The sequence below is a fragment of the Sphingobacterium sp. SGL-16 genome, assembly GCF_011043515.1.
Lineage (GTDB): Bacteria > Bacteroidota > Bacteroidia > Sphingobacteriales > Sphingobacteriaceae > Sphingobacterium > Sphingobacterium litopenaei.
This window is the reverse complement of sequence record NZ_JAAKGQ010000031.1, coordinates 1-46,756: the sequence shown is the minus strand read 5'-3', so window position 1 is coordinate 46,756 and position 46,756 is coordinate 1. Positions and strand designations below refer to the sequence as shown.

The window sequence follows — 46,756 nt, the reverse complement described above, 5'->3', positions numbered from 1 at the left end:
GGATTCATTTAAAACTAAAAAAGCCGCCTCAATTATTTTGAGACGGCCTTATTAAATATCTTTAGTTGGTATTATAGCTTAACTATTTCCCCTGTTCTGACACTTTCATCACAAGCTAATGCAATTTTTAAACTATTTAGCGCATCGTCCATCGATTTGGATATATCGAAATCATTAATAATTGCTTCGTAAAAGAACCTCTGTTCACGATTGCACAATTCTTGATGATCGGGCTCATCCGTCAAATTAATCCATTTATCTTCTTGTAAAAAGTTATTATTTGAATCGATAGCTGCATGATGTACCCGTATGGACTCGGTTTTGGTGTGCGCTTCTATAGAATCGGACTTTCCATCCTTTGATGCTTCTTTTGCAACGATGGAAACAGAACCTTTTGGCCCAAATACATCTTTCACAAAAAAAGCAGTTTGGCTAACCATAGGCCCCCATCCAGCTTCATACCAACCAACAGACCCATCATCAAAACGAATCTGCAATTGGCCATAATTATAATTGTCCGTCGGAATGTCTTCTGTCAAGCGAGCACCTATAGCTGAAACGGACATCGGTTTAGCAGTTGTCATTTGACACATTACATCAATATAATGTACTCCACAATCAACAATTGGACTCAAGCTCTTCATCAAATTACGATGCACGTCCCACATATAACCTTGGCTTTGCTGATTGAGATTCATGCGAAAAACTAACGGTGAACCTAGTTTTTTTCCTTCCTCAATAAAACGCATCCAAGAAGGGTGATGTCTTAGAATATATCCTACGACCAACTTCTTCCCTGTCTTATTAGCCGCATCGATCACGCGTTGAGCACCAACAACAGTATCCGCTAAAGGTTTTTCAATAAAAACATGCGCGCCTGCTTCAAACGCTTTTACGGCATATTCTTCATGTGTATCGGGATAAGTCGAAATGCACACAGCATCAGGTTTTGTTTCGACTAAAGCTTCTTCATAATCTTCAAACAAATTGTAATCTGATCCTAAACTCTGCTGAAGCGCTACTTTACTATTACCTCGTGATACTAAACCGACTATTTCAAATTCTGGAAAATCGTGGTAAGCTTTTGCATGAGAAGCCCCCATATTGCCACAACCTACTACTAATATTTTAATCTTCTCCATTATACAAATGATTTCATACCTGGTCTAGCAATTTCCATATTGTCCGCAGGCATATCCCAAGAAAAATCTTTAGAAAGCGGACTAAGCACTTCTTTGGAAGACATAATTTGCTCGTAAGTGATGCGTTTACCTGTGTAAGCTGAGATTTTACCCCAAATGGCCAATAAGGTAGAATTTACCATTTGATCACCATCATTTATTACGTTACCTGAGCGCACCGCTGCTAAAAGCTCATCGTGCTGCGTTTGGTACATATTATTAGAATTGCCTGAAAACTCGTACGGCTTTTCTCCGTGAATTTTATAAGAACTCATCAGGTTAACTTCAACATTTCCCTTAGAACCTAAAACCTCTACAGAATTACGACTATCTGTTCCGCTTTGTTGTCTTCCAAAATGTACTCCTTTCACCCCATTCCCATAATCATATTCTACTGCAAAATGATCGAAACCATTGCCAATAGCATCCCATTTCCATGTTTGTCTTCCACCAGTTGCAAAAACAGATTTTGGCAATTTATTATTCATAATCCAATTCATATAATCCAGACTATGAACAGTTTGTTCTACGATTAGATCTGCAGCATAACGCTGGAAATAATACCAGTTTTTTAATTGATACTGCATTTCATTATAAGAAGCTAGACGTGGTTTTAACGTATTCTCGCCACCACACCTAAAAGTAGTCACCGATTTTACCTCCCCAATATCACCTGCAGACACACGTTTCATAATTTCACGATTGGGCGTCAAATAGCGAAAACAGAATCCAGACACAATATTTAAATTCTTCTCTTTAGCAATTTTTACTGTTTCCATCACCCGTTTAAGTCCAGGGATATCAATCGCTACAGGTTTTTCGCAAAAAATATGTTTGCCTTTTGCTACAGCGTATTCAATATGATCAGGTCTGAAATTTGGCGGACTGCACAATAAAACTATATCAACATCGGTATCTATAAGATCTTTGTAACTTTCGAAACCTAAAAATTGTCTTTCTTTAGGCACATCCACTCTTGCACTATCCTTTTTCATCGCAAGTTTCAATGCTTGATCCACTTGTTCCGGAAAAACATCAGCCAAAGCTGTAATAATAACATCAGGATCTGCAGACATAGCCTGTATTAGTGCACCTACTCCTCTACCCCCACAACCTATCAATCCTACTTTAATTTTTCTATTCAGGTTTATTGAATTGGCCATAGATGCAAAAGGCAAAGTGCCTAGTACAAGACCACTTGTTTTAATAAAATTTCGTCTAGAATATTTCATACGTTAAATATGCAACTTTATATAATTTTTAGGAAGTTGAAAGTCATTACTTTCTGTTTTTATTACCAAAAACATCAAAAATATTACATATTTTCACAGCATTTTAATGATAAACCATGGAAAGCGTACAACAAATAGAACCACTTATCACCAATAATACTGTGATTGTCGGTATACTGATGGCAATCTTAGGATTAGTTTTTTATACTTCTGGAATCAATAACAAATTCATAAAAGGCTTTTATGATATTATCCCCCCTTTACTTTTATGCTATTTTTTACCCGGAGTTTTAAATTCATTTCATGTATTTGACGGAGCTAATTCTCCATTAACAACTATCGGAAGTCGCTATTTCCTTCCTGCATGTTTGATTTTGTTTATTCTTAATTTGGATATTAAAGAAATGTGGGCCCTACGCAAAAGGGCGGGATTGATGTTCATTACCGGAACAGTCGGAATATTACTCGGAGGACCATTAGCGGTTTACCTTACATCATTAGTAGCTCCACAAGTAGTTGGAGGCTCTGGTCCGGATGAAGTTTGGCGAGGTCTGGGTTCACTTGCAGGGTCTTGGATTGGTGGTAGCGCTAACCAAGTCGCTTTAAAAGAAATCCTTCAACCTTCACCGAAGCTTTTTTCTTCTATTATTGCAGTCGACGTATTCGTAGCATACACTTGGATGGCACTTTTATTATATGGTGCGAGCAAAAGCAAATTGATGGATAAATTTTTCAAGGCTGACGCACGAGATGTAGATGAATTAATGGTGAAATTGGAGAAAAAAGCGAAAGAAAATGCTAAAATGCCAGAAACTAAAGATATCATAATTATGTTATCAGTGGCATTTGCTGGAACAGGGTTGGCTACCTTTTTTGCTGAGCCAGTAGCTGCTTACATTATGGTTAACTATCCTCAATTAGAGACCTTCTCTTTGACCAATACATTTTTTTGGATAATACTATTTGCTACTATTATCAGTGTTTGTCTTTCTTTTACACCTTTGCGTAAACTAGAAAATGTAGGCGCCTCCAAAATGGGAACAGCCTTGTTGTACATGTTGATCGTCACTATCGGTATGCAAATGGACATTTTGGCCATTCTCCAAAACCCTGGATTATTTATTGTTGGTATCCTTTGGATTTCATTCCACGCCTTACTTCTATTTATAGTAGCTAAAATCTTTAAAATTCCTTTCTTCTACTATGCCGTAGGAAGTATGGCAAATGTTGGAGGAGTGGCATCAGCATCAGTAATGTCAGCTGCCTTCCACCCCTCACTAATTTCCGTTGGTGTTATTTTATCGGTGTTTAGCTACGCTATTGGAACCTATGCTGGTTGGTTAACGGCTATATTAATGCAGTTAGCCTCTCCAATTTAATATATAAAAATATTCAGGACTAAAAAGAGCGATAAAATAGGTTTTATCGCTCTTTTACTTTAAGGTTTAAGCCTATAAATTGATATTAATTACTATTTTAGGGCATATGAATTAATTATGAACGACAACATCTATTATGAAGGACAGGTGCTATGGAGTCAAATAGACGCTAATAGACACCTTAGACATTCCGCTTATGCCGATTTTTGTGCCCAAGCCCGAAGCAATATGTTAAACAAAATAGGATTATCGTTAGATGAATTTGCTAAAAATAAAATTGGTCCTATTCTTTTTCGCGAAGAACTCATTTACCATCGTGAAGTTAAGCTAGACGAGTTCATCAAAGTATCCACAGAACTAAGTAAATTCAATACGATAAACGGTAGATTTTCCTTCCAACATAAAATTTTAAAATCAAACGGAGATGTAGCTGCTATCGTAAATGTAGATGGCGCTTGGCTTAATTTAGTGGCACGCAAACTCACCACACTGCCCGAAAACTGGAAACCTATTTTACAGAACATTCCCAAATCATCAGATTACATAGAAATAAATGAATAAAACTTTTTTTGCAAGTACGATTATAGCTGCATTCTGCCTAACTTCTGCCCCATCCAAAGCGCAATTGATGCGCGCAAAAGATCTATATAATAAAGCTGATTCTCTTCGAGGACAATTAACACCATTAAGGACCTGTTATGATGTCCAATACTACCATTTGGATGTCAAAGTAGATATCGACAATAAATTTATATCGGGATCTAACCTTTTTAAAATTAAAGCAATTCAGGATTTTAAGAAATTACAATTTGACCTATTCGATAATCTATCGGTAGACAAAGTGGAATATGAAGGACAGAATCTAGCGTTCACGAGAGAATACAATGCTGTTTTTGTCACATTTCCTAAAACGATTAAGAAAGGTACAGTAGAAACTTTCAAAGTATATTATTCCGGAAACCCTATTCATGCTACTCGAGCGCCTTGGGATGGTGGTTTTGATTGGAAAAAAGACAGTAATGGAAAACCTTTTGTAGCTACAGCTGTGCAAGGTCTTGGTGCTAGTGCATGGTGGCCAAATAAGGATCATCAATCCGATGAACCTGATAGTATGCTTATATCGGTAGCCGTTCCAAAAGAAGTCATGAACGTGTCCAACGGAAGGCTGATAAAAGTAGATTCGCTGCAAGATGGATATACCAAATACCATTGGCGAGTAGTAAATCCGATTAACAACTACAATGTCTCTTTGAATATCGGCGACTACGTACGATTTCGGCAAAAAATCAAAACAGAAGATGGGATGATGGATGCGGACTATTATATTCTCCGCGAGAATGACACCGAAGAAAAAAGAGCGCACTTGAAGAAAAATGTTGCACAAACATTAGAAGCTTTTGAATATTGGTTTGGTCCTTACCCTTTCTACGAAGACAGTTATAAAATTGTGGAAACGGCGCATTTGGGAATGGAACATCAATCTGCTATTGCTTATGGCAACAAGTATCAGAATGGCTATTTAGGAAGAGATGGATCCAATACGGGTTGGGGTAAAAAATGGGATTTCATTGTCGTTCACGAAAGCGGTCATGAGTGGTTTGGAAACAATATCACGGCAAAAGATATCGCTGATATGTGGATACATGAGAGTTTTACCAATTATTCCGAATCTTTATTTATAGAATATTTTTATGGTAAAAAACCTGGGCAAGACTATGTGTATGGAAATCGTAGCGGAATCTTAAATGATAAACCTATGCAAGGTCCTTACCATGTCAACAAAGAAGGATCAGGAGATATGTATGTCAAAGGCGGCGTATTTTGGAATATGATACGAACTATGGTGGATGACGATACCAAATGGCGGTTTATCTTGAGAAGTTTAAATAAAGATTTCAAACACAATCAGGTAGATTATAATGATATTGTTAATTATATTTCCAAGCATTCTGCGCTGGATTTAAGCAAGGTATTTGAGCAGTATGTTCAAACCAACGTTATTCCTACTCTTGAAATAAAGTTTAACTCTAATGGCGAGGCTTTAGGTCGATGGAAAACAAATGTTAAAGAATTCAAAATGCCAATTCATTTAGGTACGGAAAATACACTCAAGCGAGTAATATTAACGGACACTTTTTCAAAAATAAACATTGAAGGATTGAAAAAAGACAACCTAAAAGTAGATACATTCAACTACTACATAAAATTGGATGTGCAATAATTCAATAAAAATGTGCGTTAAATACGGATACGAGAATAGAATATCGAATTGCTAATAAAAAAGAAAATTTATTATCGGTTTTTATCGTGAAGCTATTATCATAATCAGTTTTTTTAATTAATTTTGTTCAAATTTTTCACAAAGAATCAGGACTTTTTAAATGGGTTTATTCAATTGGTTTACGCAAGAAGTTGCGATTGACTTGGGGACGGCAAACACCCTAATTATACATAACGACAAAGTAGTAGTGGATGAACCTTCGATAGTAGCATTTGATCGCACTACCAATAAAGTAATTGCTATTGGTAGACAAGCGATGCAAATGGAAGGTAAAACGCACGACAATATAAGAACAGTAAGACCTCTACGTGATGGTGTAATCGCTGACTTCACTGCAGCAGAAGCATTGATTCGCGGTATGGTGAAACTGGTTAATAATGGTAAATCTTGGTTTTTCCCATCCTTGCGTATGGTAGTATGTATACCTTCAGGTATTACTGAGGTAGAAAAACGTGCTGTACGTGATTCAGCAGAAATTGCGGGAGCTAAGGAAGTTTATCTTATTCACGAACCCATGGCTGCTGCCGTAGGTATCGGTATTGATGTAGAAGAGCCTGTAGGAAATATGATTATCGATATCGGTGGTGGTACAACAGAAATTGCTGTTATAGCATTATCAGGTATAGTGTGTGATCAGTCTATTCGTGTAGCTGGTGACAATTTTGACTCGGATATCGTACAATACATCCGTCGTCAACATAATATCATGATTGGCGAGCGTACTGCTGAAAAAATAAAAATTGAAGTAGGTGCTGCATTACCAGAATTATCAGATCCGCCTGCGGATTTTGCTGTTCAAGGTCGTGATTTAATGACTGGTATTCCAAAGCAAATTACAGTATCTTACACGGAGATAGCGCATTGTCTAGACAAATCAATTTCTAAAATTGAAGAAGCAATTCTAAAAGCTTTGGAGATCACTCCTCCTGAATTATCTGCAGATATTTACCAAACTGGTATTTATTTAACAGGTGGTGGAGCTTTATTAAGAGGGCTGGACAAACGTATTCAAGCTAAGACAAAACTTCCAGTTCATGTGGCGGAGGATCCTCTTCGTGCGGTAGTTCGTGGTACTGGTATTGCGTTGAAAAACATTGGAAGATTTAAATTCTTAATGCAATAATCTTCTCAATATAAAATATTTAGACGCGATATAGAAAAGTATTACTTCTTCTATATCGCGTATTTGTTAACAATAAATTTAAATTTAGTCAACACACCTTTTCATGAAAAATTTGTGGCTCTTCTTAGTCCGATATAATGCCTTCTTTTGGTTTATACTATTTTTCGTGTTTTCATTAGCTCTTGTTGTTAACAACAATAATTATCAACGCTCTTCTTTTGTGAATTCTTCCAACGTCGTTGTTGGATCTTTCTATAGTAATGTCAATTCTTGGAAAGAATACATGCATCTTGCCGAAGCAAATAAAGATTTGTTGGATGAGAATGCCTTACTAAGACATCAGTTGCAAGAAATGGTGGCAAAAGACAGTATTAATGAACCATTGAACACAGATTCCATGGACAATCCAAGTCGTTTTGAATTTGTCGTTGCATCTGTAGTAAATAATAGTGTACATCAACGAAGCAACTACATTACTATCAATAAAGGATCTTTGGATGGTATAGAAAAAGATATGGGCGTTATTACTTCTAACGGTGTTGTTGGAACAGTTTTAAATGTTTCTCCGCACTTCAGTACCATAAAATCCTTACTGCATCCAGATACCAAAATTTCTGTTTCAGTGGATTCCACGTCTTCAGCTTTTGGTTCATTAGTATGGGGAGATAATACAGAATCTAGATTTGCTATGGTTCGAGATATTCCTAACCACGTCAAATTGTATGTCGGACAACCAATCTATACTTCGGGATATTCGACTAAATTTCCGAAAGGAATAAAAGTGGGATATGTTGTTCAAACAGATATTGTTTCGGGTGGATCATTTAAGGATGTTCGAATCTTGTTGACTACAAAATTTGAGAAATTAACCCACGTGTATATAGTCAAAGACAAATTAGCGAAGGAAAAATTAGAGTTAGAAGCATTAAACGAAGACAATGGGTAGAATTATAATTTTTAATATCATTCGTTTTTTGGTGTTACTTATTCTCCAAGTAGCAGTGCTTAAGAATATAGGATATTACAATATAGCGGTAGCATTTCCATATATCCTCATCATTCTCTTGTTGCCTATTGGATTACCAAATCTTTTGCTTTATACATTAGCATTTCTTACAGGTTTATCCATTGATGCGTTTTACGACAGTATTGGTATACATGCTGCAGCTTGTGTAGCCGTAGCTTATTTCAGAATATTCTTTCATAAAATTACGATTGAATTGGATGAACAAGAATCTTTTAATACACCTTCTTGGGGAAATATGGGTTTTAAATGGTACAGTACCTATATCGTATTGTCTGTACTAATTCATCATGTTGTTTTATTTTTTGTAGAAGCATTCTCTTTTTATAATTTTATACATACACTCCTCAGTATTGCATTAAGCGGGGTGTTTACATTAATATTAATATTTGTTATAAGCTTATTGACATACCACAAAAAGTCTCGTGTCATTAATTAATAAGGTTCTTTCATGAATAGTTTTTTCGAACGTAAATACGTTATTCAAGGTATTATCCTTATTATAGCATTGACTCTAATCGCTAGATTATTTTACTTACAGATAATTGACGATTCTTACTTATTATCAGCCAATAACAACGTCCTACGTAAAGTAATAGAATATCCAGCTCGTGGTGTTATTTTAGATCGAAATGGGGAAATTTTAGTACAGAATGAACCTGTATATGATTTGATGGTCATTCCTAAGGAAGCCAAAAACATTGATACTGCACTACTTTGTAGATTGATCGATATAGACCGCGAAGGGTTTGATAAGCGCATGAAAAAAGCGCGTGACCACTCTCCTTACCGGGCTTCCATCTTTGAAAAATTAATTCCAAAAGAAACCTTTGCTGTTCTTCAGGAACATATGGATAAATTCAACGGTTTTTATACTGTAGATCGTAATATACGTACTTATCCAGATAGCGTTGCTGCGCAATTTTTAGGTTATATTTTAGAAGTCACAGAGAAAGATATCGAGCGCTCTAAGGGATTTTATCGCTCGGGTGATTATATAGGCGCTTCAGGAGTTGAACGTTCTTATGAAGAATTATTACGCGGAACACGAGGTGTTAAAAACCAAATGGTAGATGCCCTGAATAGGCCTCAAGGTTCGTTCATGGAAGGTAAATATGACACTTTAGCTATTTCGGGAGAAGGTCTTGTTTCTTCATTAGACAAAGAATTGCAGCTATTAGCTGAAAAACTGATGCGCAATAAATTAGGGTCTGTAGTAGCTATAGAGCCATCTACGGGAGAAATTTTAACTTATGTAAGTAGTCCGAGTTATAATCCAAATTTAATGGTTGGGCGCGAAAGGGGAAATAACTACATGAAAATGTTGAACGACCCTTACAAACCTATGTTTAACCGACCAATTCAAGCATCATATCCTCCTGGTTCTGTATTTAAGGTTGTTGCAGCACTTACAGCCCAACAAGCGGGCGTGATCAATGCACAGACAATTTTCAATTGTCCTGGGGGTTATCGTTATGGCCGTAATGCAATAATGCGCTGTACCCACGTAGATGGTCCCACTGATTTAGTAAAGTCAATTCAAAAGTCCTGTAACACCTATTACGGTTATGTCTATGCACATATGCTCGATAGACGTGGTATGCCGAGTTACAAAGCTTACGATTTATGGCGTGATGGATTAATGAAATTCGGTTTAGGTCATCCTCTAGGTATTGACCTACCTGGTGAAAAAGGTGGAAATGTATTCCCTGCGGATTATTACACTAAAAATTTTGGCAGTAACAAATGGACTTCTAGTTACAACATATCACAATCTATTGGTCAAGGTCAATTAGGGATTACACCTTTGCAAATGGCAAATATTATGGCTATTGTGGCAAATCGAGGATTCTATTATCGACCACACTTAATTAAAGGTATTGGCGAGGAAAAAATTGTAAAAAAGGAATTTACAGAAAAAATTTGGGCGGGTGTAGATGCTAAATATTACGAACCGGTAATTGAGGGAATGAGTCGTGCGGTTTCTTCTGGTACAGCTGCCGCTTCTAAAATTCCCGGTATTGAAATGTGTGGTAAGACCGGTACAGTGCAAAATCCTCATGGGGAAAACCACGCGGTATTCTTTGCTTTTGCTCCTCGAGAAAATCCTAAAATAGCTATCGCAGTATTTGTAGAAAATGCAGGATATGGTGGTACTTGGGCTGCTCCGATCGCCAGTATGCTGGTAGAAAAATATATCAAGGATACGATTACATTACCAAAATATATCCAAGATCGTGTCATGAATGCTGTTATTTTGCCTAAAGTAAAAACCAAGGAAATTAAGCCTACGGTAAAAGAAAAAAAAGATAGCACAAAGAATTCACAAAATAATTCTACTCCAGTAAAACAAGCTGCAGCACGGGAGAAAAACAACAAAAATTTATTGGTTCACCATAGTCAAGTAAGAAGAAACTATGCACAATGATAAGAAAGGATTTCTGGGAAAAATTGATTGGGTGACTATTTGTTTGTGGTTGCTATTATGTCTTATTGGCTGGTTCAACATTCATGCTGCTGTATATGACCCTGAAAATCCAGGATTATTCAGTATGGCTACCAATTATGGCAAACAGTCAATTTATATCTTTACTGCTCTAATAATTGGCTTCAGTATACTTATCATAGACCAACGATTTTTTATTTCTGCGACTCCGTTTATCTATGTGGTCGTAACATTGCTACTCGTAGCAGTATTGGTTGTGGGACGAAATGTCGGAGGTAATCAAGCTTGGATACCTATCGGAAGTTTCCGCTTACAACCTTCTGAATTCGGAAAATTAGCGACCTGTCTCCTCTTAGCTTATTTTCTAAATACCCAGACTAACAAAGTCCCAACAATGAAGGGTTTAGTTATAGGTGCTTGTATCGTGCTTTTTCCAGTTTTTTTGGTTATGTTACAACCCGATACAGGTTCTGCTCTAGCCTTCTTTTCCCTAATATTTGTATTTTACCGTGAAGGATTTGTAGGAACGAAACTGCTTATATTTGGTGGTTTAGCTATACTCTTGTTCGTTTTAGCCTTATTGGTAAATCAGTGGATTTTAATTGGTCTAATCGCTGCTGTCTGTGTTGTATTTATATTTTTACTCGGTAAGAAAAGAAAGTATTTAATCGATATAGGAGTAATTTTCGCTGTTGCTAGTGTATACGTGTTAAGTGTTGACTTTGCTTATGAAAATGTTTTACAATCGCACCAAAGAAATCGTATTGATATTATATTAGGCAAAATGGATGACCCGAAAGGTCAGGGTTATAATCTTAACCAATCCAAAATTGCTATTGGTTCAGGAAAATTATTTGGAAAAGGATATTTACAAGGGACACAAACGAAATACAATTTCGTTCCAGAACAAAGTACGGATTTTATCTTTTGTACAGTTGGTGAGGAATGGGGATTCGTTGGTTGTTTAACTTTGATAGGTATCTATATTTTCTTGCTTTTGCGTATCATTCATATTGCTGAAAGGCAACGCACCACTTTTGCGCGAGTTTATGCTTACGGAGTGGCTTCTATCCTATTTTTCCACTTCTTTATCAATATTGGAATGACAATAGGTATTGTACCTGTTATTGGAATTCCATTACCATTTATTAGTTACGGTGGCTCCTCATTATGGAGTTTTACAATATTATTGTTTATTCTATTGAAATTCGATTCTACACGAAAAGGACTTTCACCGAATTAGTATTTAAAGCGTTCGCAAATACGTAATGCGAGCGCCTTCGACCTTTTCCATTTTCTGCATAAAAGTATTAACCTGCATTTTGCGCATTTCTACAGTCATAACACAAGCATTATCAAATTGTTGGTCCAAAACAGTAAAATTTTCATCCTTGATGACACGCATCACATCATTCATAGCCAAATACTCAAAGTCAATTTGATACACATCATTGACTGTTTTTTCTACGACAACTGCATTAGCTAAAGCTTCTTGGGTTGCTGTTTTGTAAGCATTAATTAAACCAGGAACTCCAAGTAAAGTACCTCCAAAATATCTTACAACTACAACCAAAATATTTGTAACGTCTTTGGAAAGTAAGGCATTCAAAATAGGTCTTCCCGCAGTTCCAGATGGTTCTCCATCATCGTTCACTCGAAAAACTGTTCGATCTGGCGACAAACGATACGCCCAACAGTGATGTCGCGCTTTTGGATGCAACGACTTTAGCTCTCCTATAATTTCCTTAAGCTTATTTTCATCCTTAAAAGGATAGGCATAAGCAAAAAACTTACTTCCCTTGTCTCGAAATATACCTTCGGCAGGCTCTTCAATAGTAAAGTACGTATCTTCAAATAAACTCACAGGTATGCAATTAAAAGTATTGACACTACAGCCAGCACTAAACCTATTTTGTTCGTTAAGCTGAGTTTTTCATTAAACAGAAATACTCCCACCAAACTTCCCAAGACTATAACTCCAACATTCATCGCTGTAAAAACTATAGATGGATTATCAGCTATTGCGCGATGGGCTTTCATGTAATAATAAATATTTGCAAAGTTAAATAAACCTAATATCAATCCCCACAGAATTGCAGATTTGTCCAAACGTTTATTTTGTATTCCTACTCGATACAATAATATCAAAAACGCAAAAATCATTGCTCCTACAAATACGATAAACATGGATGTAGTATATGGAATGGCCTTGTATAATGCTATTTGTTTGAAAAGAATATCTATAAATCCCATTCCTACGAATACTACAATTGGATATATGGAGTTTTTTCTGGTTCGTCTATTCTGCCCCTTTCCCCAACTGACCGAATAGGCAACCGCTATTAATCCTATTCCTATGCCTATAAGTTTGTTAACTTTTATAACTTCATTAAAAATCACAAAAGATGCAATTAACGGTATAAATAAAGACATACGTTGTGCCACATCTGTTTTTACTATGCCACTATATTTCACTGCTAATGCAATAAACATAAATAAAGACGGTAAAAGAATCGTTAAAGGAATATAAAACTGATAAGGAAGTGAATTCCATCGCAAACCTTGCAAATGGGGCTGTAATAATAAATATGTCAGGACTACTGTAGTGGGATAATTCCAGAGTACTAATTGTTGTACATTGACCTGCTTTTGCCTCGCCAATTTGATTAACACCCCTACCAATACACTACAGCAAACACTTATTAATACATATATCATAAACTACCTTTTGTTAAGAACACAATATTATTAAATATATTTCAATTATAAAACCACTCATAAAAGCATCAAACAACACTAAAATTTATATGTTTTTTATAAATTTTACATATTAAAAAACACACATAAAAAGCGTTATTCTTTATTAAAAATTTCATCATAATTTTAAAAAATTAAAAAGTTATAAACCGCCTTAATAAAGAATAAACAAATATTTTATATTTTTTTCACCTTAAAACACCTAATTTTACAACTAAAATTCACAAGAAAATACCGCATATTTTTACCACATTTTTAAGATAAAAATTGATCAAAAAAATATTTTTTTTACAAATATTTTGGAATTAAAAAATATTCGTATACCTTTGGATTATCAAAACGAGAAATGAAAAACTTTAACACATATAATTTTTATTACTTCTTTTATTTTAGCAATAAAGGACGGGACTAATTATAGTGTTGAGTTAAGAAGATAAATACTAAAGTCCCGGTTTGAAACTGGGACTTTTTTTGTGAACATAAAAACGACATGAGTATAAAAATTGCAATTCAAGGTGTAAAAGCATCGTTCCACGAAGAGGCTGCTTACAAATATTTCGGTCAGGATATCGAAACTATTGAATGTGGTTCTTTCAAACAAACCTGCGAAATGCTTAAACAAGGCAAAGCAGACTATGTAGTGATGGCAATTGAAAATTCTATCGCAGGAAGTATTTTACCGAATTACAATCTTTTGAGAGATTACAGATTCCATATTATTGGAGAAGTACACTTAAATATTCAGCAAAATTTACTGGCTTTGCCCGGTGTAAAATTGAATGATATTCAATTTGTAGAGTCCCACCCCATTGCCATTCGTCAATGTGATGAATTCTTAGGAGAGCATCCAGAATGGACTATTAAAGAAGGTATGGATACTGCAGGTTGTGCCAAGAAAATTGCAGATGAGAAGCTGACACATACTGCAGCAGTAGCAAGTGAATATGCAGCGAAGATTTATGGTCTGAATATTTTAGAAAAACGTATTGAGACACACAAAAAGAACGCAACACGTTTCTTAATATTAGCAAACGAAGTCGTAGAGCAAAAAGGTGCTAATAAAGCTTCCTTATCATTCCAAACTGGAAATGCAGTAGGTTCTTTAGCAGCAGTATTGCAATGTTTTGCTGAACAAAATGTTAATCTGAGTAAAATCCAATCTATGCCTGTCGTTGGACGTCGAAATGAATATGATTTCTATGTAGATGTAGAATGGAAAAAGCAATCAGACTACGATGCCGCTATCCGAAAAGTCCTGAAACATACGGTAAATTTCAGCATCATGGGCGAATACATCAAAAACGAAAAAGTATAACACAAACATAAAGAGTTACTAATCAAATTGTAAATAAAAAAATTCAAATAAAAAATGAAACATTCTTTAGACATCCTTCCTTTAAGTTCTTGGATAGATACAAACGGTAAACCATTAATCATTGCTGGACCTTGTAGTGCTGAAACAGAAGAACAATTGGTTTCTACAGCACATTTATTGGCTAATACTGGTAAAGTAAATGTATTACGTGCTGGTATTTGGAAACCACGTACTCGTCCAGGAGAATTCGAAGGTATTGGTAGCATTGGTTTGGAGTGGTTAAAACGTGCTAAAGAAGAAACAGGATTATTGACAGCAACTGAAGTTGCAACAGCGCAACACGTGAAAGAAGCTTTGGCTGCTGGTGTAGACGTGCTTTGGGTAGGAGCACGTTCTACAGCTAATCCGTTCACTGTTCAAGAAATTGCAGATGCGATTCAAGAGTCTGGCGTAGATATCCCAGTATTAATCAAAAATCCAGTAAACCCTGATTTATCATTATGGTTAGGTGCTATCGAGCGTATCAACCGTGCTGGAATCAAGAAGATTGGTGCTATCCACCGTGGTTTCTCATCATACGAAAAAACTGCTTTCCGTAATGAGCCTATGTGGGATTTGGCGATTCAATTAAAAACTATTGCTCCTGAATTACCTTTAATCAATGACCCAAGCCACATTTGTGGTAACCGCGAGTTGATTCCTTATGTGACTCAAAAAGCATTGGATATGGATATGCAAGGTTTGATTATTGAATCACATATTGACCCTTCAGTAGCTTGGACGGATGCAAAACAACAAGTTACGCCAGCTGCTTTAGCAGATTTATTGGATAGTGTTAACGTACGTAAAGCGGAATCTAACAACCCTGCGTTCGAAGATAAATTAGCTGAACTGCGTCAACAAATTGATAAATTGGATGACCAAATCCTTAAAACTATCGGTGACCGTATGAAAATCGCGGAGAAAATCGGTGAGTACAAACGTGATAACAATGTAACTATCTTACAAGTTTCGCGTTGGGATGAAATAGTTCAAAAACGTGTTCAATTAGCTAAAGCATTGAATTTAGGCGAAGACTTCACAGTTAAATACTTAGAATTACTACACAACGAGTCTATTCGCAAGCAAAATGAGATTATGAACGTAAAAACAGCTACGGAGGCATAATGAGTCATACAAGCATTAAGCTATCTCATTCGACAAAAAAATTAAGTGGCACGGTTCAATTAACTGGCTCCAAGTCAGAGAGCAACCGTGCTCTTATTATACAAGCCCTTAGCAAAGGTAAGGTGACGATTGAAAACCTTTCAGAAGCAGATGATACCGTATTATTGACCAATGCTATTAAAGACGCTAACGCTGAAGGCGAAGGACAAAAAACAATTGATATCGGTCCTGCTGGAACGGCAATGCGTTTTATGACATCGTATCTCAACCTGATTCCAGGAGATTTCATCTTGACGGGAACGGAACGCATGCAACAACGTCCTATCGGAATTTTGGTTGATGCGCTGAAAACTATCGGTGCGGACGTGCATTATGTCAAAAAAGCGGGCTTCCCTCCTTTATATATTGAAGGCAAATTATTCCAAGGCAAAGACAAAGTTTCCATCAAAGGTGATGTAAGTAGTCAGTATATATCCTCACTCCTTTTGATAGCTTCATCCTTGAGAAAAGGCTTGACTATTGAGATTGAAGGTGAATTGACCTCGCGCCCTTATGTGACAATGACTTTGAATATGTTGGCTGAAGCAGGTATTCAACATACTTGGAAAGACAATAATATTCAAATTCTGCCACAAGAAGCGAAGGAAGCAACGATTTATGTAGAACCTGATTGGAGCGCAGCCTCATATTGGTATGCGATGGTAGCTTTAGCTTTAGAAGCAGAAATTAGACTTCCAGGTTTAAAGAAAAATAGCCTTCAAGGCGATATTGCGATTGCTGAAATCATGACACATTTTGGCGTAAAAACGACTTTTGAAGAAAAAGGAATTTTACTTCAAAAATCAGATGCAAAATCAGATAAAACGTTATTTGATTTTAAAGAATGTCCAGACTTGGCACAAACGGTAGTTGTGGTAGCGGCAGCATTAAAACGTAATGTATCTTTTACTGGTTTAGAAACTTTAAAAATCAAAGAAACAGACCGTATTACTGCTTTACAAAATGAAATTAGCAAATTTGGCGCTACATTGACTGAAGTTAATGAAGTGTATCATTTAAATTCCGATAATGTAAAAGAACCAGAAGCTATTTCTATTGCAACTTACGAAGACCACCGTATGGCAATGGCTTTTGCACCTTTGGCTTTAGTTTTCAATGAAATCCAAATTGAAGAACCAAATGTTGTTGACAAATCATATCCGATGTATTGGGAACATTTAACAGCACAAAGTTTTTCGATAGCAGAATAAAACATTAAAACTTCATTCCGAACTTATAATCGTCATTCGAATGAAGTGCAACGTAATGAGAAATCTAGTTGAATTGATAAAAGATAATTGTATAGATTCCTCCTATCGTCGGAATGACGGAGTTTTAAAACGTCATTCGAACGAAGTGAAGAGAGAAATCTAATTTTGAATTAATAAGCGATAATTGTTAATTGTATAGGTTTCTCCTAGCGTCGGAATGACAGTATATAAAATTATTAGTGAGCAAATAAGTATATTTACGCTACTAAAATCAAATTATGGCAGGAAATTCATTTGGCGATTTATTCAGGATAACCACTTTCGGTGAGTCTCACGGCAAAGCCATTGGTGTTATTGTGGATGGATGCCCATCAAATATTGAGATTGACGGAGCTTTTATTCAATCCGAATTGGATAAGCGCAAACCTGGTCAATCTAAAATTACGACACAACGTAAAGAAAGTGATACGGCTCAAATCTTATCGGGTGTTTTCGAAGGAAAATCAACAGGTACGCCTATTTCGATTGTAATTCCTAACGAAGATCAACGTTCTAAAGATTATTCGCATATCGCAGACAAATACCGTCCTTCACACGCTGATTACACGTACCAAATGAAATATGGTATTCGTGATTACCGTGGCGGAGGTCGTTCTTCAGCGCGCGAAACAGCGGCTCGTGTAGCTGCAGGTGCTATTGCGAAGTTGTTTTTAAAACAACAAGGTATTGAGATTTTTGCTCATGTATCTGGCGTAGGTCAGATTGAAGCACCAAATGTTGATTCTTCGGATTTAAAAGCCTTATTAGAAACACGTGAATCCAATATTGCACGATGCGCAGACCCTGCAACTGCGAATGAAATGATTGATTTCATTGATAACATTCGCAAAAACGGCGATACCGTGGGTGGACGTATCTCAACTATTATTAGAGGTGTTCCTGCGGGATTAGGCGAACCAGTTTTCGACAGATTACATGCTGAATTAGGTAAAGCCATGTTAAGCATCAATGCTGTTCATGGTTTCGAATATGGTTCTGGTTTTGAAGGATCTAGAATGCGTGGTTCTGAGCACAATGACATTTTTATCACCGAAAACGGTAAAGTGGTTACTAAAACAAACTTTTCAGGCGGTATACAAGGTGGAATTTCTAACGGCATGGATATCACGTGCAAAGTAGCTTTCAAAGCTGTTGCTACGATTATGCGCGACCAAGAAACTTTGAATCAAGCAGGAGATGAAACAACAATTTCAGGTAAAGGTAGACATGACCCTTGTGTCGTTCCTCGTGCTGTAATTATTGTGGAAGCGATGGCGGCTTTAGTTATTGCTGATCAATTGCTCAAGCAGAGAGCTTATACCCATATTTAAAATAGTTTCCGTATTTTTACGGAAACTATTTAACCTTTTATTACCTATGAAATCTTTATTCTTCACCTTCCTTAGTTTGATGCTATTTTTAATGGTGCAAGCTCAAGACCAATATGCCATGACAAAAGATGGAAAGAAAGTATTACTTCGATCAAATGGCACTTGGGAATACGTGAATAGTAAATCAACTTCAAGTACCCCCTCTTCTTCCAATAACAAAATTCAAAATATTAGAAGTAGTTCGAAGAATAATTCTGGCAGAACCTATATACATGGTCCTCGAGGAGGCTGCTATTATATAAATAAAAACGGCGGTAAAACCTACGTGGATCGCAGTTTATGTAATTAAAATTTAACTTATTAAAAATTTTATGTTCAAATTTTAATAAGAAAACATATCTTTGAATGATAACTAAGTTAATCTAATTGCAATTATGTCAGAAGCCCCTTCTTTTATTTTAGCGTGTGACATTGGTGGAACTCATATTACTTCTGCTATTGTTAATACCCAAAATTGGGAAATTTTATCATATACACTTTCACGTACCCATATTAATTCGTCTTCAGATGCTAAATCGATTTTCCAAGGATGGTCGGGTAATATAAAATCTTGCCTAGAGAAATTTGATGGAACAATTGACCATATTGGAATAGCAATGCCAGGTCCTTTTGATTATGAGAAGGGAATATCGTTAATGAAAAATCAAGATAAATACGATGCTATCTACAAATTGGACGTAACAGAAGCTTTAAAAAACGAATTGGAAATACCTTCAATTGAAATAAAATACATAAATGATGCCGCGGCATTTTTACAAGGCGAAGTTTATGCTCAAAATTTATCTTCGGAAGAAAAAGTATTAGGTATTACGTTAGGAACAGGATTAGGCAGTGCTGTATGGTCACAAAATGAGAAAGCTTTTGATGCGGACTTGTGGAAAGAAAAATATCGAGAATCAATTTTTGAAGAATATTTAGTTACAAGATGGTTTACCAAAACCTTTGAATCTTTAAAAGGAAGTAAAGAAAAAGGACTCAAAGAGATAATTGACAATCATGGTAAGTCTCAAGAATTTGACACATTAATAAAAGATTATCGTGCGCAATTAAAAGATTTCTTAGCTTTTTTTAGCGATAAATATTCCTGTAATTGCTTTGTAGTCGGAGGAAATATTGCAAAAGCATGGAATTTAATTGATTTAGATAATTATTTTTCAGAATATAAAATTATTCAAGCGCAATATGCTGAAAAAGCAGCACTTATTGGCGCTGCTTCTATATTTTAATCAAAATACTTAGCTTTTTTTAAGCTAAGTATTTTGGAAACTGCTGTGGATTGACATCATTCATGATCTCATAAACAGTTTCAATAATATCATCTACAGATGGTTTTGTGAAATAATCACCGTCTGATCCGTAAGGAGGACGATGTGGCTTCGCAGACAATGTTCTAGGCTTACTATCCAAATGATAATATCCATTCTGCTGCTCTAAGATTTGTTGCAATATAAACGCAGAAGCACCACCAGGCATATCTTCATCCACTACTAGTATTCTGTTTGTTTTGCTTAAAGAAGCTAAACAGACTTGTGTACGATCAAATGGTTGTAAACATTGTACATCCACGATTTCTATAGAAATTCCAATCTTATCCAATTCCATAGCCGCCTGTTGTACAAGGCGTAGTGTCGAACCATAAGATACTACCGTTATATCCTCACCTTCACGTATTACTTCAGCTATACCAATTGGAACGGTGAATTCTCCAACATTGGAAGGCATTTTTTCTTTTAAACGATATCCATTCAAACATTCCACCACTACAGCTGGATCATCGCCACGCAAAAGAGTGTTGTACATCCCAGAAGCTTGTGTCATGTTACGGGGTACGCAAATATGTAATCCACGTAAAGCTCCCAACAATACTGTCATTGGTGAACCAGAATGCCAAATTCCTTCTAATCTATGGCCTCGAGTACGAATTATAACTGGAGCTTTTTGCTGGCCTTTGGTTCTATAACTCAAAGAAGCTAAATCGTCACTCAACACAGGAAGTGCATAGATCAAATAATCTAAATATTGTATCTCTGCTATAGGCCGCAAACCTCTTACGGCTAACCCTATTCCTTTGCCAATTATCGCCGACTCGCGAATACCAGTATCGAAAATTCGTATCTCACCAAATTTTTCCTGTAATCCTGCAAAACCTTGATTTACATCACCAATCTTACCTACATCCTCTCCAAAAGCCACCAAACGCTCATCATTTTTGAAATTTGCTTCAAAACAAGCGTTTAATACTTCTCTGCCATCTAATATTGGAGAATCCGTAGAATAAATTGGTTCTACAACTTGTACCTCTAGCGGAGAAAAAGAATTTTCTGTAAACAATTTGCTGTTATAGCGCTCTTGGTTCAGCTTTTGCTTTTCTAGGTACCAAGTATATAATTCATCCTTTTCAGCAGAACTTTCAAAACGCAAGTCGCGCAAAACCTGACGTACCGTCGAATATATTTCTTTAAGAGAAGGCTCTGTGGTACTCTTTAAAATATTTAATGGTAGTTCAACGATTTCATTTTCTAATTTTGATAAATAATGAATCGCTTCGTCCAATTCACTTTGCAACAGCTTACGGTAATCCGTCCAAGCTCTTTTCTGCTCTGCGCGAACTAAATCTTTTGCAGTAGATTCAATCTCTTTAAGCTCTGCCTCAACTGCAATACCCGAACTAATAATCCATTGACGCATTTTGACATTACAGTCAAATTCTTGTTCCCAAAGTAATCTTTCCTCAGACTTATAGCGCTCATGCGAACCCGAAGAACTATGTCCCTGGGGTTGAGTCAATTCTGTCACATGTACTAAACAAGGAATATGCTTTTCGCGCGCAATTTTTGCGGCCATCTCATAGGTCTCACAAAGACCAGCATAATCCCAACCTTTTACCTTAAAAATCTCAAATCCATATGCATTATTGTCTCGCTGAAAACCACGAAGTACTTCTGAAATATCGGATTTAGTAGTTTGAATATCATTTGGAACAGAAATACCATAACCATCATCCCAAACAGAAATCACGGCTGGAATTTGTTTCACACCAGCAGCATTGATAGTTTCCCAAAATACACCTTCCGAAGTAGAGGCGTTACCAACCGTACAAAAAACTACTTCATTTCCTTGGTTGGAGAAATATTTTAAATACTCAAGATCTTTATTATTTCGGTACAGCTTAGAAGCTAAGCCTAGACCCAATGTACGCGACATCTGCCCGCCAGTGGTAGAAATATCAGAAAATGAATTTTTCTGAAGGGTTTGGTTTTTCCACGCGCCATTTTCATCGGTAAGTGCTGTAGAAAAATGGGCAACCATTTGTCTTCCTCCAGATGAAATATCGGCATCCAATGAGGGATGAGCATACAGTTGTGAGAAAAAATTATAGACTGTACTTATTCCAGATACAAAAGCCCAAGTTTGATCTCTGTAATATCCTGATCGCCAATCACCATCTTCGAATACTTTTGACAAAGCGATTTGTGCGACTTCTTTACCATCACCAAAAATACCAAACTTCGCCTTGCCCGTTAGCACTTCTTTCCTTCCCAATAAACTTACATACCTACTTTGAACTGCAGCCTCATAGTCTTTCAATATGATTTCACGAAAATCATCATAACTTAACTTAGATGTAGCTACGTTCATAGGTGTACTCAGTTTCGAATCTATCATTAACTTATATTCTTATTCAACAAAAGTAGCAAAATAACTCTTTACAATATAGCCAATAATTTAATATTACTCCTAAAATATAGATAAGAATTATGTACTTTTAAGCGCAACTTAAAGATTTAAAATTAGAGTATGAGTGTAACGAATAATGAGAATAATCCAGAAATTGGGTTAGGCGATTTAGAAAAGACGGTGATATTGAATTCATTACTAGAAGTGCCTTTTGCAGAACGCGATCAAAATTGGATAGCCAATTTTCTACAAGCCGTGGATCAAGCAAACCTTAAATTGGGTAGTCCTGAGGTCGTTATTGCAAGTGATGGTTTTCCTTATATACAGCTTCAAAATGTGAAAGCTGACGAAAGCTTCCAAGCTTTTGTAATCAACAAACAACTTCCTGCGATATTAACACAAGGATTCGGCGTAGTTATCAATCCGCAGAATGAAAGACCAGATTGGATATTTACGTATGGAGATATTGTCAATTACGAATTGAATGACACTTTTTATGCTGAAGAAAGCATTTTCTCCAACAATAGAGAGCAAATAGAAATCAAACCTGATGAACAAATTTTGATAGGAGCTCCTTCGGACGCTATCTTGCCTAAATATCTTAAAAATCAATTGCGTGAATTTTTAAAACACGCGGGCATTGAAGCACCAAAAGCGATGATGATTGCTCGCAATTATGAAAATGAACAAGAAGTAAAACAAGATTTGGTTTTCAATTTTACTCCTCCTCAGATAGCAGATGACAAAAAATTTGAGATTATTTCTAATACAATTGGCTGGTTACTTCCAAGACATTATTCCGTATTGTTTGTCGACGAAGCAGCTGTTGAAAATGGATTCATAGAAATTTAACACCATGAAAATGAAACTTTCTCCAGCATTATTTTGTAGTCTTTTTTTATTAGGATGCGCTGTAAGCAAAGAAAAAACTCCGGAATGGAAGCCGCTATTTAACGGTAAAGATTTGTCAGGATGGACTGCAAAAATCTACCCCTACGAAGTGGGTAATAATTTTGCCAATACATTTCGTGTAAAAGATGGTGTAATCCAAGTAAACTACGATGGCTACGGAGAAAAATATGAGGATAGATTTGGGCATTTGTATTACGATATCCCCTATTCTCATTATCATTTGAAATTAGAATATAGATTCTACGGTGACCTTTATCCAGGAGCACCAGACTATACCATCCGAAATAGTGGAGTCATGTTTCATTCACAAGATCCTCGTACCATGCCAGCCAATCAAGATTGGCCTATTTCGGTAGAAATGCAATTTTTAGGCGGGTTAGGTGATGGCAAACCAAGACCTACAGGAAATATGTGTTCACCTGGTACACATATTTATTATAATAATGAATTGTTAACGACACACTGTATAAATTCCACTTCCAAAACATACCACGGAGATCAGTGGGTTAAAGCAGAATTAATTGTATTAGGCGATTCGTTAGTACATCATATTATCGAAGGCGATACGGTGTTGACCTATTCTAAACCACATATCGGAGGTCCAATAGTCAATAATTATGATCCACGTATTAAAATAGATGGAACTGCTTTAAAAAGAGGTTTTATTGCCTTGCAAAGTGAAGGACAGCCCGTAGAATTCAAGAATATATATTTAAAAGATTTATCTAAGAAAAATAAATAAAGCGAAATGTTTCCATTTAACGTCAGAGTATACGGAATACTTAGAACCGAAAACGACGAAGTGTTGATTACCGATGAAAGAACACAAAGTGTGTCGTTCACTAAGTTTCCTGGTGGAGGATTAGAATATGGAGAAGGTCTGGTAGATGCACTCAAAAGAGAATTTATGGAAGAGTGTAACCTGAAGATTGACGTGATAAGGCATATTTACACTACGGACTTTTATGAAAAATCTAGTTTTAATAATAGTCAAATCATCTCAATCTATTATGAGGTAAAAGCATTAGAAGAATTAAATATTGAGTTAAAGACTTTACCTTTTGATTTTAACAATAATTTGGTTGCGGATAAATTAGAAGTTTTCAGATTAATAAAGCTTGAAAATCTAAAAGAAGAAGATTTGACTTTCAAAACAGACAAAAAAGCATTAGAAGTGTTTAAATTTTTAACTAAAATTTAAAAATTTAAACTAGTTAATATTTTTTTGTATAAAATTTTGAATTATTAAAACTTATTTTACTAAATTTATGTCATCGATGATTCCTTGAAAATTTCAAAGCATCGATGCCCTATTCTCTTTTCATAAGAGATAAATAGTTAGTGTGATTTTAAGGCGATACTCCCAATATCGCCTTATTTTTTTATTTGATAAAATAAGCTAATAATGCAACAACTATAGCTCCTATAATTATTATCCATTTGTAACTCTTATCTCCTTCAGAACTTCTGTATTTATAGTCCCTTTTATATTTATCCATATCCATATATACTCCTTTTTTAAAATGATACTAAAAATAACGGATTACTATATTATTCATGATGATAAGGCTCCCCTTTCATAATGGTAAATGCGCGATAAATTTGTTCAACAAAAAACAAACGAACCATTTGATGAGAGAAAGTCATCTTTGATAAAGAAACAAATGAATTTGCACGTTGTTTTATTTCCTCGGCAAATCCATACGGTCCGCCAATTAAAAATACCATATGCTGCACGCTGGCTACCATCTTTTTTTCAATGAATGAAGAAAATTCTATGGATCTAAATTCCTTACCTCTCTCATCCAATAAAACCACGAAATCACCTGATTGGATATTCTTATAGAAAAGTTCAGCTTCCTTTTCTTTCTGCTGCGCTTCCGAAAGATTTTTTACATTCTTTACATCTGGAAGGACAATAATATTAAAAGTGATGTAATGTTTTAAGCGTTTAATATACTTATCTATTCCCTCTTGAATAAATTTATCATCCGTCTTGCCTATGCACACTAGCGTAATTTTCATATGGTAAAAATGGGTATAAATATGAGTATAATTAAAATCTTATCGATAATAACAATATCTATTCCTAAATATAAGATACTAATTATTGAAAAACAACAAAAATTAAAGTAAAATTCTTATTTCATTGCGTAACAATAAGATTTTTTCATCACTTTCTAATTTCTTAAGGATTCTAGAAATCACTACTCGAGAAGAATTGAGATCGGAAGCTATTTCGGCGTGTGTAACTGTAAGAATTCTATTATCTTCCAATCTCATTTTTTGTAATAAATAAGTTATTACCCTTTCTTCCATATTGGAGAAAGCCAAACTGTCAACGGCTACAATCATTTCATCCAAGCGTTTGGAATAGCTTTGTAATATGAAATTGCGCCAGGTCTCACTTGTAGACAACCAATGATTGAAATAGCTATTAGGAATAAATGCAAGATCTACTGCTGTATCAGCAATTACACGGATAGAACTTATCTTGTTACTTGTACAACATGTTGCAGTCATCGTGCACGTATCTCCAGAAATCAAATAATACAGCAGTAGCTCGCCTCGTATGGAATCTTCGCGCATAACTTTGACAGCACCATTTAGCACTAAGGGAATAAAATGGATAGATTGACCAATATCCAAAATTACATCCCCTTTTTTGAAGCTTTTGAACACGGCAACTTCTGCTATATTCTCAATAGTTTTTGAATCAAAAATTCCTGTATATACTGTCTTGAGTAATTCGCGCATAAATAAATTATTTCAATACAGGTTTGCCCTTTGCTAACCAATCTTGCATACTGCCAATAAAGTTTTTAACATTGCTGAACCCATTTTTTTCTAAATATGAAGTTGCAATAGTAGCTCTGTCTCCTGCTTGACATTGTACAATAATAGATGCATTTTTATCCAAATTAGGCAAACGTTTTGCCATATGTCCCACGAAATGATGTATAGCACCTTCTATATGACCATTTCTAAACTCAATAGTATTACGTACGTCCAATAAAGTACATTCGCCATTGCTTACTTCTTGCTCCACTTCAGCAGCATCTACTAATTTTGTTTCTACTAATTGTCCACTTAATTGAGATACGAAACCTGCTATATTATCCATTCCAATACGCATCATTTTACGTGTCACCTCTTCTTGATTCTCTTTTGGAGCAACCAATACTATGGGTTCATTATAAGAAAGCATCCATCCTGCCCAATTCGCTAAACTGTTATTATTTTGAATATTAATGGATTTTGGCAAATGACCTTTCGAAAATTCAAATTTATTTCGTGTATCCACAACAACAGCATCCTTTGAAATATCTTCAATATCCAAAACAGGGTGCAGAGGTACTTCCGTCAATAATTTACGATCAATCTTGTTTTGCTTTTTCATTTCAGCAAAATAATACGGTGCCTCCGGTTGATCTCTTAATAATTCTTCTTTGAAGGATTCAAAATCATCGTGTTGCAATGCCCAGTTTCTGATTTTCTCATACCCTACCGTTGTACTGGCCACAGACCCTAAAGCTTTTCCACAAGCAGAACCAGCACCGTGCCCTGGCCACACCTGAATATAATCTGGAAGTGCTTTGAATAACTTCAACGATTCGAATAACTGTTTAGCTCCTACCTCTTTGGACCCCACCAATCCAGCAGCTTCTTCCAATAAATCGGGTCTTCCAACATCCCCCACAAACACAAAATCCCCCGTAAAAAACATAACAGGTTTATCTGTAGCAGGATGATCTGTCAATAAGAAAGAAATACTTTCTGGCGTATGTCCAGGCGTATGCAAAGTTTCTAATGTAAGATTTCCAATTTTGATAACATCTCCATTCTTTAGACCTAGATGTGGAAACTCATACTGCCAATCTTCATCACCTTCATCAGATAGGAATAATTTTGCTCCTGTAAGCGCTACCAATTCACGGCTGCCACTTAAAAAATCAGCATGAATATGTGTTTCTGCTACATGTGTAATAGTCAAATTATTCGATTTGGCTATATCAAGATAAGTATCAACATCACGTTTTGGATCAATTACAATCGCCTCTTTAGAGACCTGACATCCAATTATATAACTAGCTTGCGCTAAAGTTTTATCGTATACCTGTTCAAAAAACATTTTCTTTTTTAAAATTAAATAATCCCAAATTCGGTCAGTAAAACAAAAATTGCAACTGCCATAATCCCCACTGAAAATATACGTTTCAATTTTTTCCCGTCAATTTTATTGCTTAAATAAAAACCAATAAAAATCCCAACTATAGTTAATAACGTATATTGCAATAATAAGTTCCAATCAAATAAATCTATTCTTCTCCAATCGCCTAATAACCCTAGGAAAGAATTGATTGCGATCAATACCAATGATGTAGCAACCGCTTTCTTCATGCTCAGATTAAAGAAATTAGTTAATGCCGGAATAATCAAAAAACCACCTCCTGCACCTACTATCCCAGTTACTGATCCCACAAAAACACCTTTAGCTACTACCGTAATAAACGGAAATTGAGCTTTTGGAATATTGATTTCATGAAACATAGCGTAAGCTGCAAACAACATCAGTACTGCAAATGAAACCATAAGAACGACTTCCTGCTGAATAATATAGCCCATTATATTGAATTGGTCAGGAATCAATGGAACTAGAAACTTACGTGTCAAAAACACCGATATCATAGAAGGAATTCCAAACTTCAAAAGTTTGTCTATATCTACATCCTTACTTATAAAACCTTTTGTTCCCCCTATTATCGACGTCGCTCCGATAGCAAAAAGAGAGTAAGCTGTAGCCAATACAGGATCGACTCCAAACACATAGACGAATATAGGAACCGTCAAAATGGAACCTCCACTCCCCACTAATCCCAATGTAATCCCGACAAAAACCGCTAAAAATAACCCCAACAAAAACATTCAACTTAAATTAGTGAGGCAAATATTTACGGATAACACCATAAATATACGTACCCAATAACGCTCCAATAATTACTATAATGATTGAAAATACACCTGAACCCAATAAAGCAAAGATTGGCCCTGGACATGCGCCCACTAACGCCCAGCCCAAACCAAAGAAAATACCGCCAATCAAATAACGAGGAATAGACTTTGCCTTTGGCTGAATATTGATTTTATTTCCATCTACATCTTTCGCTTTTCTCTTCATATACTGCACTCCGATAACTCCTACAAATAAGGCTGAACCGATAAAACCGTACATATGGAAAGATTGAAAGCTAAACATCTCAAAGATTCTAAACCAAGAGGCAGCTTCCGCTTTATACATGACAATACCAAACGCTACGCCTAATAATACAAATACTAACTTTCTCATCGCTTAAAAAATAAAAGGAAATAATACATGAACCATTAGGAGGCCTCCGATAAAAAATCCAACAACAGCTACTAATGATGGCCATTGAAGATTGCTTAGTCCAGAGATCGCGTGACCTGAGGTACATCCTCCGGCATAGCGCGTTCCAAAACCAACAAAAACACCACCAACCAACAATAATAAAATGTTTTTCAAGTCTAGATTGAAGAATAATTCAGGTGGTAAATACGATTTACCTGCGCTTTGAAAGCCATAACCTTGCAGTGTAGTAATAGTTTCTTCTGCTATTGGTGGGGCTTGGTGATTTGCCAACCAATGAGAAGCTACAAATCCTCCGACAATCGTACCGAACAAGAATAGCAAGTTCCAACGTTGCGCTTTCCAATCAAAATCAAAAAAATCGCAACTTTTACCTGCTCCTAATGCCGAACAAAACGTTCGAAAATTAGAGGAAAATCCAAAGGATTTGCCCAATTTTATTAAGGCCAACATGATCAGAGCCACTAATGGTCCTCCAATATACCAAGGCCAAGTTCCATAAATAGTTTCCATATTATTTTATTTTGTTAATACAAAGGTACAGCCATCAAATGATAAAGTTGGTAACATAAGTTACCAAGCCAATAATTTCCAATTCAAGATAACCATTAAAGAAACAAAATAAGCAAAACTAAAGTTGTTTCAGAAAGATAAGTTTATTTCAAAAATTTATTTGAACATACATTAAATATAAAAGAAAATATTCCGAAATTTCTATTAAAAATCGTCTAATAAAAACTATTTAAAATATAGATTAACCGTATTATTCAGAAGGCAGGTAAACCTAATACTTTACGGTAAACTGATTTTTATTTCCTAAAATATTTTTAGCTTTATCACATGGCAATTTTAACAGAAAAATTTAATACCGTACATGATACAGCTCCCTTTTCACAGATTTCAGAAAAGGATTATATTTCAGCCTTCGATGAAGGAATAGCACTTACCAAAAAGGAAATCGAGGATATTGTAAACAATCCTGAACCTCCAACTTTCGAAAATACAATTGAAGCATTGGCTTATTCAGGGCTAACCTTGGATCGCATCAGCAATATTTTCTTTAATCTTCATTCGGCTGAAACCAACGATGAATTAGAGAAAATAGCTCAAGATGTAGCGCCCAAACTTTCGGCTTTAGGAAATGATATTACACTGAATACAGATTTATTTTCGCGTGTAAAAGCAGTTTATGAACAAAAAGACTCATTAACACTTACCACAGAGCAGCAAACGTTGTTAGAAAAGTCGTTCAAAGATTTTGCACGCAATGGAGCTCTTTTGAATAATGAGCAAAAGCAAAAGCTGCGTGATATCGATGCTAAATTATCGGTTTTGAAATTGAAATTTGGAGAAAACGTCCTGGCAGATTCAAACGCTTATCAATTACATATTACTAAAGAAGAAGACTTAGCAGGACTACCTGAAGGTGTTATCGAAGCTGCGGCCTCTTTAGCGAAATCAAAAAACAAAGATGGATGGATTTTTACCCTGGATTATCCAAGCTATATTCCTTTTGTCACTTATGCGGATAATCGCGAATTGCGAAAAGAAATTTCATTGGCAGCGGGTCGAAAAGGATTTCAAGAAAATGAAAATAACAACGAAACAATCGTCTTAGAAATTGTGCAATTAAGACATCAACGTGCGCAACTTTTAGGTTATGAAACGCATGCTGATTTTGTTTTGGCAGAGCGAATGGCGGAATCGCCTAGCAAAGTATTAGCTTTCTTAAACGATTTATTAGCAAAAGCTAAACCTGCTGCAGAAAAAGAATTCCAGGAACTAACTGCTTTTGCCAAAGAAAAAGATGGTATTGAGGTCTTGGAAAAATGGGACGGTTCCTACTATTCGGAAAAACTAAAACAACAAAAATTTCAATTGGATGATGAGCTGTTAAAACCCTATTTCAAATTAGAAAATGTACTAAAAGGCGCTTTTGAAGTTGCACATAAACTTTATAATCTAACTTTTTCGAAAGTTCACAATATAGATAAATACCATCCAGATGTGCAAACATACGAAGTGAAAGATGAGCAAGACAATTTGGTAGCTATCTTCTACGCTGATTTCTTCCCGCGCAAAGGAAAACGTCAGGGCGCTTGGATGACTTCATTCAAACCGCAATACATAAAAGATGGTATAAAAGAGAGACCACACATTTCTATCGTGTGCAATTTTACTCCTCCTACCGAGACGAAACCTGCTTTGTTGACATTTAACGAAGTAACTACGTTATTCCACGAATTTGGACACGCGTTGCACGGCATGTTAGCCAATACGACGTACCCAAATCTTTCCGGAACTTCTGTGTTCTGGGATTTTGTGGAGCTTCCAAGCCAAATTATGGAAAACTGGTGTTATGAGAAAGAAGCACTAACTTTATTTGCTAAACATTACGAGACTGGAGAATTGATTCCAATGGAATTAGTGGAAAAGATCAAAGAATCTGCTTCTTTCTTGGAAGGGATGGCTACTGTTCGTCAATTAAGTTTCGGACTACTGGATATGGGGTGGCATGGACAAGATCCATCGGCTATTTCTAAAGTTAAAGATTTTGAAAAATTACAATTCGCATCTACTCAACTTTTCCCCGATGTAGAAGATAATGCGATGAGTACTTCCTTCTCCCATATTTTTAATGGCGGATATTCTTCTGGATATTACAGTTACAAATGGGCAGAAGTTTTAGATGCGGATGCTTTTGAATATTTTAAAGAAAACGGTATTTTCAACAAAGAAGTGGCTAACAAATTCAAGGAAAACATTCTTTCAAAAGGCGGAACAACACATCCCATGAAGCTTTATAAAGCGTTTAGAGGAAAAGAACCAGCAGTTGATGCTTTACTTCGCAGAGCAGGATTGATAAAATAATTGTATTGCCCCCACTACTAATATCTTTGGGGGCAATTTTTATTGAAAATTATTCTAGCTGATTATCAAACAAATGGCTTTAAAACGCTAAAAAAAGCCATTTTATTTTCAAAAACATTTTGCAAAACTAGATTATAGCTCTATATTTGCATCATCAAATCGGAAGGACGCGATGTCCAGACAACTTGAAAGACTTAAAAAAGCGAAAATAGCTCAGTTGGTAGAGCACAACCTTGCCAAGGTTGGGGTCGCGAGTTCGAATCTCGTTTTTCGCTCCAGAGTTGCCTAGGTGGTGGAACTGGTAGACACGCAGGACTTAAAATCCTGTTCCTGTTAAAGGAGTGCGGGTTCGATTCCCGCCCTAGGTACAAAAGCTCGACAGTCATGTCGAGCTTTTTTTTTTGAAAGTCTTAGATATATTTTAGAAATAGGCAATATCTTATCATACCAATGAACTATTCAAAGGTCATTTTATCTTCATAAATTTTTTTATAGTTTTTTAGTTTACAATTTTTTGTTTTTAATGATTAAAAATTTAATATCGGCTGTCCACTAAAATTTGTACTTTTACCCATAGTTACTTTGTTTGTTTTGCAACCTCAAAGTTAGCTAAAGGGTTGGTGCTTGCGCCAGCCTTTTTTTTATTCTTTACCGGACACTAGTGATTCAGAATACTAAAACTGAGGAAGAAGTAAAAGCATTGCTTCAGAATGATTTGACAATTAAAAACAGATTTTTGGATTATACTATTTATCCTTGGTATGGCTCTGCAGCACTACCTGAATATTTGCCTTTAGCGGATAAAATTTGGCGAAAAAATCCGTAATTATCTTACGGATTTTTTATTCATCCAAAACCCAAAAAAAAGCTCTATCCTTCGCTAATTCTTCAGGCTTATGTACATTATGAATCAGTTCATCCCATGTAGATTCAACCTCAAAAGATTCAGCTTCTACTTCTTCTAACCGAATACCTTTGAGAATAGCGTCTTCATCGAAAATATAAATATCACTTTCTACCAATTCAATTCCTTTATCGATAGCCCAAGATATAAAGGACGCTCTATCCAATTTTAGTACTTTTGGTGCCAAGCTATCAAAAGTTTTCAATTCCTTTTCAGGATCGAGATCAGGATGAGAAGTTACATAGTCCGCATACAACTTTCGGTTCCCTGTGCGCAATGCTTCATTTCTGTATATTATCTGTTCTGCACTTTGGTTGTAACTGAATTGTGTTAATTTATTTTCCTCGCCGTATTTCTCTTTGTACGTGGTTAATCTTTTCTCTAATTTTTCCATATCAGTTATTTGACTCATTATCGATTTATACACTCCAGATCAACGCTTAAAAATTTAGCATTCGCTTAATAACCCAACGAAATTCGTTTTAAGCTGTTCAATGAGCACTAATCATCATAATTGTATAACAAAAATTTAATAGATATGTTCAGAGACGGAGCACGTAAAAGTATGTGGCAAGCGGAAGCCAAAAGGTTTGAGAATCTGCCCACACAAGATCAATTATTTGATGTAGCTATAGTTGGTGGCGGTATTACTGGAGTTTCTACTGCATATCGATTACAGCTTATTGGTCTAAAATGTATTTTATTAGAAGCCAACAATATAGGATTCGGTACTACAGGAGGTACCACAGCACATTTAAATGATTTTTTCGACACGACCTATAAAGAAGCTATAAGCAAATTTGGGTTGGAAAATGCCAAATTATTAGCGCAAGCGGGAAAAGAAGCGATTAATATTGTTCATTCCAATGTCTTTAGACATGCTATCAATTGTGATTTTGAATACAAAAATGCGCATTTGTTTGCCGTGGATGATGATCAAGTAAAACAACTGGAAGATATAGTCGACGGAGCAAATCAAGTGGGCTATGAAATGAATTATATAGACCAAATTGATTTCCCAATCTCTTTCAAAAAAGCAGTCCTTATCCCGAAGCAAGCACAATTCCATCCCATAAAATATATTAAAGGATTGACAGAAGCCTATATTCAGGCTGGCGGAATGGTAGTAGAAAGTTGTATGGTGGAATCGCATGTTGAAGACCATGCGGGTGTAGTACTTAAAACCTCATTGGGTGATATAAATGCAAAACATGCCGTATACGCTACCCATACTCCTCCCGGAATAAGCATCTTACATTTTACTACAGCTCCATACCGTAGCTATGCAATAGCATTTTCGTTGAAAAATGGGAATTACCCAAACACGTTAGGTTATGACTTATACGATCCCTACCACTATTATCGTACACACGAAATTGACGGAAAACAATTGTTAATTGCGGGTGGAGAAGACCATAAAACAGGACATTCGGAAGATACGGGGTCTTGCTTTGCTGAACTTGAAAATTATTGCCGTTCGCATTTCGATGTTGACACGGTAGAATATGCTTGGTCCAGTCAGTATTTCGAAGCAGCTGATGGATTACCTTCAATAGGTGTTTTACCCTCGAGCGACGGTCGGATTTTCGTGGCTACAGGATTTAGAGGGAATGGTATGACCTTCGGCACACTTTCTTCGGCTATTATTTCTGATTTAATTATCGATGGTGAAAATCCGTATGCTAAGCTATTCAATCCAAAAAGATTTAAGCCAACAGCAGGATTCACCAGTTTTGTTAAAGAAAATGCTACAGTCGTAAGTGACTTTATTAAAGATAAAATCAGCATGGAACGCATCCAATCTTTGGCAGAAATCAACGAAGGCGAAGCAAAAGTAGTAAAGTATGAAGGTGATTCTTACGCTATTTATGCAGAGCAAAATGGACAATTACATGTACTAAAAAGCACCTGTCCACATGCCAAATGCGAAGTACGTTGGAACAACGCCGAACTTTCCTGGGATTGTCCTTGCCACGGTTCCCGTTTCAACATTAATGGAAGAATACTTACAGGACCAGCTACTTCCGGACTGGAAAAATTAAACGAAGAACTATAGGGAAAATAGAATTAATTCAAAATAATTAAAACCACAAGCGTTTAAAGCTGTTGTAATAATATAGCTCCCACGCTCATCTACGAAAAACATTTACTGTATTTAACAACCATGCTAAGAAATAGAACTATAATAATTTCTAATAGATTACCCGTACGCATTGAAAGACATGACGGCGAATTACACGTAATTCCCAGTGAAGGAGGATTGGCTACTGGTTTAGGCTCAATCTATAAAGAAGGTGAAAACATCTGGATTGGCTGGCCTGGATTTGTACCCGAAAATGAAGACGAAAAACAAGAAGTTACGGAGAAACTCAAAGAGTTAAACCTTATTCCTGTATTCTTAACGGAAGAGGAATTAGAAGGATACTATGAAGGGTTTTCAAATGAAGTCTTATGGCCTATTTTTCATTATCATCCTTCTTATGCAGTATATGACGATTCCTATTGGAATATGTACGAATCCGTAAATAAAAAATTCGCTGAGATAACGGTAGCACAAGATATAGCCGATAATGATGAAGTATGGATTCATGATTACCAATTGATGCTATTACCTAAATTCATTCGAGCTTACAATAGTAAGATTGGAATAGGTTATTTCCAGCATATACCTTTCCCTCCAGATGAATTATTTAGAGGAATTCCTTGGCGAGATGAATTGTTAAAAGGACTATTAGGTGCCGATCTGATTGCATTTCACACGTACAATGACACACAGCACTTCCTAAATGCTTGTACCCATATCTTGGGCTTATCCATTCAAAATAACTGCTTACGTAGCGGCGGAAGAAGTGTTTATGTAGAAGTATTCCCTATGGGAATTGATTACGACAAATTCAATGATTTGGCGCAATCCGAAGAAATTCAAACTCGAGCGAAGGAAATACGCACCTTTTATAACAATCGAAAATTCGTTCTAAGTATCGATCGCTTAGATTACAGCAAGGGTATTCTCGAGCGATTACGCGCTTTCGAATTTCTATTAAAAACTCATCCCGAAGTACGTAACGAAGTGATATTATATATGTTGGTGGTTCCTTCTCGCGATAATGTTCCGAAATACAAGGAGCTACATGATGAAATCAACCGTATGGTCGGACAAATAAATGCCGTATTCGGTAATAATGAATGGACACCTATCAGTTATTTCTACAATTCCTTTGATGTGAAAGAACTTTCTGCCTTGTACGTTGCTTCGGACATTTGCCTTGTAACTTCTTTACGTGATGGAATGAATTTAGTTTGTAAAGAATTTATTGCTAGTAAAGAAAACAATAACGGGGTCCTGATTTTGAGTGAAATGGCAGGAGCTAGTAAGGAACTTATAGGTCCCATCCTAGTCAATCCACATTCGAAACAACAAATTTGCGAAGCACTGATGTCGGCTATTCAGATGCCAGAGCAAGAACAGCGCAAGCGTATGGATGACAGTTTGGAGATTGTAAAAAAATTCAATATCCGTCATTGGGTACGTCTATTCTTTAAAAGATTAAGAGAAATTAAATCCATTCAATCTCAAGAAAGAGCAAGACGTATCAACACAGATACGCTTCAGAATTTCTTAAGTCGATACAATGAAGGCAAGCGCAATTTATTCTTTTTAGATTACGATGGGACATTGATTGGCTTCAACAATAATGCGAATGAGGCGACCCCTACAAATGATTTGTATGAAGTATTGGAAGAGCTTCAATCCAATCCTAACAACCAAATTGTCATCATTAGCGGTAGACCACACGAAACACTTTCAGAATGGTTTGCCGACAAAAAATATTATTTAGTTGCGGAACATGGTGCTTGGAGCAATTATCCTGATTATAACTGGCACACGAAAATACATATCTCGACACGTTGGAAATATCCAATCAAGCACATTATGGCTAAGTTTGCGAATATGACGGCTGGATCTTATGTCGAAGAAAAAAACTACTCCTTGGCATGGCACTATCGTAAAGTACAAAGTGGTTTAGGTAATCTTCGTGCACAAGAATTGGTCGATCATTTACGTTATCTATTACCGCATCATGGATTACAACTCTTGATGGGAAATAAAGTAATAGAAGTGAAAAATAGTGAGTTGAATAAAGGTCGTGCAGCAATGGAAATTGTTCAGGATTTCAAACCAGACTTCATCTTTGCAATTGGTGACGACGCAACAGATGAGGATATGTTTTTAGAATTGCCATCCGACTCCATCACGGTAAAAGTAGGAAGTCGCAAATCAGCAGCTCGATATTACATAGAAACACAAGAAGAAGTATTAAAGCTTATTAAAAAATTCACGCAGCACACGTATGAACAAGCTGAAATACTTCAAATTAAACCATAAACATGTCATTAAGTAAACACATTTATAACAGCGGAATAATTGGAAATTGTGCTTTTATAGCACATGTAAATAAAGACACGAATATCAGTTGGTTATGTTGGCCAACATTTCAGGATTCATTTGTTTTTGGAGGTCTTCTGGACGAAGAAAAAGGGGGAAGATTTGATATCAAACCCGTGGCAGAAGAATTTCAAAGCAAACAGTATTATATTGAAAATACAAATATCTTGTGTACCGTAGTAGATACGAATGAAGGATCGTATAAAATTACAGACTTCGCTCCTCGTTTCGAACAATACGAACGCTATTTTAAGCCTTTAACCCTCATTCGCAAGATAGAGCCCATAAAAGGTAGACCTCGTATTCGTGTACGGTGTGAACCCGTATATCAATACGGGCTTACCTCTTTTCATAAAAACAGAGGAAGTAATCATATTCAATTTGAAAAGGGCGATATCAAAATGCGATTAGCGACAGATATGCCGATTAATCATTTCTTTGATGATATTCCACATGTACTGGATAGACCTGTCTATTTAATCTTAACCTTTGGAAGTCCTTTCGAAGCACCGATTGAGCGAACTTGTGAGGATTTTTTACGAAGAACAACTTTATATTGGCAAAATTGGGTGAAGAATGCTTCTATCCCATCTTTCTATCAAACACAGGTTATTCGTTCTGCTTTATCGTTGAAACTTCACCAATTCGAAGACACTGGAGCAATTATCGCCGCTAGTACAACTAGTCTTCCAGAATTTCCAGGTTCAGGACGCAATTGGGATTATCGGTATTGTTGGCTTCGGGACAGTTTTTATGTGTTGACTGCATTGAGTCACGTAGGCCATTTCGAAGAAATGGAAAAATACGCTTCCTATATCGCCAATATAACACAAACCGATACAGGAAGATTGCAACCTCTATACGGCATTTTGGGTAAGACAAAGTTAGAAGAGTCACATTTGGATCATTTATCTGGATATCTCAACAACCAACCTATACGTATCGGTAATCAAGCCTACGAACATATTCAAAATGATGTGTACGGCCAAGCATTGATAGCCTTACTTCCATTATTTACGGATCAAAGGTTCAAATACCAAAATAAGATGGTTGCAGAAGGCTGGACAAATTTTATTTTAAATAAAATTGAAAACACCATAGACGAAACCGATGCGGGAATTTGGGAGTTCCGAAATTTCCAACAACGGCATTGTTATTCCAACTTATTTCAATGGGCAGGTGCCACCGCAGCCATAAAAATAGCGCGTCAAAATGGTTTCAAGGATATTGAGAAAAGAGCAATGGCGGTTCAACAAAAAGCCGCTGCTTATATTGAATCTTGTTATGACGAAGAAAGAGGTGTTTACACTAATTCAACGGATTCCAAAAATTTGGATGCCTCTACCCTACAGCTTATTATGATGGGCTATTTGGATCCAAGTTCTGATCGTGCCAAAAATCACTTAGCCGCATTAGAAAAAGAACTAAAAGGTAAGCATGGTTTATTTTATCGGTACCTTCACAAAGATGATTTTGGAAAACCAAAGTCCACATTTTTGGTTTGTGCATTTTGGTATGTGGAAGCATTAGCTTGCGTAGGTCGTGTAGATGAAGCGCAGGAGGTCTTCCGTCAATTGCTTTCTTTTGGTAATCATCTGATGTTATTTAGTGAAGACATCAATGAAGATGATGGCAGCCAATGGGGCAATTTCCCTCAGGCATATAGTCATGTAGGCTTAATGAATGCTGCTTATAGAATCGCTATAAAACTCGACAAACCTACCTTTTTTGAAAACGCGGAAATGAGCTCTTTAGTATCTTAAAGCGCCTTTAATTTCACTTTACTATACAAGCCTTAATGAGCTATTCCTAAGCAAATTAAGGCTTCTTTATTTCCCCAATGTAAGGATTTTCTGAAACTTCATCAACTTATTAATCCGAACCTTGTTCATTCTTCAGATTATTCATTAGCAACTTAATTTATGCACAGCCATTTATCAACTGATATCATCCAATTGATTGATCAATTGAAGAAAGAGAATTATAAGACTGTTATTGATTTTCCTAATGAAGAGCAAAATTTTTCCATAAAATGGTTAAATGGAGAAATAGTATTATTCATCCAAACCGAAAATCAACATTTTATACTGCATCGCCTATATCCTTTGCACCAAATTGATGATGCAGATGTTGACAAGATTAAGGTTAATAAGAAAAAACCAAACCAATATGAGTTTGATCTTCGAACTGCTGTCGGTAGCCTAACTATTTCTATTACCATTATCGAAAACAGCAGCAATTTGTTTCTACTAAACACCCAAATTACACTTAAAGTAAGCAAAGAACATCGTTTTAAAAAGCCGGATCGAGAAATTGTAATTGGTAAGGAGGATTACAGTAAGCCTGATGAACCAACGATAAATGTGCATCAAATAGAAGGCCGAACAGGTCATTGTTTTACTGATTTTGGCAACAGAAGCAGAGGCTACTTATTCTATTTGCAAGATCTTGGCGCACTACAAAAGATGGCTGAACACAGCGAAGTATCTTTCATGGATACCGTAAAAGTAGAATGGCCACAGGTGGGGTTTAAGTTGGGACAAACTAAAAGCACCTTACAACAGGGAGAAGAATATATTGTTTATAATTCTTTCTTAGGGTATTCCAACGAAAAGGACAAAAGCCCATCCAAAGCTTCTGCAGTGTATTTACAATTTCTTAAAAGCGCGTACCCTAATTTGCAAAAACCTAGAAAAAGCATTCCTGATATTGTAGATCTTTCGAGTAAAGTTACGCATGATTTATGGGAACATAAAGGTTGCTGGAAACAAGTAGAAGATGCTGCTTATTTGAATGCTTATCTCAATAGTTATGAGAATCCGCCCGAAAGTATGGTTCAATTGGCTATTTTACGACCATTATTTGAATACCAACAATATTTTGGCAATGATCAATCCTCAAAGATTATTAGAAATCTTACACAAAATCTTCCTCAATTCTTTGATGAACAATTAGATATCATTCACCGCTGGCTGCCGGCAGACTCTTACCTCCTAAACTTTGATGAGGAACAAAAACGTTCTTTTATCATGGACAGCTGGTACCTTTTATATCCGCTATTGCAATTGGCTTCACTTTTTGAGTTAGGATTTAAGAATGAAGAGTTACAAAATCAGTTCGAAAGATCTTTAAGATATATTCAAAAAGCAGCTAAACATTTCGAATACGAATGGCCTATATTTTTCAACCTATATACTTTGGAAATTCTGAAAGAAAAAGGTATTCCAAATGAATACGGAGAAATCGACACGGCGGGATTATATATCCTCATTATGCTTAAGAGCTATAAACTTTTCAAAAAAGAAGTTTACTTGACCGAAGCAAAGCGTGCCGCCAAACCTTTAAAAGATATTAATTTAGAAAGCATCTATCAGTCTAATAACACAGCTTATTCCGCTGAGGCCTTATTAGAACTCTATACCCTTACCCAAAATGAACAATACCTGCAGTCTGCTGAGATTTTCCTGGGAAATATTATTCGTAATTGTGCGATATGGGAGATGAAATATGGCAATGCCAAAGAAAGAGAAAGCTTTTTTTCGTTACTTCCGCTCAAAAAAGCACCCTATATTGCTGCTTTTGAAGAACATGAGACAGTTGCTATTTTTCATCGGATCATAAAGCTCATAGACCAAAATCAAATAAGTCTTAATCTGGACTTAGTGTTCTTCCTCAACGAATTTATTCAATATGCTTTACTGCGGTTTACATCGTATTTTCCTCCAACCTTACCTGATGAAGTCTTCGCTGATGAAGCGAAGACCGGTTATGTCAATCCCAAATTGTGGATTCCGATAGAAGATTTAGGTGATGGCTGGGAAGCATTGGGACAGGTTGGGCAAGAAGTTTATGGTTCCTCAGTTTTCTTCAACCTTTGTATACATCATGTTGTTCACCTCTCAGAAGATAATTACATGATTTCTTCTCTTCCTTTTATTCAGAATCGTGCAAAAGAAATTAAAATTCTGGGAACTACAGACCAAGAAGGACTTCTCTGGCTAAAAGAAAAGAACATTACAGTAGAGATTAACAATCAGAAGCTGGAAGAAAAGAAACAATACCAAATAAAGGGATCTGATAATATTAAATTTATTTCAAAACGATAATTATGAGCAGAAAAAACGTATTACTTACAGGAGGAACAGCAGGAATTGGTAGAGCTATAGCTTTAGAATTAGCGCAAAATGACTACAATGTATTTTTGATTGGTAGAAGCGAAGAAAAATTAGAAGACTTAAAGCAAGATATTGCGGTAAGAGGTCTATCGCATAGATTTCACTTTGCATTGACAGATGTGACGGATTTAGTAGCTTTTGAGCAACAAATTACAAAATGGGATGCTGAATACGGTTCTTTTCATGTATTAGTGAATAATGCAGCAATAGGTTATGATTCTGTTGAAGGCAAGTCTATACAAGATTTACAGTATTTAGTAAATACCAATTTACTTTCATACATGTGGTTAGCCGGATATATTGGAGAGACCATGAAAGCCAATAATATCGAAGGCGAAATCATCCAAATTGGGTCTATGAGTGCATCTACCAGAGATGCGGAAAGTTCTGGTTATGTCGCAACAAAATCTGGTATTAGAGGATTTTCAGAGGCTTTGCGCAAAGAACTTAATCCAAGCAATATTCGCGTTACGCTTATAGAACCTGGATTGGTAGGTTCAGATATGCAATCCACGACTCCTGACGAAGAACGCGAAAAACAAGCTGAGTATGAAATGCTAAAAGCTGAAGATATAGCGGATATTGTTATTTATGCTTTGAATCAACCAAAACGTGTAAACCTTTGTGAAATCAAAGTTAAACCACTGCAACAGATTATTTAAATTAAACGCAAAAAACAGTTTAGAACAATTTTGGTTTCTAACTGTTCTTTAAATATACATTTACACACTAGCAAATAAAGATCAATATACTATGAAAGTAGCTATTCTATCCACTTATCCGCCTCAAAAATGTGGCATTGCTACATTTGCGCAGGACTTATACAAAAGTTTGCGATTAGCATCCAATGATATTATACATATTGTAGCTATTTCAAATAATGAAGACTGTAATTTTCCCGAAGAAGTAGCCTACACCATCGAAAAACAAGAGTTAAAGAGTTATGTAAAAGCCGCTCACTTTATAAATACTTACGATGTGTGTATCATTCAACACGAGTACGGAATCTTTGGCGGTGAGTGTGGTGAGTATATTCTAACTTTATGCAAACTATTACATATCCCAATTATTTCTAATCTACATACTATTCTACCAAAACCTTCAATCAAAGAAAAAGAAGTGCTACAAGAATTGGGACAGATTAGTAATATGGTCACTGTGATGACCAATTGGGCTGTAAATATGCTGCATTCTATTTATCAAATTCCTTCCAGCAAAATCAAAATGATTCCACATGGTGTACCAGTTTTTGATTACGAATTCGAAAAAGCTAAGAAGAAATTAAATCTTAAAAACAAGAAGGTATTATTGAGTTTTGGATTTTTGGGAAGAGGAAAAGGATTTGAAACAGCTATCGAAGCAGTTAAAGAGGTAAGAGATCCTAATTTTACATATATTATTTTAGGTATCACCCATCCAAATGTATTGAAAGAAGAAGGTGAAGCGTATCGCAACTCGCTTATTGATAAATGTAAGAAATTAGGTATATCGGATAAAGTAGAGTTTGTGAATGAATTTGCTACGGAAGAATTGCTGAAAGATTATCTTACCGCATGTGATATGTATGTGACGCCTTATCCTAACGAAAACCAAATTAGCAGTGGCACGCTAACCTTTGCCTTAGGTGCAGGAGCAGCAGTAATCTCTACTCCCTATTTTTATGCAAAAGATTTGTTAGCTGAAGAAAGAGGATTATTGTTTGACTTTTGTGATTCAAAACAATTAGCCGAGGTTATAAATAATCTTTTGGAAGATTCGAAATTATTAGAGAAATACAGAAACAATGCAAGAATACATGGTGAAAAAATGCAATGGCCTAATGTGGGACGCAGCCATGTTCAATTGATACACGCTATATATAACACCAACACCAAATTTTATAAACGTGCTTAATTCATGCAATTATGATTTTAACCTCTAAGTATGGATTGAAGGAGGAATCAAGAACCTCTATAAAAAAAATTCAAAGTGAGCTAGACTTAGCTCATATACGCCGACTAACAGACACAGTGGGAATTGTGCAACATGCTAAATTTGCTACTCCAGACTACAATCATGGGTATTGTATTGATGACAATTCCAGGGCTTTAATGCTAGCCGGATTAGCCAATAAAATACATCCTCATTCTTGTGATGACTTAATAGACACCTATCTCGCTTACATTCATTATATGCAGCGAGAGAATGGAATGTTCGGAAACTTTCTTTCATTTGATCATAGATTCTTAGATTATTACGGCACAGAAGATGCATTCGGACGAACAATATGGTCATTAGGAAGTTTGATGTATCATGATAATAGACCGCATATACAGCAATTATTGAAGGAAATAGTAGATCGAGCTTATCCGCATATTAGCGAGATGCGCTCTATTCGAGCAAATGCTTATGCCTTGTGTGGTTTAGTTTACATGCTCAAATCCAAAAAGTATCAAAAAGATTTGATCAAAGAGATTTATTTATTAGCAGATTTTATCAGCAATGAATACGAAAAAGCTTCAAGTGATGGATGGCAATGGTACGAGGAAGTTATCAGCTATGATAACGCCATCATTCCATATAGCTTGATGCTCACTAAAGATATTTTATTCGAAGAAAAATACTTGACTTACGCCATTGACAGCGCTACCTTTTTGGATGAGATTATCTTTAAAGAAGACACGGTAGAGTTAATAGGAAATGCGGGATGGCTTAAAAAGAATGGCGAAAAAGCCAGTGCCGGTGAACAAGCTATTGAAATACCTTCGCTTATTTTGATGTATCAAAAGCTAGCAGAAATCAATAACGCGCCGAAATTTCATTACAAAGCAAAATGCTGTTTCAATTGGTTTCATGGCAATAATAGATTGCAAGCAGAGCTTTACGATCCCAACACAAAAGGTTGCAAAGATGGACTAGATAACAATACAATTAATCAAAATCAAGGCGCAGAAAGTACAATCAGCTATTGGTTAGCGTACGTATATCAACATTACGAGATTTATTAATCGAAAATTACTGCTTAACAATCCTATATATAGAAAAGCTTGAGACAATTGTCTCAAGCTTTTCCTTTTTATATTGATTAAGGGAGATTTTAATCTGTTTAATCAGAAGCATAAAAGCAAATTTCTTCGTCAGTCAATTTATCTTTAAAACATATTGACATCCGATCTTTTAGTCCATGCAATAGTTCATATACTGGGTTTTCCTCATAAGATTTCTGTAAAGCCTTTAATTGTAATATTACTTCCTCACTATCCTCACACTCTTTATGCACGATTTCTTTGAAAGTAAGCTCACCTTTGCTTTTACTGCTTTTAATAATCTTTGTTTTTCCTACAGCATCTAAATACATGACTTGAACTATTTGAGGTTATTACTTCTTAAATACTCTTCCTATAAGCCAAAATGCAGCAACAGTACACAAAGTATAACGTGCGGTTTTCATTAATAGTGTACGCTTATCATGTTTCCATAAGGCACGTCCTCCCATTTCTACGAAAAGATTTGGAATATTCCCTTTTTTGATATCATTAACTAATTCTTCTACTACATTAATTCTATCTGCTAATAGCAACGGGAGCCAATGTCTATAGCGCGACTCACTATGTTGAAATGCGTATCGTCTTAGCTGACCACTAATTCCAGAAGGCGGAACCGTTTCGCCGAAAACAGCCGTATAATGTGGTCTTTCGTTGGATTGCAAAATTTCTACACGAGCGATCTGTTGCTCTGGACGAGAAGGCACTTTAGTGTATTCTCTATTTCGCATCGGATAGGTTGGGTCGTTATCTTTATTTTCATCGATACCCCACCCCTCGCTTACATAAATATCTTTAGTTCTTAGATTCATAGTCTTAAATTTTTAGAATTATAAAACAATTACTGGTTTGATACACTCATCCAATTTGGAAGAGAAAATGCGGTATGCATCAGGTATCTCTTCTAAAGCAAATCGATGTGTAATAATATCTTTAGGACTCAAAATTCCGTCTTGAACATGCTGCATCAATTTTGGTAAAAGACGTTTCACCGAAGTTTGATTTGCACGTATCGTAATACCTTTATTAAGTACATTACCTATAGGAATAAGATTATCCGTTGGACCGTATACACCTACAATAGAAACTATACCTCCTTTTTTCACCGAATTGATTGCCCAATGTAAGGCAGTGGCAGCTCCTGCTTGTAGTAATAATTTCTTACCGGTGATTGTCTGCAGCGCATTACCACAGGCATCCGACCCTACTGCGTCAATACACACATCAGCACCTAGCCAATTGGTTATATGCTTGATAAATAAAACAGGATCTTCAATGGATTTGAAATTATAAACCTCACAGTTTGCATAGTTTTTAACAAAATCCAAACGATATTCTAAATGGTCGATAACTATAACGCGTTCAGCACCAAAAAGCCAGGCACATTTTGCAGCCATTATCCCAACCGGACCTGCACCAAATACTACAACAGTATCGCCTTTTTGGATGCCGCCCATTTCCGCAGCTTGATAACCAGTTGGAAGTACGTCAGTTAATAATAAAGCATCTTCTTCGTCCATCCCTTCTGGTATGACTGTAGGACCTACATCCGCATACGGTACACGCACATATTCTGCTTGTCCGCCATCATATCCTCCAGCTAGATGGGAATATCCAAAAATCCCTCCTGCTGCTGTAGACATAGTATTGGATTCATGGCAATTAGCGTACAAACCCTGCACACAAAATATACATTCGCCACAGGCAATATTAAAAGGTACAAGAACCCTGTCACCTACTTTTAAATTAGTAACGCCACTTCCAAGCTCTCGAACGATTCCGATGAACTCATGACCAAATGTACTTCCAACTCTCGTATCAGGTACCATACCGTGATAGAGATGTAAGTCAGATCCACATATACAAGCTCGTGTCACCTGTACGATAGCATCTCGGGGATGTAAAATTTCGGGCATTGGTTTTTCGTCGACGCGAACTCGAAATGGCCCTCTGTAGTTCATAGCTTTCATAGGCAGAATTTTTGTTTCTTGTTTAGGATGTGAACCATATGAAAGCAAACTCAGTTTGCATTTTAACATAAAAGCCGTACTAAATGTATAAACAAACCGTATTAATACGAAAAAACGGTTTTTACGCTTTAAATAATTATCTATCAACCATCTATAACAACAGAATGTTAGCTTTTAAAATGATTAACAAACATTAAATTTTCAATATTATGAGCAAGATTCCAGAACAAGTAGTTGGTAAATCATTAGATTATTCAAGAGAACTTATTTTATCCGACGAAACTAAGGCGTACAATAGATATAGAGAAATCGTCCAAAAACTATTAGATGTAAACAATTGGAAACAGACGGCGATTGGAGTTTCTGCTGAGTTTATTATCGTAAATGAAAAAAATGAAATCCAAATGCGTCGGGTCCGCAAAAATGATTTTATCCGAATCGATATTCCAGGTCCAGGAGTTCCTTCAGCCGAAGGCTATGACTGGGTAAAAGTAACGTCTCTAGATCAATATGATCACCAGAATAAAAGAAAAACTTTTATATCCTTACAACCTTGTCCAGATCCCATGACAATGGATAAAGAAACAGCATCCCATTTTTTCAAAAAATACACTTCTTCAAACATAGTGGTCAAACAAGAAGGCGAAATGGTAACCTTGCAATATGCGGGGCGTAATGAAGTCATCAATACCGAAACTGAAAATATGCTGGACAATGTGCGCAATTTCTTAGTCGGCTTAGGAGCAAAATTAGGTGCTTCCTATCCGCAGTGGAAAGCCTTAATAGATGGTTTAGCAAAACATCA

Annotated in this window: 42 protein-coding genes and 2 tRNA genes; 29 read left to right on the top strand and 15 right to left on the bottom strand. The window is 36.1% G+C overall.

Annotated features, from left to right (window positions below):
- Nucleotides 1-71: 71 nt before the first annotated feature.
- A complete protein-coding gene (locus G5B32_RS11365) occupies nucleotides 72-1,142 on the bottom strand; it encodes a Gfo/Idh/MocA family protein (protein ID WP_165291649.1) in 1,071 nt (356 codons plus the stop codon).
- Nucleotides 1,142-2,413 carry a Gfo/Idh/MocA family protein gene (locus G5B32_RS11360; RefSeq protein ID WP_165291648.1) on the bottom strand — a complete coding sequence of 424 codons (1,272 nt, stop codon included), beginning with the start codon at nucleotides 2,411-2,413 and terminating at the stop codon, nucleotides 1,142-1,144. The genes G5B32_RS11365 and G5B32_RS11360 overlap by 1 nt, the downstream gene beginning before the upstream one ends.
- Before the next feature lie 116 nt (nucleotides 2,414-2,529).
- Here G5B32_RS11360 and G5B32_RS11355 point away from each other — a divergent pair, with 116 nt between their 5' ends.
- The 8 genes from G5B32_RS11355 (at nucleotide 2,530) to rodA (ending at nucleotide 11,909) form a co-directional block, all read left to right on the top strand.
- Nucleotides 2,530-3,792 (top strand): DUF819 domain-containing protein, encoded by a 1,263-nt coding sequence (locus G5B32_RS11355; RefSeq protein ID WP_165291647.1) that lies wholly within the window; start codon nucleotides 2,530-2,532, stop codon nucleotides 3,790-3,792.
- A 117-nt stretch (nucleotides 3,793-3,909) separates the two neighbouring features.
- A complete protein-coding gene (locus tag G5B32_RS11350; protein WP_165291646.1) occupies nucleotides 3,910-4,353 on the top strand; it encodes an acyl-CoA thioesterase in 444 nt (147 codons plus the stop codon).
- Nucleotides 4,346-6,013 carry a M1 family metallopeptidase gene (locus tag G5B32_RS11345; protein WP_165291645.1) on the top strand — a complete coding sequence of 556 codons (1,668 nt, stop codon included), beginning with the start codon at nucleotides 4,346-4,348 and terminating at the stop codon, nucleotides 6,011-6,013. Before G5B32_RS11350 ends, G5B32_RS11345 begins: the two co-directional genes overlap by 8 nt.
- A gap of 160 nt (nucleotides 6,014-6,173) precedes the next feature.
- Nucleotides 6,174-7,196 (top strand): rod shape-determining protein, encoded by a 1,023-nt coding sequence (locus tag G5B32_RS11340; protein ID WP_165291644.1) that lies wholly within the window; start codon nucleotides 6,174-6,176, stop codon nucleotides 7,194-7,196.
- 103 nt (nucleotides 7,197-7,299) lie between these two features.
- Complete coding sequence (gene mreC / locus G5B32_RS11335; RefSeq protein WP_165291643.1) at nucleotides 7,300-8,142, top strand: rod shape-determining protein MreC; 843 nt, start codon at nucleotides 7,300-7,302, stop codon at nucleotides 8,140-8,142.
- Nucleotides 8,135-8,659: a rod shape-determining protein MreD gene (locus tag G5B32_RS11330; RefSeq protein WP_165291642.1), complete on the top strand. Its 525-nt coding sequence runs from the start codon at nucleotides 8,135-8,137 to the stop codon at nucleotides 8,657-8,659. Before mreC ends, G5B32_RS11330 begins: the two co-directional genes overlap by 8 nt.
- A gap of 12 nt (nucleotides 8,660-8,671) precedes the next feature.
- A complete protein-coding gene (gene mrdA, locus G5B32_RS11325; protein WP_165291641.1) occupies nucleotides 8,672-10,648 on the top strand; it encodes a penicillin-binding protein 2 in 1,977 nt (658 codons plus the stop codon).
- Entirely contained in the window at nucleotides 10,638-11,909 is a 1,272-nt protein-coding gene (gene rodA / locus G5B32_RS11320) for a rod shape-determining protein RodA (protein ID WP_165291640.1), read from the top strand. The genes mrdA and rodA overlap by 11 nt, the downstream gene beginning before the upstream one ends.
- Before the next feature lie 3 nt (nucleotides 11,910-11,912).
- On the opposite strand, the gene G5B32_RS11315 is transcribed toward rodA, so the two are convergent.
- Nucleotides 11,913-12,530 carry an IMPACT family protein gene (locus G5B32_RS11315; protein ID WP_165291639.1) on the bottom strand — a complete coding sequence of 206 codons (618 nt, stop codon included), beginning with the start codon at nucleotides 12,528-12,530 and terminating at the stop codon, nucleotides 11,913-11,915.
- On the bottom strand, nucleotides 12,527-13,384 hold the full coding sequence (locus tag G5B32_RS11310) for a DMT family transporter (RefSeq protein ID WP_165291638.1): 858 nt from the start codon (nucleotides 13,382-13,384) through the stop codon (nucleotides 12,527-12,529). Before G5B32_RS11310 ends, G5B32_RS11315 begins: the two co-directional genes overlap by 4 nt.
- A 529-nt stretch (nucleotides 13,385-13,913) precedes the next feature.
- On the opposite strand from G5B32_RS11310, the gene G5B32_RS11305 reads away from it, so the two are divergent.
- The 6 genes from G5B32_RS11305 to G5B32_RS11280 all read left to right on the top strand — a co-directional run bounded on the left by G5B32_RS11305 (nucleotide 13,914) and on the right by G5B32_RS11280 (nucleotide 19,811).
- Nucleotides 13,914-14,738, top strand: coding sequence for a prephenate dehydratase (locus G5B32_RS11305; protein ID WP_165291637.1), 825 nt, complete (start codon nucleotides 13,914-13,916; stop codon nucleotides 14,736-14,738).
- A gap of 54 nt (nucleotides 14,739-14,792) precedes the next feature.
- The gene (locus G5B32_RS11300) at nucleotides 14,793-15,905 is read left to right on the top strand and encodes a chorismate mutase (RefSeq protein WP_165291636.1); all 1,113 of its coding nucleotides are present in this window, start codon (nucleotides 14,793-14,795) and stop codon (nucleotides 15,903-15,905) included.
- Nucleotides 15,905-17,155, top strand: a complete 1,251-nt coding sequence (aroA, locus tag G5B32_RS11295; protein ID WP_165291635.1) for a 3-phosphoshikimate 1-carboxyvinyltransferase — start codon at nucleotides 15,905-15,907, stop codon at nucleotides 17,153-17,155. The genes G5B32_RS11300 and aroA overlap by 1 nt, the downstream gene beginning before the upstream one ends.
- A gap of 278 nt (nucleotides 17,156-17,433) precedes the next feature.
- Nucleotides 17,434-18,525: a chorismate synthase gene (gene aroC / locus G5B32_RS11290; protein ID WP_165291634.1), complete on the top strand. Its 1,092-nt coding sequence runs from the start codon at nucleotides 17,434-17,436 to the stop codon at nucleotides 18,523-18,525.
- Nucleotides 18,526-18,571: 46 nt separating this feature from the next.
- Complete coding sequence (locus G5B32_RS11285; protein WP_165291609.1) at nucleotides 18,572-18,874, top strand: hypothetical protein; 303 nt, start codon at nucleotides 18,572-18,574, stop codon at nucleotides 18,872-18,874.
- Nucleotides 18,875-18,959: 85 nt separating this feature from the next.
- The gene (locus G5B32_RS11280; RefSeq protein ID WP_165291633.1) at nucleotides 18,960-19,811 is read left to right on the top strand and encodes an ROK family protein; all 852 of its coding nucleotides are present in this window, start codon (nucleotides 18,960-18,962) and stop codon (nucleotides 19,809-19,811) included.
- Between the two features lie 19 nt (nucleotides 19,812-19,830).
- Here G5B32_RS11280 and G5B32_RS11275 read toward each other — a convergent pair whose 3' ends face one another.
- On the bottom strand, nucleotides 19,831-22,251 hold the full coding sequence (locus tag G5B32_RS11275; RefSeq protein ID WP_165291632.1) for a thiamine pyrophosphate-dependent enzyme: 2,421 nt from the start codon (nucleotides 22,249-22,251) through the stop codon (nucleotides 19,831-19,833).
- Nucleotides 22,252-22,383: 132 nt separating this feature from the next.
- Here G5B32_RS11275 and G5B32_RS11270 point away from each other — a divergent pair, with 132 nt between their 5' ends.
- The 3 genes from G5B32_RS11270 to G5B32_RS11260 are packed head-to-tail and all read left to right on the top strand — an operon-like array spanning nucleotide 22,384 to nucleotide 24,376.
- Nucleotides 22,384-23,115, top strand: a complete 732-nt coding sequence (locus G5B32_RS11270) for a hypothetical protein (RefSeq protein WP_165291631.1) — start codon at nucleotides 22,384-22,386, stop codon at nucleotides 23,113-23,115.
- A 4-nt stretch (nucleotides 23,116-23,119) separates the two neighbouring features.
- Nucleotides 23,120-23,917 carry a DUF1080 domain-containing protein gene (locus G5B32_RS11265; protein ID WP_240899056.1) on the top strand — a complete coding sequence of 266 codons (798 nt, stop codon included), beginning with the start codon at nucleotides 23,120-23,122 and terminating at the stop codon, nucleotides 23,915-23,917.
- 6 nt (nucleotides 23,918-23,923) lie between these two features.
- Nucleotides 23,924-24,376 carry an NUDIX domain-containing protein gene (locus G5B32_RS11260; RefSeq protein WP_165291630.1) on the top strand — a complete coding sequence of 151 codons (453 nt, stop codon included), beginning with the start codon at nucleotides 23,924-23,926 and terminating at the stop codon, nucleotides 24,374-24,376.
- Between the two features lie 350 nt (nucleotides 24,377-24,726).
- Here G5B32_RS11260 and rlmH read toward each other — a convergent pair whose 3' ends face one another.
- The 6 genes from rlmH to G5B32_RS11230 all read right to left on the bottom strand — a co-directional run bounded on the left by rlmH (nucleotide 24,727) and on the right by G5B32_RS11230 (nucleotide 29,074).
- A complete protein-coding gene (gene rlmH, locus G5B32_RS11255; RefSeq protein WP_165291629.1) occupies nucleotides 24,727-25,200 on the bottom strand; it encodes a 23S rRNA (pseudouridine(1915)-N(3))-methyltransferase RlmH in 474 nt (157 codons plus the stop codon).
- Nucleotides 25,201-25,302: 102 nt separating this feature from the next.
- Nucleotides 25,303-25,932 (bottom strand): Crp/Fnr family transcriptional regulator, encoded by a 630-nt coding sequence (locus tag G5B32_RS11250; protein WP_165291628.1) that lies wholly within the window; start codon nucleotides 25,930-25,932, stop codon nucleotides 25,303-25,305.
- 7 nt (nucleotides 25,933-25,939) lie between these two features.
- The gene (locus tag G5B32_RS11245) at nucleotides 25,940-27,307 is read right to left on the bottom strand and encodes an MBL fold metallo-hydrolase (protein WP_165291627.1); all 1,368 of its coding nucleotides are present in this window, start codon (nucleotides 27,305-27,307) and stop codon (nucleotides 25,940-25,942) included.
- A 14-nt stretch (nucleotides 27,308-27,321) separates the two neighbouring features.
- The gene (locus G5B32_RS11240) at nucleotides 27,322-28,092 is read right to left on the bottom strand and encodes a sulfite exporter TauE/SafE family protein (protein WP_165291626.1); all 771 of its coding nucleotides are present in this window, start codon (nucleotides 28,090-28,092) and stop codon (nucleotides 27,322-27,324) included.
- 19 nt (nucleotides 28,093-28,111) lie between these two features.
- Nucleotides 28,112-28,522: a DUF6691 family protein gene (locus G5B32_RS11235; RefSeq protein WP_165291625.1), complete on the bottom strand. Its 411-nt coding sequence runs from the start codon at nucleotides 28,520-28,522 to the stop codon at nucleotides 28,112-28,114.
- 3 nt (nucleotides 28,523-28,525) lie between these two features.
- Complete coding sequence (locus G5B32_RS11230) at nucleotides 28,526-29,074, bottom strand: YeeE/YedE family protein (protein ID WP_165291624.1); 549 nt, start codon at nucleotides 29,072-29,074, stop codon at nucleotides 28,526-28,528.
- Between the two features lie 327 nt (nucleotides 29,075-29,401).
- Between G5B32_RS11230 and G5B32_RS11225 the strand changes: the two genes are divergently transcribed.
- The 4 genes from G5B32_RS11225 (at nucleotide 29,402) to G5B32_RS11210 (ending at nucleotide 32,258) form a co-directional block, all read left to right on the top strand.
- The gene (locus G5B32_RS11225) at nucleotides 29,402-31,432 is read left to right on the top strand and encodes a M3 family metallopeptidase (protein ID WP_165291623.1); all 2,031 of its coding nucleotides are present in this window, start codon (nucleotides 29,402-29,404) and stop codon (nucleotides 31,430-31,432) included.
- Between the two features lie 202 nt (nucleotides 31,433-31,634).
- Nucleotides 31,635-31,710 (top strand) — tRNA-Gly (locus G5B32_RS11220).
- Nucleotides 31,711-31,715: 5 nt separating this feature from the next.
- Nucleotides 31,716-31,800: transfer RNA gene (locus G5B32_RS11215), tRNA-Leu, on the top strand.
- A 293-nt stretch (nucleotides 31,801-32,093) separates the two neighbouring features.
- Nucleotides 32,094-32,258 carry a hypothetical protein gene (locus G5B32_RS11210; protein WP_165291622.1) on the top strand — a complete coding sequence of 55 codons (165 nt, stop codon included), beginning with the start codon at nucleotides 32,094-32,096 and terminating at the stop codon, nucleotides 32,256-32,258.
- A gap of 16 nt (nucleotides 32,259-32,274) precedes the next feature.
- Here the strand turns inward: G5B32_RS11210 and G5B32_RS11205 are convergent, their stop codons facing one another.
- Complete coding sequence (locus G5B32_RS11205) at nucleotides 32,275-32,748, bottom strand: hypothetical protein (RefSeq protein WP_165291621.1); 474 nt, start codon at nucleotides 32,746-32,748, stop codon at nucleotides 32,275-32,277.
- 126 nt (nucleotides 32,749-32,874) lie between these two features.
- Here G5B32_RS11205 and G5B32_RS11200 point away from each other — a divergent pair, with 126 nt between their 5' ends.
- The 7 genes from G5B32_RS11200 to G5B32_RS11170 all read left to right on the top strand — a co-directional run bounded on the left by G5B32_RS11200 (nucleotide 32,875) and on the right by G5B32_RS11170 (nucleotide 43,945).
- Nucleotides 32,875-34,392 (top strand): FAD-dependent oxidoreductase, encoded by a 1,518-nt coding sequence (locus tag G5B32_RS11200; RefSeq protein WP_165291620.1) that lies wholly within the window; start codon nucleotides 32,875-32,877, stop codon nucleotides 34,390-34,392.
- A 108-nt stretch (nucleotides 34,393-34,500) separates the two neighbouring features.
- Nucleotides 34,501-36,723 carry a bifunctional alpha,alpha-trehalose-phosphate synthase (UDP-forming)/trehalose-phosphatase gene (locus G5B32_RS11195; protein ID WP_165291619.1) on the top strand — a complete coding sequence of 741 codons (2,223 nt, stop codon included), beginning with the start codon at nucleotides 34,501-34,503 and terminating at the stop codon, nucleotides 36,721-36,723.
- A gap of 2 nt (nucleotides 36,724-36,725) precedes the next feature.
- Nucleotides 36,726-38,546: a glycoside hydrolase family 15 protein gene (locus tag G5B32_RS11190; RefSeq protein ID WP_165291618.1), complete on the top strand. Its 1,821-nt coding sequence runs from the start codon at nucleotides 36,726-36,728 to the stop codon at nucleotides 38,544-38,546.
- 159 nt (nucleotides 38,547-38,705) lie between these two features.
- Complete coding sequence (locus tag G5B32_RS11185) at nucleotides 38,706-40,889, top strand: hypothetical protein (RefSeq protein ID WP_165291617.1); 2,184 nt, start codon at nucleotides 38,706-38,708, stop codon at nucleotides 40,887-40,889.
- Nucleotides 40,890-40,891: 2 nt separating this feature from the next.
- Nucleotides 40,892-41,620, top strand: a complete 729-nt coding sequence (locus tag G5B32_RS11180; RefSeq protein ID WP_165291616.1) for an SDR family oxidoreductase — start codon at nucleotides 40,892-40,894, stop codon at nucleotides 41,618-41,620.
- Nucleotides 41,621-41,711: 91 nt separating this feature from the next.
- Nucleotides 41,712-42,851, top strand: coding sequence for a glycosyltransferase (locus tag G5B32_RS11175; protein WP_165291615.1), 1,140 nt, complete (start codon nucleotides 41,712-41,714; stop codon nucleotides 42,849-42,851).
- Between the two features lie 11 nt (nucleotides 42,852-42,862).
- Nucleotides 42,863-43,945, top strand: a complete 1,083-nt coding sequence (locus G5B32_RS11170) for a hypothetical protein (RefSeq protein ID WP_165291614.1) — start codon at nucleotides 42,863-42,865, stop codon at nucleotides 43,943-43,945.
- Nucleotides 43,946-44,043: 98 nt separating this feature from the next.
- Here G5B32_RS11170 and G5B32_RS11165 read toward each other — a convergent pair whose 3' ends face one another.
- From G5B32_RS11165 to G5B32_RS11155, 3 genes are read right to left on the bottom strand one after another with little or no spacing between them, the layout of a single operon-like run.
- The gene (locus G5B32_RS11165) at nucleotides 44,044-44,295 is read right to left on the bottom strand and encodes a hypothetical protein (protein ID WP_165291613.1); all 252 of its coding nucleotides are present in this window, start codon (nucleotides 44,293-44,295) and stop codon (nucleotides 44,044-44,046) included.
- 21 nt (nucleotides 44,296-44,316) lie between these two features.
- Nucleotides 44,317-44,793 (bottom strand): hypothetical protein, encoded by a 477-nt coding sequence (locus G5B32_RS11160; RefSeq protein WP_165291612.1) that lies wholly within the window; start codon nucleotides 44,791-44,793, stop codon nucleotides 44,317-44,319.
- 18 nt (nucleotides 44,794-44,811) lie between these two features.
- Nucleotides 44,812-45,942, bottom strand: coding sequence for a zinc-dependent alcohol dehydrogenase (locus tag G5B32_RS11155; RefSeq protein ID WP_240899055.1), 1,131 nt, complete (start codon nucleotides 45,940-45,942; stop codon nucleotides 44,812-44,814).
- A gap of 218 nt (nucleotides 45,943-46,160) precedes the next feature.
- On the opposite strand from G5B32_RS11155, the gene G5B32_RS11150 reads away from it, so the two are divergent.
- Nucleotides 46,161-46,756, top strand: a 596-nt coding sequence (locus tag G5B32_RS11150; RefSeq protein ID WP_165291610.1) for a hypothetical protein, incomplete at its 3' end; no start/stop codon positions are given.

What these genes read in the sequence shown, in the direction of transcription:
- G5B32_RS11190 (WP_165291618.1), top strand. Translation starts at nt 36,726, where the DNA reads ATGTCATTAAGTAAACACATTTATAACAGCGGAATAATTGGAAATTGT.
- G5B32_RS11235 (WP_165291625.1), bottom strand. Translation starts at nt 28,522, where the DNA reads ATGAGAAAGTTAGTATTTGTATTATTAGGCGTAGCGTTTGGTATTGTC.
- G5B32_RS11195 (WP_165291619.1), top strand. Translation starts at nt 34,501, where the DNA reads ATGCTAAGAAATAGAACTATAATAATTTCTAATAGATTACCCGTACGC.
- G5B32_RS11275 (WP_165291632.1), bottom strand. Translation starts at nt 22,251, where the DNA reads ATGATAGATTCGAAACTGAGTACACCTATGAACGTAGCTACATCTAAG.
- G5B32_RS11185 (WP_165291617.1), top strand. Translation starts at nt 38,706, where the DNA reads ATGCACAGCCATTTATCAACTGATATCATCCAATTGATTGATCAATTG.
- G5B32_RS11180 (WP_165291616.1), top strand. Translation starts at nt 40,892, where the DNA reads ATGAGCAGAAAAAACGTATTACTTACAGGAGGAACAGCAGGAATTGGT.
- G5B32_RS11340 (WP_165291644.1), top strand. Translation starts at nt 6,174, where the DNA reads ATGGGTTTATTCAATTGGTTTACGCAAGAAGTTGCGATTGACTTGGGG.
- G5B32_RS11205 (WP_165291621.1), bottom strand. Translation starts at nt 32,748, where the DNA reads ATGAGTCAAATAACTGATATGGAAAAATTAGAGAAAAGATTAACCACG.
- G5B32_RS11170 (WP_165291614.1), top strand. Translation starts at nt 42,863, where the DNA reads ATGATTTTAACCTCTAAGTATGGATTGAAGGAGGAATCAAGAACCTCT.
- G5B32_RS11165 (WP_165291613.1), bottom strand. Translation starts at nt 44,295, where the DNA reads ATGTATTTAGATGCTGTAGGAAAAACAAAGATTATTAAAAGCAGTAAA.
- mrdA (WP_165291641.1), top strand. Translation starts at nt 8,672, where the DNA reads ATGAATAGTTTTTTCGAACGTAAATACGTTATTCAAGGTATTATCCTT.
- G5B32_RS11285 (WP_165291609.1), top strand. Translation starts at nt 18,572, where the DNA reads ATGAAATCTTTATTCTTCACCTTCCTTAGTTTGATGCTATTTTTAATG.
- aroC (WP_165291634.1), top strand. Translation starts at nt 17,434, where the DNA reads ATGGCAGGAAATTCATTTGGCGATTTATTCAGGATAACCACTTTCGGT.
- G5B32_RS11310 (WP_165291638.1), bottom strand. Translation starts at nt 13,384, where the DNA reads ATGATATATGTATTAATAAGTGTTTGCTGTAGTGTATTGGTAGGGGTG.
- G5B32_RS11260 (WP_165291630.1), top strand. Translation starts at nt 23,924, where the DNA reads ATGTTTCCATTTAACGTCAGAGTATACGGAATACTTAGAACCGAAAAC.
- G5B32_RS11360 (WP_165291648.1), bottom strand. Translation starts at nt 2,413, where the DNA reads ATGAAATATTCTAGACGAAATTTTATTAAAACAAGTGGTCTTGTACTA.
- G5B32_RS11350 (WP_165291646.1), top strand. Translation starts at nt 3,910, where the DNA reads ATGAACGACAACATCTATTATGAAGGACAGGTGCTATGGAGTCAAATA.
- G5B32_RS11225 (WP_165291623.1), top strand. Translation starts at nt 29,402, where the DNA reads ATGGCAATTTTAACAGAAAAATTTAATACCGTACATGATACAGCTCCC.
- G5B32_RS11230 (WP_165291624.1), bottom strand. Translation starts at nt 29,074, where the DNA reads ATGGAAACTATTTATGGAACTTGGCCTTGGTATATTGGAGGACCATTA.
- G5B32_RS11250 (WP_165291628.1), bottom strand. Translation starts at nt 25,932, where the DNA reads ATGCGCGAATTACTCAAGACAGTATATACAGGAATTTTTGATTCAAAA.
- G5B32_RS11160 (WP_165291612.1), bottom strand. Translation starts at nt 44,793, where the DNA reads ATGAATCTAAGAACTAAAGATATTTATGTAAGCGAGGGGTGGGGTATC.
- G5B32_RS11200 (WP_165291620.1), top strand. Translation starts at nt 32,875, where the DNA reads ATGTTCAGAGACGGAGCACGTAAAAGTATGTGGCAAGCGGAAGCCAAA.
- G5B32_RS11330 (WP_165291642.1), top strand. Translation starts at nt 8,135, where the DNA reads ATGGGTAGAATTATAATTTTTAATATCATTCGTTTTTTGGTGTTACTT.
- G5B32_RS11355 (WP_165291647.1), top strand. Translation starts at nt 2,530, where the DNA reads ATGGAAAGCGTACAACAAATAGAACCACTTATCACCAATAATACTGTG.
- G5B32_RS11365 (WP_165291649.1), bottom strand. Translation starts at nt 1,142, where the DNA reads ATGGAGAAGATTAAAATATTAGTAGTAGGTTGTGGCAATATGGGGGCT.
- G5B32_RS11265 (WP_240899056.1), top strand. Translation starts at nt 23,120, where the DNA reads ATGAAAATGAAACTTTCTCCAGCATTATTTTGTAGTCTTTTTTTATTA.
- G5B32_RS11270 (WP_165291631.1), top strand. Translation starts at nt 22,384, where the DNA reads ATGAGTGTAACGAATAATGAGAATAATCCAGAAATTGGGTTAGGCGAT.
- G5B32_RS11175 (WP_165291615.1), top strand. Translation starts at nt 41,712, where the DNA reads ATGAAAGTAGCTATTCTATCCACTTATCCGCCTCAAAAATGTGGCATT.
- G5B32_RS11155 (WP_240899055.1), bottom strand. Translation starts at nt 45,942, where the DNA reads ATGAACTACAGAGGGCCATTTCGAGTTCGCGTCGACGAAAAACCAATG.
- G5B32_RS11345 (WP_165291645.1), top strand. Translation starts at nt 4,346, where the DNA reads ATGAATAAAACTTTTTTTGCAAGTACGATTATAGCTGCATTCTGCCTA.
- G5B32_RS11280 (WP_165291633.1), top strand. Translation starts at nt 18,960, where the DNA reads ATGTCAGAAGCCCCTTCTTTTATTTTAGCGTGTGACATTGGTGGAACT.
- rlmH (WP_165291629.1), bottom strand. Translation starts at nt 25,200, where the DNA reads ATGAAAATTACGCTAGTGTGCATAGGCAAGACGGATGATAAATTTATT.
- G5B32_RS11300 (WP_165291636.1), top strand. Translation starts at nt 14,793, where the DNA reads ATGAAACATTCTTTAGACATCCTTCCTTTAAGTTCTTGGATAGATACA.
- mreC (WP_165291643.1), top strand. Translation starts at nt 7,300, where the DNA reads ATGAAAAATTTGTGGCTCTTCTTAGTCCGATATAATGCCTTCTTTTGG.
- G5B32_RS11245 (WP_165291627.1), bottom strand. Translation starts at nt 27,307, where the DNA reads ATGTTTTTTGAACAGGTATACGATAAAACTTTAGCGCAAGCTAGTTAT.
- aroA (WP_165291635.1), top strand. Translation starts at nt 15,905, where the DNA reads ATGAGTCATACAAGCATTAAGCTATCTCATTCGACAAAAAAATTAAGT.
- rodA (WP_165291640.1), top strand. Translation starts at nt 10,638, where the DNA reads ATGCACAATGATAAGAAAGGATTTCTGGGAAAAATTGATTGGGTGACT.
- G5B32_RS11305 (WP_165291637.1), top strand. Translation starts at nt 13,914, where the DNA reads ATGAGTATAAAAATTGCAATTCAAGGTGTAAAAGCATCGTTCCACGAA.